This is a genomic window from Brevundimonas sp. Leaf280, from assembly GCF_001422455.1.
Lineage (GTDB): Bacteria > Pseudomonadota > Alphaproteobacteria > Caulobacterales > Caulobacteraceae > Brevundimonas.
On the sequence record NZ_LMNC01000005.1, the window covers coordinates 1 to 55,685 of the forward strand.

Genomic DNA, 55,685 nt, shown 5'->3' on the forward strand with positions numbered 1-55,685 from the left:
GTGCCGCCATGTCAGGCTCTCCAGCCACAGTATTCGAAGCCGAAGTCATAGATGACATTGGCCATCAGGGTGGCGGATTCGATGTCGCCTTCGGGCGAGAAGCAGCCGCCCGTCGCCGGGGTCAGGTTGCACAGGCCTTGGGTGCCCGAGACGGCGCGAACGCGGCCGATGTCACCCGAGCGGTAGCCGCCTTCCAGTTCAACGCGCCAGTTCGGGTTGAAACGGTAGCCGAGGCGAGCGAACGCCGCCCAGCCGTCGTTCACTTCCCAGTTCCAGTTGGCGCCGGTCGTGGACGATTCAGCGTTGATATCGTCGATCATNACGGTAGCCGAGGCGAGCGAACGCCGCCCAGCCGTCGTTCACTTCCCAGTTCCAGTTGGCGCCGGTCGTGGACGATTCAGCGTTGATATCGTCGATCATGTGGTAGCCGGCGTCGATGGCGCCGTACCAACCATTGGGTTCCGCCGATGCGGCGCCGGCTGCGAACAGTCCGGCGGCGGCAACGGAGGCGAGAAGTTTGAGCTTCATAGCTTCCTCACTGTGTGAATGCGCGAAGCTGCGCAATAGCACAGCATTCACGGGACCGAACGGCGTGGCTGGCGCACGGTTCCGCGCCTGAGCTACGATTGTGTCGACTGTGGCGCCGTTTCAACACATTGGGCGCCGGCGAAAGGAAACGATTATGGCGATGCGGTTTGACGGACAGGTGGCGATCGTGACGGGGGCCGGCGGCGGCTTGGGGCGCGAACACGCGCTCGCTCTCGCGGCGCGCGGGGCCAAGGTGGTGGTCAATGACCTGGGCGGCGCCCGCGACGGTTCCGGCGGTTCGGCGACGGCGGCGGAATCGGTGGTCGCTGAAATCGAGGCGGCCGGCGGCGAGGCCATCGCCAATGCGGCCTCGGTGACGGACTTTGCCGCAGTCCAGGCCATGGTCGATCAGGCCATGGCGAAATGGGGCCGGATCGACATCCTGGTGAACAACGCCGGCGTCCTGCGTGACAAGACCTTCGCCAAGATGGAGATCGAGGACTTCCGCTTCGTCGTCGACGTCCACCTGATGGGGGCGGTCAACTGCACAAAGGCGGTGTGGGAGATCATGCGCGGGCAGAACTACGGCCGGATCGTGATGACGACCTCGTCGTCGGGCCTGTATGGCAACTTCGGCCAGTCGAACTATGGCGCGGCTAAGATGGCCCTGGTCGGCCTGATGCAGACCCTGTCGATCGAGGGAGCCAAGAACGACATCCGCGTCAACTGCCTGGCGCCCACCGCACACACCCGCATGACCGAGGATCTGGGCGCCGTCCTGCCGCTGGAGGCGCTCGCCCCGGCCCTGGTCACGCCCGGCCTACTTTACCTGGTGAGCCAGGAGGCGCCGAGCCGCGCCATTCTGGCCGCCGGCGCCGGCGGATTCGAGCGCGCCTATATCACCCTGACCCAAGGCGACTTCGTCACCGGCGACGATGCGCCCGAACAGGTCGCCGCCCGCTTCGACGCCATCTCGGACCGCGCGGGCGAGATTGTCCCAGAGATGGGCGCCGCCCAGGGCATGATCGAACTGACAAAAGCCCAGAAGGCGCACGGCGGTTGAACAACAAGGCGCCTTGCGTTGACGCGACGTGAGGCGCCTAACTTCGCTTCAGAGGAAACCGGCATCAAGCAGCGCGAAAGCGCGGCAGGCCAAACAGGAACGGCCTCAAGCAGCGCAAAGCGCGATAGGCCAAGCGAAGAGAGCATCCATGCGCGAAGCCGTCATCGTCTCCACCGCCCGCACCCCCATCGGGCGCGCCTATCGCGGCGCCTTTAACGACACGCAGGCGCAGCAGCTCGGCGCCCATGCGGTGAAACATGCGGTCCAGCGCGCCGGGGTCGATCCGGCCGAGATCGAGGACGTGATCATGGGCGCGGCCCTGCAGCAGGGTTCGACCGGCACCAACGTCGCGCGCCAGATCGCGCTCGCCGCCGGCCTGCCCTCTTCTGTTCCCGGCATGAGCCTGGACCGCCAGTGCGCCTCGGGCCTGATGGGCATCGCCACGGCGGCGAAACAGGTCGTCTTCGATCAGCAGAAGATGGCGGTCGGCGGCGGGCTCGAAAGCATCTCCCTGGTCCAGAACCAGAATATGAACCTGTACCGGATGAAGGATGAGGCGCTGCTGAAGCTGTCGCCCCACATCTATATGTCGATGCTGGAGACCGCCGAGGTGGTGTCGCGCCGCTACGGCGTCAGCCGCGACCGCCAGGATGAATATGCGCTGAAGTCCCAGCAGCGCACCGCCGCCGCCCAAGACGCCGGTCGGTTCGACGCCGAGATCGTGCCCATGACCACCGCCATGCTGGTCATGGACAAGGCGACCGGCCAGGCCTCATCGAAAGAGGTCACACTCTCCAAGGACGAGGGCAATCGTCCCGACACGACGCTGGAAGGACTGAAGGCCCTAAAGCCCGTCTTCGGCGGCGGCGAGGAGATCCAGACGGGCGAGTTCGTCACCGCCGGCAACGCCTCCCAGCTGTCCGACGGCGCCTCGGCCTGCGTCGTTATGGAGGCCGGAGAGGCGGTGAAGCGCAATCTGCAACCGCTCGGCGCCTATCGCGGCATGGCCGTCGCCGGCTGCGAGCCGGACGAAATGGGCATCGGCCCGGTCTATGCCGTGCCCAAACTGCTGAAGCGCCACGGCCTGACGATGGACGACATCGGCATCTGGGAACTCAACGAGGCCTTCGCGGCCCAGGTTCTGTATTGCCAAGACACGCTGGGCATTCCCGACGACCGCCTGAACGTCTCGGGCGGCGCCATCTCCATCGGCCACCCCTACGGCATGTCCGGCGCCCGCATGACCGGCCACGTCCTGATCGAGGGCAAGCGTCGCGGAGCCAAATACGGCGTCGTCACCATGTGCATCGGCGGCGGCATGGGGGCTGCGGGATTGTTCGAGATCTATTGAGAGAAACCAATTGTCTCCTCCCTATTTCATGGGGAGGTGGCTCGTAGCGAAGCGGAGAGACGGAGGGGCTCTTCGCCGCATCGCAAACGTCTATGGGACTTCAATAGCCCCTCCACCGCTTCGCGGTCCCCCTCCCCGCTCCACAGGGAGGAGATGATTTAGATCCGCTCGCTGATCTTGATCGCCGCCTTGCAGCCCACCTTGATCACGCCGGACAGTAGGCGATAGGCGGGCGCTTCGCGGCTGCCGTGTTCGATGGCGTGGTCGTGGTGGGCTAGCTCCTCGTCGCGGAACTGTTTCAGCTCGGCGGCCAGGGCCGGGTCGCGGTCGCCGATCTCGGCGATCTGGTCGGCATAGTGTTTCTCGATCACGCTCTCGACCGCCTCGGTGCAGGCGTGCGCCGCCTTTTCACCCATCAGGGCCGTGCCGGCGCCCAGGGCCGAGGCGGCGATGCGCCACAGGGGCGTCATGACCGTGGGGCGCACCCGCCGCTCGTTCAGCAGCCGTTCGAAGCGCGCCAGATGCACCGCCTCCTGGTCCTGCATCTCCGCCAGGTCCTGGGCGATGCCGTCACGCCCCTTGCGCCCTTCGAACACCGCCTTCTGGGCGCGATAGATCAGGACGGCCGCATATTCCCCGGCGTGGTCGACACGCAGGATTTCGTCCATCCGCGCCTTGTCGGCGCCCTGACCGGGACGGGGAAGCGGAATGGAATGGCTCATCGCATCAGGCCTTTTCGATCCGGGGCGCGCGGGCGTCCTTGGGACGTTTCGCCGCCAACAGGCTGAACACCGCAAGCGCCGAGGCGATGATCGCGTTCCATCCTGCCATCGACAGACCCAGCCAGCTCCAGGCCACATCGCCGCAGCCAATCACCTTGGTCACCGGCCCCGTGCCCATGGCCAGCGCCGTCAGACTGTCCATATCGACCGAGCCGCCGACGGACGAACAGGTCGCAGGCAGCGCCCACCATTTGTATTCGCCGCCCATGTGGAAGATGGCCGTGATGGCGCCTGTGGCGAACACGGCCGCCAGCAGGAAGGCGGCGATGCGCGGCGTGCCCCGGCGTCCGCCGCTGAACAGGGTCCAACCCGTGGCCAGCACCGCGACGACCACCGCGCCCCAATAGACCTCGCGCTGCTTCAGACACAGGTTGCAGGGCGCAAGGCCGCCGAACCGTTCGAACGCATGGGCCGCGCCCAGCATGGCCAACGACGCGGCCAGGGCGAAGGCGGTCCACCAACGGGTCAGAAGGCGATAGACATCGATCATCTTGAAACGGTCTTACCCCGCCCCGAACGCGCCGTCGACTTACAGAAGCTTCAGGACGACGATCAGCGCGACCAGCGCGACCAGTCCGATCACGCTCCACATCGCCAGCCGCTGTTCGACCTGCGCCAGCATGGCCGGCCCCCAGCGTTTCAGGATCCACGCCTCCAGGAAGAACCGTCCGCCTCGCGTTACGACCGACGCAGCCATGAAGACCGGAAAGCTGAACGCCGCCAGGCCCGAGGCGATGGTCACCAGCTTGTAGGGAATGGGCGTCAGCCCCTTGATCAGAATGACCCACAGGCCCCACTGATCGAACCAGACGCGGAACTGCTCCAGCCCGTCCGAATGGCCCAGCACCCGCATGATCGCCAGACCCAAATCGGTCAGGAAATAGCCGATCGCATAGCCGAGAATCCCGCCCAGCACCGACGCCACGGTGCAGACGGCGGCGTAGAAATACGCCTTCTGCGGCCGCGCCAGGATCATGGGCGCCAGCATCACGTCGGGCGGGATCGGAAAGAACGAACTCTCGGCGAAGGAGACGACCGCCAGGGCCTTAGTCGCATGGCGGCTGCGCGCCAGGTCGAAGACGCGGTCATAGAGTTTGCGCAGCATGGCGATCCTTAAGGCGGTACGGCGCGTTAGCACCCCTGCGGCGTTGCGTCATCCTCGGCCGTCACGTCCACCTGCTAGAGCGCCTGAATGACGACCCCCGCCGCTTCCCCGTCCACGGTCCAGCAGGACGACGTCAGCCATAACGTCACCCGGCTGCTGCGGCGGCTGGCCGACGACGGCGGCGACGCAGGCCTGACCCTGCACGAAATCCGCGACCGGCTGGACGAGCGCGCCTACGGCCTGTTGATCCTGCTGCTCTCCATCCCTTGTCTGGTGCCGGGCCTTTACGGCGTGCCGCAGGTGGTCGGGCTGATCGTCATCCTGCTGGCCGGCCAGATGCTGGTCGGGCGTGAGGAGCCTTGGCTGCCGCGCTGGTTCCTGAACCTGCGGTGCAAAGGATCGTGGCTGAAGGCCATGGCCGATTTCGCCGAGACCAAACTGGGCTGGATCGACCGGCTGTCGCGCCCCCGCCTGCGCCGCTTCGCCGATGGGCCGGGCGAGAAGCTGGCCGCCGTCTTCATGATCCTGGCGACCGTCACCATCGTCATGCCGCTGACCAACACCATCCCGTCCATCGCCCTGGCCTTGCTGTCGGTCGGCCTGATCCAGCGCGACGGCCTGTTCGTCCTCGCGGGCTGCGCCGTAACCACCGTGTGGCTGACCATCCTGGGCGCGCTCGGGACCGGCCTTCTGATGGGCGCCGAATGGGCCACGCGCTGGCTGCCGGGCTGACGCAGACACAGGTTTCAACGCTGCAAGCGTAGCCTTAGATGTCCAAGAATTAACGGGCGCCCGGGCGGTGATCCGTGGAAGGTGGCGTGACCGACCGACGGTCGATCCTTCTCAAATTCCTTTCACGGCGTGTCATGGCCTTGCCTCTTCGTTCCTCCCGCATCCTGTTCGTCGCCGTCGGCGCGCTGCTGGCCGTCGCCCTGCCCGCAACCGCCCAAGACTACCGCCAACCCTTCCATCCCGATCAGTTGAAGGGACCGCCCGCCGGCGCGCTGAACGAGGTGCTGGTGCTGGGCACGCCGCACCTGTCGAACATGGGCGACGGCTTCAAGGTCGAAAGCCTGTCGCCGCTGCTGGATCGGCTGGCGGCGTGGAAGCCGACCGCCATCGCGACGGAGGACCTGTCCGGCCTGCAATGCGACAGTCTGCGTCGCTATCCGTCGCGGTATGCCGAGACGGTCGAAACCTATTGCTGGGATCCCGCTCCCGCCGCCCTGGCGACCGGTCTGGACGTACCCGCCGCCAACGCCGAGGCCGAGCGGCTGCTGGCCGAGTGGCCCGCCCAGCCCACGGCGTCCCAGAGACGTCATCTGGCGGCGGTCTTCCTGGCGGCCGGCGAGCGAGGATCGGCTCTGGTCCAATGGCTTCGACTCGCGCCGGAGGACCGCACTGTTGGCGACGGCCTGAACGACGCCCTGGTCGCCGTGCTGAACCGGATCAAGGACCGGGCCAACGAGACCTATCTGATCTCTGCGCCTTTGGCCGCACGGCTGGGACTGGAGCGGCTGTGGAGCGTCGACGACCACTCCGCCGACACGCCCGACCCGACCGACCCCGTCGAGAAGAAGGCCTATGCCGACGCCATCATGGGCGCATGGAACAATCCCGCCAGCCAGACCCGGCGAACGCAGGACGCGGAATTGGGCGCCGCCCTCGATCAGCCCGACGGCGTGCTGCGCATGTACCGCGCCTATAATGCGCCGACGACGCCGACCCTGACCTATCAGTCCGACTTCGGCGCCACCCTGGTCGAGCCGTCGCCGCAGGCCTTCGGCCGGCGCTACCTCGGCTATTGGGAGACCCGCAATCTGCGCATGGTCGCCAATATGCGCGATGTCCTTGGCCTCTATCCGGGCACGCGGATGCTGACCATCGTCGGCGCCTCGCACAAGGGCTACTACGAGGCCTATCTGGATCAGATGCACGACGTCCGGCTGGTCGATCCCGAGCCCGTCCTGCGCTGAGCGCAACGCGCTGAGGGCCGCCCGTCATCACGACCCCGTGGCTTCGTCTTGGCTCCGTCGTCTTCTGTGACTAGGTTCCGCGCCAATCGGCGGCCAGACCGCCCTCAAGATCACGCGGGAGACGCGCCATGAACGACATGACCCAGGCCCAAGATCAGGCTACGGCGGAACAGATCGACCTCGAAAACCCCCTCGGCGTCGACGGTTTCGAGTTCGTCGAATTCACCGGCCCCGAGCCCGAGGCGATGATTTCGCGCCTGGAGCTGATGGGCTTCACCCAGACGCACGTGAACCCCAAGACCGACGTGGTGCGCCTGAAGCAGGGCGATATCAGCTTCCTGGTGCAACGCTCGCCCAAGGGTCAGGCCGCCGACTTCGCCAAGGATCACGGCCCATCCGCCAACGGCATGGCCTTCCGCACCACCGACGCCAAGGCCGCCTATGAGGGTGCCCTGGCCCGCGGCGCCGTCGCCTCGACGGACGCCGCCGGCGGCGCGCTGGGCGACGACTACCCCTACATTCTGCAAGGCATCGGCGGCTCGCTGCTCTACGTCATCGACCAGTACGGCGACGCCGGCTCGCTCTATGACGCCTGGGACGAGATCGAGGGCTGGGAAGAGGCCGAGCGCAAGAACTCGATGGGCCTGGAGATCCTGGACCACCTGACGCACAACGTCCGGCGCGGTCAGATGCGCACCTGGTCGGGCTTCTACAACTCGATCTTCAACTTCGAAGAGCAGAAGTATTTCGACATCAAGGGCAAGGCGACGGGTCTGTTCTCCCAGGCCATGATCGCGCCCGACCGCGCCATCCGCATCCCGCTGAACGAAAGCCAGGACGAGAACTCCCAGATCGAGGAGTTCATCCGTCGCTACAACGGTGAGGGCATCCAGCACATCGCCCTGACGACCGAGAACATCTTCGAGACGGTCGAGGCGATGAAGGAACGCGGCGTCGCCTTCCAGGACACTATCGAGACCTATTTCGAACTGATCGACAAACGCCTGCCCAACCATGGCGAGGACGTGGAGCGGATGCGCAAGAACCGCATCCTGATCGACGGTTCGGACGAGGAAGGCCTGCTGCTGCAAATCTTCACCCAGGACACCTTCGGCCCGATCTTCTTCGAGATCATCCAGCGCAAGGGCAACGAAGGCTTCGGCAACGGCAACTTCCAGGCCCTGTTCGACTCCATCGAGCTGGACCAGATCCGTCGCGGCGTCATCAAGGTCGACGCCTGAATGACGATGCGGCCGCCGACCTGGCTGCCCTGGCTCGGCCCGGTCCTGGCGGCCGGCGCCGGGGCCCTGGCCGGCGAATACTGGCTGGGCGGCGGCTTCTGGATGGTCCTGATCGCCGCCCTCCTCTGCGGCTTCGCCCCCATCGTCGGCTATCAGGTGTGGAAGCGGCTGCACCACCGGGGGTGAGGCAGGCGGTTTGGACCATGCGAGGAGCAGGCCAAACTGGAACCTGCTATGGGTGGAAAGCGGACCATTTCTAGCGAAGGTTTCTCATGGCGAATGCAAAGCCCCTGGGGCGCAGAGTCAACAAGGTTGGCCCGGTCTTTGCAGTTGCTGCGTCTGTAATACTCGCGTCTTGCGTCCCCACCGTCACATACGGTCCGTTGCCCAGCAGCTTCGAGTCGGCGCAGCGCGCTCTTATTGCGGAACATACGCTGACCCACCCGCAGACGGTGGCTAGTCGGACAAGAAATCCGGATATTGCGCCGTTGAGCTTCTGCACTGCGGACGGCTTGCTGGTTGAGATACCAAAACCCCAGGTCACCGAAAACGGCATCTGCGGACAACGCGTCCACCTGCTTCCGACCGCGGTTTCGGCAACTATCGATCCGGAACGGTGCTGGCCTTACGCCGAGATCAGCACCATAGGCCTACCGAAAGATGCCACAACCATCGGCTACTACGCCGTCCGAGGGTATCTTCGCTGCCCAAACAGTTGACGCAGCAGCAGTTCGAATCGGGCGGCTTCGGCCCGGGTCGGCAAACCATCCTATCGCACGAACCAACCCACTGATCTTTCAATCCTTCCGATTTTCTTTAGCCAATCGACCTGACACGCCCGAACGCGGCGTTACACTGCGACCGACCGGCGTCTCTGAGGAAAGTGCACCGATTGCACTGTGTTTTCGGCGCGGAGGAGGTTCACGATGCGCATCGCCTTTTCGGCACTGATTGCACTCTTTGCACTGTGTTTTTCCTCGGCGTACGCCCAGGACGCCGCGCCGCAATGGTCCCTGGCGATCCACGGCGGGGCGGGCGTGATCGAGCGGTCCAGCCTGACGCCGGAACAGGACGCGGCCTATCGCGCGGCGCTGCAAGGCGCGCTGGACGCCGGTTCGGCTGTGCTGAAAGGCGGCGGCTCGGCGCTGGATGCCGTCGAGGCCGCCGTTCAGGTCATGGAGGATGATCCCCTGTTCAACGCCGGGCGCGGCGCGGTCTTCACCGCGGCCGGCCGTAACGAGCTCGACGCCGCCGTCATGAACGGATCGGACCTGACCGCCGGGTCGGTCGCCGGCCTGACCACTACCCGTCACCCCGTCGCCGCCGCCCGCGCCGTGATGGAGAAGTCGCCCCACGTCATGCTGATCGGAACCGGCGCCGACGCCTTCGCCGCCTCGGTCGGGTTGGAGCAGGTCGATCCGGCCTTCTTCTTCACCGAGCGCCGCTGGCAGGGACTGGTTAAAGCCCTGACCGAGGCCGGACAGCCGATCCCCGAACGCCCCGTCGGCGCGCCTCTACCGGGCGCTCAGGCCGAAATCGCCCCGCCCCTGAACGAAAAGAAGTTCGGCACGGTCGGCGCCGTGGCGCTGGACAGCCAGGGCCGTCTCGCCGCCGCCACCTCGACCGGCGGCATGACCGCCAAACGCTGGGGACGGGTCGGGGACGTGCCGATCATCGGCGCTGGCACCTACGCCTCAAACGCCGACGGCTGCGCGGTATCCGCCACCGGCGACGGCGAATATTTCATCCGCGCCACCGTCGCCCGCGACATCTGCGCGGGCATCGCCGCCGAGGCGGCCTTGTCACCTGAGTTGCGGGCCGACCGTCAGGCACGATCGTCGCGATGTCAGCCGAGTTCCCACCACGACATTTGTCTCGCTCATCCACGCAATCCCGATTTTATCGTCATCGACCACGAACTCCGGGAGGTTGCGGCTATGGGCGGCTCAGGAGGGGTTATCGTCATGACCCGCGGCGGTGAAGCTTGGCTGCACATGAACACGCCAGGTATGTATCGAGGGGCCATCTCCTCGACCGGCCCCGCCCGCGTCGCCATCTACGCCGACGAAAGGTGAACTCCTTGTACTTTCGTCATCCTCCGGGCCGCGCAGCGGAACCGGGGGACCCAGCGGCGCGAGAGCGTGAACCTGTCGCGGACGAGCCTTTTCCGTTCTCGTAGCGGACGCATCGCCTTCGGCGCCGCTGGGTCCCCCGATCTGAGCCGCTGGCGCGGCTTGTCGGAGGATGACGAAAGTGGATTTCAGACCAATTAGACGAATTAGACTCTCTTTTTCCAAGACCGAGACCCATGCCTGCTTCCGATGACGAACTGACCGTGATGGCCAACGAGGAGCTGGACGCCGCCTGCGCCATGCCCTTCGTCGAGGTCAGGAAGATCACGCCCTGGGGCGACAGCTACGAGGGTTTCGCCCCCTCCGGCCGCACGGTCGAGGTCGAGCGCCGCTACCTGTGGGCCGTCGAGCCCGAAGGCGGCGTCATCGTCGAGGTCGAGGTCCGTGACCGCGCCGCCCGCACCGGCGCCGAGGCCCGCGCCCTGCTGACGGCCGCCGACTGATTCCGCCGTTCCCAACATCGCAAATCCGGTCTAGGCCTTGGTCATGAAACTCGCCTCGCTCAAGCACGGCCGCGACGGCCGCCTCGTTGTCGTCTCGCAGGACCTGAACTGGTTCACCGACGCCTTCCTGATCGCCCCGACGCTGCAGGCGGCGCTGGATGACTGGGACCGCTGCGGTCCTCGCCTCGAGGCCTTGGCCGAAAGCCTGGAGCATGAGGCCGTGCCGCGCGGCCGCTTCCACGAACGCGACGCCGCCTCGCCCCTGCCCCGCGCCTATCAGTGGGCGGACGGCTCGGCCTATGTGAACCACGTCGAACTGGTTCGTAAGGCGCGCGGCGCCGAAATGCCCGAGAGCTTCTGGACCGACCCGCTGATGTATCAGGGCGGCTCCGACAGCTTCCTGTCGCCGCGCGATCCGATCCCGCTAGCCGACGAGGCCTGGGGCTGCGACCTGGAGGCCGAGATCGTGGTGGTCGTCGGCGACGTGCCGCAGGGCGCGACGCGCGAACAGGCGCTCGATGCCATTCGCCTGGTCGGCCTGGTCAACGACGTGAGCCTGCGCAATCTGATCCCTGCCGAACTGGCCAAGGGTTTCGGCTTCGTCCAGTCCAAGCCCGCCAGCGCCCTGTCGCCCGTTCTGGTCACGCCCAAGGCCCTGGGCGATCGCTTCAAGGACGGCAAGCTGCACGGCGCGCTGAACGTTCAGCTGAATGGCCAGGACTTCGGCAAGGCCGACGCCGGCGTCGACATGACCTTCGACTTCGGAACCCTGATCGCCCATCTGGCCAAGACCCGCTCGCTGGGCGCCGGAACCATCATCGGTTCAGGCACGGTGTCGAACAAGGATGCCGACGGCGGCCCCGGCAAGCCGGTCTCGGAAGGCGGCCTGGGCTACTCCTGCATCGCCGAGGTCCGCACGGTCGAGACGATCCTGCGCGGCGCGGCCGAGACGCCCTTCCTGAAACACGGCGACACGGTGCGCATCGAGATGCTGGACGAGCGTCATCATTCGATCTTCGGCGCCATCGAACAGACCGTAGCGCCGCTATCCAGCGCGGATTGACGCCGCTAGGGTGCTGAGAGCGGTCTCGGGGGAGGCCGCATCCGGTCTTTGGGGAGAGACGACGTGCCGCCTGAAAAACTGATCCCGCTGCTCATGATCCCGATCATGCTGGTGGTCGTGCTGCTGAAGAACCGTCGGAAGCGGGTACTGAAGCCGCAACTGCTGTGGGTCATGCCGGCCATCGTCCTGCCGCTGATCGGCCTGGGGCTATGGGGCACGGCCCAGAACCCGAACATGGCCCATGCGCCGTTCGGTCCCGACGCCTGGGCGGTGCTGGCCATCGGCGGGATCTTGGGCGGCGTCGCCGGCTGGTATCGCGGCAAGACCGTCACCATCGAAAAGGAGCCGGACGGCTCCCTGATGGCCCAGGCCTCGCCGCTGGGTCTGATCCTGCTGGTCGTGCTGTTCGCCGGCCGGTCGCTGCTGCGCGACCTGATCGAAAGCCATGCCGCCGCCTGGCACCTGAACGCCCTGGCCGTCACTGACGCCTTCCTGGTCTTCGCCATGGGCCTGATCGTGATGCAGCGTGTCGAAATGTACATCCGCGCACGCCGCATCCAGTCCGGCGGCACGGACAGCCACGTGGAAGTCGCGGCGTGATCACCGCCCTGTTGCTGACTTTGGCTCAGACCGCAGCGCCTAATCTGGCTTGGTCGATTGCAAAGCGGGACAGTCTGAGCATGGCCTACATCGAATACGACGTAGGCGTAACGGTGTCAGCAATCTGCCGGAATCGCAGCTTCATACTATCGCTAACCGGCCTGCCTACAGCGCCACCCGACGCTACCTACAGGAAGCTGGAGGTTAATCTGTCGGATGACACTCTGCGTTCGAGCGATTGGGTGGTCTCACCTATAGGTGAACGAACCACCGCTCTCTCCACAGCACCTGCTGTATACGCCCGTCGTCTGCTGAACACATCGCAGCTTACTGTCCGCGTGCCAGGCGAGGGCTCCACGCCCGCCCGCCGTTACGAACTGGCATTGCCTGCCGATCCTACTCTGCTCACGACGGTTATGACCGAATGCGGAGTTCCGCTGCAAAGCGCCTCCGACATGACTTACGATCCCAGCGTCTCGGCCGTGGTTTGGGACAGACCGCCACAACTGGGCGTGCCGTCGCCCATGCCGTCGGTCACTAGCGCTAACGTTCTCATTCAGTGCAATGTGGACTCTCGGGGACGTCCCCAAAACTGCATACTGCTCGATGAGCAACCCACTCGCTCAGGCTTCGGACGTTACGCCCTTCAGGCAATCCGCACAGGCCGGCTCCGTCAGATTGATGGCAGACCGATCCAGGCTGGCGGGACATTCACCACACGAATGACGTTCAACGTCCAAGGATAGATCACGGGCACTAGACCCGCCTCACCGCTCTGTGGCATGAGGCGGTCCTTCCGCTGCGGGCGTGGTGGAATTGGTAGACGCGCTGGACTCAAAATCCAGTTCCGAAAGGAGTGCCGGTTCGACCCCGGCCGCCCGCACCATCTGACCGGCTAGTCTTTGCGCAAGCAGAGCGACGCTGAGGTCCAGATGAAGCCGTGGTTTTGTAGAGCGATCGACCGCGACCGCGTACCGGATTCGATTGCTTCAGAAATCGGATAGGCGGACGCCACCGTCGCCACGCTGACATCGCCCTGGAAATCGTCGACCGGCGCCAAGCCGCTGGGCATTATGACATGCTCCATAAGCATGTCAGGCGTGAAGATCAGCGTGCCGGGATAGCCGAAGGTGTCAGGCCCGCTGATCCGAAACTCGGTCGACAAGGTCAGTATCCCCCCGGGCTTCAGGACCCGCGCCATCTCGGACACCGCGCGCGCCACATTCTGGAGCGTGCCGAAATGTTCGAGCGACCCGCAGGAGAAGATGCCGTTGAAGGTGCTGTCGTCGTAGCGAAGGTTCAGCGCATCCATATGCTGGACGACCAGTCGCTTGGGGTTCCAGACCATGCCCGGAATGGCGAAATTCTCGGGCGAGACCAGCATGGCGGTCTTGGCTTCGTTCCAGTCCTCATTGCCGAAATAGAGATCGGTGGCGAAGACGCGGGCGACATAGTTGGTCAGGTAGAAGACGGTATGCTCATGGCCGGCCGCGACGCCGAGCACATCTGAACTGCGCGTCAACGCGCCGAAGTCCCTCAGACCGCGAACCGCCTGAACCACTTCCCAGACCTTGGCCACCTCGTTGCCCGAAGGATAGTCGGCGTAGTTTAGCGCCAGATGGTGAAATATCTCTCGCATCGACGCCATGAAGGCAGGGTCGCTGAAATGCTCCAGATTAAGAGCCGTATTATAGGCGATCCGCTGCCTGGACTGCTGCGAAGCCTTGATGGAGGATTGAGGCATCAGGGAATTCATCGGGAAACCTCCATTGAAATGGAAGTTGTGAAGAAAAACACGACCTTGGCAAGGTAGATAATCAGGCTTGTCTTGGCGAGCCCGACTCCAGCTGGCGGTGGAAGAACTCCGTCACATCGGCCAGCACCGTCGCCTTCTTGCGGAACAGCGGCGAGAAGGTCGCGATCAGGTCGGCGTGGTCCAGACCCGGATAGAGCTTGGCCTCCGAGCGCCCGCCCACCGCGCGTATCCGATCATCCAGAATGACCGTGTCCTCGTCGTGGACCACTGTGTCGGCCGTGCCGTGGCCCAGCCAGATCGGCGGGGCGTCGGCGCGCACGAAGGTGACGGGCTGGGTCAGGGTCGGGTCCGGCGCACGGCCGAAGGCGTTCTGCGACGCCGCCACGTCGAACGGCAGAAAGTCGTAGGGGCCCGCGAGACCTGCCGCCGCCTTGATCAGATCCGGACGGCCGACGGCGGCCATATAGCGTCGGTCCAAGGCGATCATCATCGCCAGATGCGCACCCGCCGAATGGCCCAGCACGCCAAGCCGCGCCGGATCGCCGCCGTATTGACCGACCACCTCTGCCGCCTTGGCCGTTGCTGCGGCCGCGTCCTCGATGAAGGCCGGGAAGACGACCTGGGGCACGACGCGGTAGTCCGGCAGGGCGACCACGAATCCGCGCGCCGTCAAGGCTTGCGCCGCCCAGCCATACTGGCTGCGCGAGCCTGAATCCCAGCCGCCGCCATAGAAGAAGACCAGCGTCGGATAGGGGCCAGGCGCGGTCGGCGCGTAGAGATCCATCTGCTGGCGAGGATCGTCGCCATAGGGAATGTCGCGCGCGACGCGTCGCACGCCGCCGTCCCTCGGTCCCAGGGTGTTCAGCAGGCTCAGCGGCGAGCAGGCGGCGGCGAGAAGCCCAAGGGCAGGCGCGAACAGTCCACGGCGGGTCATGCAAAAGGCTCCATCACCCACAATACGCTCGGATCGCCGGATCGGTCGTCATCTACGATCAGCGGGCATTGGCGATCAGCCGGCCGCAGTCGGCGTCCTCGGCCAGCCCCGGATCGACAAAGGCGAACAGGGCAGTCACAGGCGCCACGACCGCACCCAACAGGCCCGCCAGACCGCCCTGCGACACCACCGAACCGACATCGACCCCGACCTTGGGCGCGGTCAGGGGGCCCGAGACGGTGATCGGCGCCCACAGGCGCAACAGCCGCGGCTTCTTGGATTCCCCCTCGATCCGCAGGTTCATCGTCTCGGCGCCCAGGTTGATGCTGCCCTTGCCCTGGGCCAGGACCACATCGGTGTCGATGACGAAGGTGCGGGCGGTCGCCGTGCCGCCGCTGACGTTGAAGTCGGCGACGGCGCAGCGGATCTGGCTTTCGGACTGATCTCCGCTCAACAGCTTCAGCAGCCCCGCGCTGGCGTTGATGCCCAGCAGTTCAGCGAAGGCTGCCCGCATCTTGCCATTCGGCACCACAAGGCTGAGCGAGCCTTTCGACGCGGCGGCGAAATCATGGATCGAGGCGCCCGGCCCCTCCAGCTTCGCCCGGCCCAGCGCCCTGCCGGTGACGGGCGCCGAGCCGTTGCGGGCCGGGATGATGGATTCCAGCGGATAGCCGGCCAGACGCAGATCGACCGTGCTGTAGGGGGTGTCCTTCGTCGCATCGATCCGCGCCGTGCCGTTCAGCGCACCTCTGTTGAAGTCGAAGCTGATCGGGTCCAGCTTCAAGATGCCGTCCTTCAGATCAGCGCCCAGGTTCACCTGACGCACGTCGAAGGCGTTCGCCTTCACCGATCCGGCCCGATAGGACAGGGAGCCGTCCATGGTCTGCAGACGCTCGGTCTGCAGTTTGGCGTCCGGCAGCAGCTTGCCGCCGACCACGACCGGCGCGTCGGTGTCGGTGCCCGCCGCATTCGTCCGGGTCCTCGCGCCCAGGACAGCGGCCAGGTCGTCGATGTCCAGACGACGCGAGGTCAGGTCGGCGTCGACGCGTAGACGCTGGCCCGACTGGACCTTCACCTCACCCGACAGATCGGAAGCGCCGACGCGCCCGTCGAAATCCTTAAAGGTCCAGATCCGCCGATCGCGGTTCAGCGCGCCCGACAGCCGGTACGGCGGCGTATTTGGCAGGGCGACCCCGGTCAGCAGATAGAGGTCCGACATATTGCGTCCCTGGATCGTCATGGTCGCGTCGAACCGCCCCAGATCGAACGGCCGAGTGATCAACCCCTTGGCGACCAGGGATGAGTCCGCCCCGGTCACATCGGCCTCGAACCGATAGGGACGGTCGCGCCGGATGTTAATGAAGGGGCCGCCCTCGATCCTGACGGTCATGGGCGCGCCGCGCACATCGCCGCGCCCGTCCAGCACGAAACCGGCCTGGCCGCTGGACGCCTCGCGCGCATTGACCGCCGCCTCCAGCGTCAGTCCGCGCCGCTGCTCCTCGAAGATCAGCTGCCCGTCCTTGATGACCAGTTGCTGGATGACCGGCAGGTTCAGCCCTTCGCCGTCGTCGGGCTTGTTGGGATTCAACTGCCAGCTCTTGCGGCCGTCCTTGGTGGAGATCAGCACGACCCGGGGCCGAGTGAAGCTCAGGAGGGGCATCTCAACCTGACCGGCCAGCAGCTTTCGAAGGCGCACCGAGGCCTGGACCTCATCGACGTCGGCCGTGTCGCGATCGCGCGCCCAGTCGGGCCCGCCGATCTTCAGCCCCCGCACCACGGCGGACGGCGTCCAGCTGAACAGATTGACGTCCAGGTCGCCGGTCAGGGCGATTTCGCGATCGTATTTGACCGAGGCCCAGCGGCCGATGGGCCCGCGCAGCATGTTCCAATCGAACAGGGCCACGAAAAGAACGACGGCCGCCACGAGGACCAGCACCACGCCCGCCGCCCATTTTTCCGCCGTCCCCGGTCGTCGAGCCGCCGCATAGACGGGATCGTTGTCGCGCACCCAGTCGCGCCAAGTGCGCAAACGCGCCCCGGCCGGAGCCCACGCCCGCTGGTTCAGGTCGGCCCGAAAAGTGCGCCAATTCCGTGGGTTCGACAATCGCTCGTCTCCGTCAGCCAAAGGAAACGCACCAGCCCCGGTTTGGCGCCGCGGGGTCAGCTTGTCGTCGATCTGACGCGAAGCTGTCGCATAACCTTTACAAACTCCAAGATCGGCGCATAATTCGTCAGAGTCCTGATCTTAATTCAGGCCGTGGAGGACTGCCGATGACCCGTTTCCTGACCCCCGCCCTGATCGCTGCAGCTTTGGCGGCCGCAACGACGCCGGCGCTGGCGCAAAGTCCGCGCCCCGCCGAGCGCGCGGCCGTGCTGCAAACCGTCAAGGTTTGCGGAACCGACGTGGCCTCACGCACGGCCTACCAGCGCGACCACGGCGCGACGCCGAGCTTCGTCACGGCTCAACAGGCCGTCTCCGCCTATCAGTCGGGCCAGCGCTGGGCCGCGCCGCGCTGCATGACCGCGCATCAGTATGACCGTCTGGCCGGCGCGCCGATGCAGCGCGCGGCGCTCTGATCCTGAACAAACGGGCATGAAGAAAGGGGCGCGGTCATCGGACCGCGCCCCTTTTTGTCGTCTGGACGGACGTCTCTTACTGCGTCGGCGTCAGATATTTGTTCAGCCAGCCGAACACCTCATTGTGCCATTGCAGGCTGTTGGCCGGCTTCAGCACCCAGTGGTTTTCGTTGGGGAAAACGATCAGGCGGCTGTCGATGCCGCGCCGTTGCAGGGCGGTGAAGGTGGACAGGCCTTGGGCGGTCGGAATGCGGAAGTCACGGTCGCCCTGAACCACCAGCATCGGCGTCTTCCAGTTATCGACGTGGTTGGCCGGGTTGAACTTCTGATAGCCCTCAGGCTTGTCCCACGGCGTGCCGCCGTATTCCCATTCGGTGAACCACAACTCTTCGGTCGAATAGCCCATGCCGAAGGTGTCGAAGACGCCGTCGTGGTTGACCAGGCACTTGAATTCGTTCGACCAGTTGCCGGCGATCCAGTTGATCATATAGCCGCCATAGGAGGCGCCCAGCGCACAGGCGTTGTCGCCGTCCAGGAAGCTGTACTTCTGTTGAGCCGCCGCCCAGCCCTTCTGCAGGTCTTCCAGCGGGCGGTCGCCCCAGTGCTGGCTGATCGCGTCGGTGAAGGCCTGGCCGTAGCCGGTCGAGCCGTGGAAATCGATCATCACCACCGCATAGCCCGCGCCCGCATAGGTCTCGGGGTTCCAGCGATAGGACCAGCCGTCCCCGAACGAACCTTGCGGCCCGCCGTGGATCAGGAAGGCGACCGGATATTTGCGGCCCTCGACGTATCCGGCCGGCTTGATGACATAGCCGTGGACCGTCTCGTTGTTCCAGCCGGCGAAGCTGAACTGCTCATACTCGCCGAACTGTTTGGCGGCGAAGGCGGGGTTGGACTGCGTCAGGCGACGCGGCATCTCGCGACCCAGATAGGTCTTGAAATACAGGTCGCCCGGCTCGCGCAGGCTGTCCTGGGCGAAGACGAAGCCGGAGGGCGTCTGCTGGAAGGCCGAGACGTGGCCCGCGCCCGTGATCGGCGTCACCACGCCGTTGCGCGTATCCACCGAAAACAGCTTGGTCGACCCGACGTCGCCTGCCGTCGTGTACAGCGTCTGGCCGTCGCGCGACCATTGCAGCGTGTCGGCCGAGCGATCCCAGTTCGAGGCGATCTCGCGCTTCTGGCCCGTTTCGACGTCCATCAGCACGATCTGGTAGCGGTCGGCCTCAAAACCCGGCCGCGCCATGGCGCGATAGGCCAAGGTCCGCCCGTCCGGCGAGAAGACCGGGCCGGTGTCCCAGGCGTCGTTGTCGTCGGTTAGGTTGGTGAAGGTGCCGTCGCCCGACAGGCCGTTGGTCTTCCACAGGTCGAAATTGGTGCTCCACGGCTCGGTCTGGCCGGCCAGACGCGCCGAAAAGACCACGGCGTCGCCCGTCGGCGTGAAGACGAACTCGCTCTCGTCGCCGAACGGCTTGGAGGGCGTGTCGCCGTCAAAGCCCTTGGTGATCCAGGTCGGCGTCCCCGTGGCCTTGCCGTCGCGACCGATCGACTGGACGAACAGGTGGTTCTGGGTGTGGTCGTTCCAGGTGTCCCAGTGACGCACGAACATGCGGTCATAGACCTGGCCCGTCGTCTTCTGCTCGGCAATGGCCTTGCCCTGTTGGACCGAGGTGTTCAGGTCGGCCGCGTTCGGATAAACGGCAAGCGACACCGCCACCTTGTCGCCCGAAGGGCTGATCCGATAGGCGTTCACGTCGGTGGGCAGGTTCGTCACCTGAACCGGCGCCGACGTCGGCGAGGCCACGCGCCAGACCTGGCTCGCGCCCGACTTGCCCGACAGGAAATACAGATTGCCGTCCCCGCCCCAGCGCGCGGTGTTGGCGCCCTGATCCGAGATGGCCAGGCGGCGCGGGGCCGTGTCCGGCGCGTTCAGGTCCAGTATCCACAGGCTGCCGGCGCGGCTGTTGGCCTGAACATCGGTGGTCGTGACCGAATAGACGACATAGCGGCCGTCCGGCGACACCTGCGGATCGCCCAGCCGGTTGGCCGAGATCATGTCCTGATAGGTGAAGGCGTCAGGCGTCGCGGGCGCGGCCGGAACCGGCGCGGGCGGCACCTGGGCCAGGGCAGGCGCGGCGCTCATCAGCGCAACAGCCGCGCAGGCGGCGGACAGAAGGGAACGGTGACGCATCAAGATCTTCCTCGCGAAGCTTTCTGGCCGCGAGGCGTAGCACCCTGCCAAGGCGCGTCAATGGGTCGCTCAGCCCGCCGGCGCCGTATAGCGGCCCACCCAATCCAGGATTTCCTGCTGCCAGTCGACCCAGGTGCGAGGTTTCAGCACCCAGTGGTTCTCGTCCGGCACATGGACGAAGCGGCTAGGCACGCCCTGACGCTGAAGCGCCGAGAAGGTCGCCAGCCCCTGCTCCATCGGCACGCGGAAGTCCTTGGAGCCATGCAGCACCAGCATCGGCGTCTTCCAATCGCCAGCGTAAGTCTCAGGATTGAAGGCGTCATAGACGGCCTTGCGCTCCCAGCTTGGTCCTCCGAACTCCCAGATGAAGTTGCCGATATCCATGGCGTTCATCAGCTGCGGCACGTCGAACACCCCGGCGTGGTTCACCAGGCAGCGCCACGGCCCGTTCCACTTTCCGGCGATCATATTGACCATATAGCCGCCGTAGGAGGCGCCCAGCGCGCAGGCCCGGTCGCCGTCGATCCACGGATTGCTCGACAGCGCCGCCGCCCAGCCCTTCTCCAGATCCTCCAGCGGCCGGTCGCCCCAGTGATCGTTGATCGCGTCGGTGAAGGCCTGGCCGTAACCGGGCGAGCCGTGGAAGTTGATCATCACCACCGCATAGCCCGCGGCCGTATAAACCTGCGGATTCCAGCGGTAGGACCAGTTTTCGGTCCAGGGCGATTTCGGCCCGCCGTGGGTCAGATAGACCGCCGGATAGCGCCGACCCTCGACCGCGCCCGCCGGTTTGAACACCCAACCCTGCACCGGCTCGTTATTCCAACCGGCGAAGGTGAAGGCCTCGCCTTTCGGCAGGTCCAGCTGCGCCAGCACCTCAGCGTTCTGGCGGCTGATCTGGCGGGGTTCGCCGCGTGTCTGCACAAAGATCTGGGTCGGGGCGACGAAGCTTTCGTGGGCATAGGCCAGGACCCCGGCCTTCTCCTCATAGGCGCCGACCGTGCCGTTTCCGGTCAGCGGTGTGATCCGGCCGGTGCGGGCGTCGACCGAGAACAGCCGGTTCTGGCCCTCGTCCGCCGCCGAGACCAGCAGCGACCGGCCGTCAGTGCGCCATTGCAGGCCGCCCGCGCCGCGATCCCAGTCGGTCAGCTTCCTCGCGCCGGAGCCGTCGGCGTCAGCCACCCAGACCGCCGCCTGATCCCCGCCGACGTTCTCGCGCGGCGCCGACAGCCAGGCCAGTTGGCGACCGTTCGGAGAGAAGACCGGATTGCCGTCCGATCCCTTGTTCGCTTCGGTCAGATTGACGGGCGCCCCGCCATCTAGCGACACGCGGAAGACGTCGCTGTTGCTGGTGAAGGCTTCGCCCGCCCCTTGCGTCTGGGTGCCGTAAACCAGGGTCCGGCCGTCCGGCGAAATGTCGAAGCTGGAATCGCCCGCCGAGACATCTGCATCGAGACCCGCCAGCAGGTCGCGCGGTTCGCCGCCACTCAAACCCGACCCGTTCAGCGGCTGGACGAACAGATGGGTGCGGCGCTTATCGACCCAGTGGTCGAAGTCGCGCAGCGGCAGACGGTCATAGGATTGGGTCGTCGATTTGCCCCGCGCATCCAGCCGGGTCTTGGTGCAGGCCAGGGTGTCGCAATCGACGAAGACCGAGACGGCCAGGACCAGCGACTTGCCGTCCGGCGCGATGCGGAAGCCCGACACGTCGAAAGGCAGGGTCGTCACCTGGGCCGCCTCCATCCCGGCCGCATCCGTGCGCCAGACCTGGTTCGATCCGCCCCGCGACGACAGGAAATAGATGGCCCCGCCGTCCGGCGCCCAGCGCGCGCCCGAGGCGCCGCCTTCCGAGATCGCCAACTTGCGCGGCTCGCCGCCCGACACGTCCGCCAGCCACAGGCCGTTGACGCCCTTGTTGCCCTCCCAGTCGGTGGTGCGCACGGCGTAGAGGATTTGGCGGCCGCCCGGCGAGACGCGCGGCTCGCTGACCCGCTCCATCATCGCCAGGTCCTTCAGCGACAGGCCGCGCGGCTGAGCTTGGGCTTGAGTCGCCGGCGTCTCTGCGGCGGCGGGCCCCGCCTGCTGAGCGAACGCAGGCGCGGCGGCCAGCATCAGGGTTCCGAAGGCGGCGGCCGCCATCCAGCGTGAACGCGTCATGTTTCAATCCCCACAGGTTTTCAGACCTTGATAGGGGCCGTCCGTCTGATCGCCAAGCGCACAGGTCGCCGCGCATCTTGCCCCCTCCGACCGAACCGGCGACAAGCGATCTTCCATGACCGCCGCCACCCTTCCCGCCCGCAGCCAGCCCCACATCGTCGATGTGCTGATCGCCGAACGCGCGCCGCGCCTGACCGCCTCGCCGCTGTGGCCGGTCGTGCGGCCGGCGCTTTACGGCGTGCTGGGCTATGGGGCGGCGGTGCGGATGGCCGACGCCATCCGCGACCTGTCGGGGACAGACACCTTCGACTACGTCTCGGACCTGCTGCGGCTGAAGGTGACGACGACGACCCTGGAGCGCCTGCCCGCGACCGGCCGCTGCATCGTCGTGTGCAACCATCCCACCGGCATCGCCGACGGGGTCGCCGTGTTCGACGCGATCAAGCAGCGACGAAGCGACATGATCTTCTTCGCCAACGCCGACGCCATCCGCGTCTCGCCCCGGCTGAACGAGACCATCATCCCCGTCGAATGGGTCCACGCCAAACGCACCCGCGAAAAGACCCGCGCCACCCTGAACGCCGCCAAGGACGCGTTCGAGGCCGAACGCTGCGTCGTCATGTTCCCCGCCGGTCGTCTGGCGCGCGAAAAGAACGGCGTCCTGACCGATCCCGAATGGGCCCCGACCGCCGCCTCGATGGCCCGCAAATACGACGCGCCGGTGATACCCATGCACGTCACCGGCCCCTACAGCCGCCTGTTCCACCTGTTCGACAAGGTCTCGCAGGAGCTGCGCGACGTGACCCTGTTCCACGAACTGCTGAACAAGACGGGCAAGCCGTTCGGCGTCGATGTCGGCCTGCCCATTCCCGCCGACCGGCTGGACGTGGACGCGGCCAAGGCCACCGAGGCGCTGAAGGCCTTCACCGAACGCACCCTGGCCGCCGATCCTGACGCGGTGTTCCCATGAAGATCGAACTCCCCGACACCGAGGCCACCACCGCCCTGGGCCAGGCCATCGCCCCCCTGCTGGCGCCGGGCGACAGCCTGCTGCTCTACGGGCCGTTGGGCATGGGCAAGTCGACCCTGGCGCGCGGCCTGATCCGCGCCCTGACCACGCCGGACGAGGACGTGCCAAGCCCGACCTTCACCCTGGTCCAATTCTATGAGAGCGACCCGCCCGTCGCCCATTTCGATCTCTATCGCCTGACCCGACCGGAAGAGGCGTTCGAGATCGGTCTGGACGAGGCGCTGGACGAGGGTTGCGCCGTCATCGAATGGCCCGAACGGCTGGGCGAGGAACCGGGCCGGTTCCTGGGGCCTGACCAACTCACCGTTACGATTTCGGAACAGGGCGAAGGCCGCCTTGCGACCGTTTCCGGCGTAGGCCGATGGAAAGAGCTGATCGACCATGTCCGTTTCTGATCGCGAACAGCTTCGTCTCGACTTCCTGGCGTCCGCAGGCTTAGGCGACGCGGTGCGCGCCCCCCTGCCCGGCGACGCCTCGACGCGGCGGTATGAGCGGCTGACGCCGACGACCGGTCCGACCTTGATGCTGATGGATCAGGCGCCCGCCGCCGAAAGCCAGCCGTGCGATCCGCGCTGGACGCCCGAGCAGCGTCACGCCGCCGGCTGGAACGCCGTGGCCCGCCTGTCCGCCGGCCGGATCGAGGCCTTCGCCGCCGTGGCCGCCCACCTGAAATCTCTGGGCCTGTCCGCTCCCGAAATCCCGGCCCTGGACGCCGCCAACGGCCTGGCCTTGCTTGAGGATTTCGGCGACGACCTGTTCGCCCGCGTCATCGAAGACGGCGCAGACGAAACGCCGCTGTATCTGGCCGCCATCGAGGCCCTGGCCGTTCTGCACGAGGCGGGCGCTCCGCCCGAAACCCTGCACGGCCCCGGCGGCGACTGGCCGCTGCTGACCTATGACGAGACGGCCTTGCAGGGCGGGGCTGATCTCTTCGTCGACTGGCTGCCGAAACTCGACGGTCGCGTCAGCGTCGACGACGCCGCCATCGCCGACTGGCGCACGGCCTGGGCGCCGATCGTCGCCTCCGGCGCGGCCGGGGCCTCGGTCATGGCCCACCGCGACTATCACGCCGAGAACTTGATCTGGCTGCCCCAGCGCGACGGCCCAGCCCGCGTCGGCATGATCGATTTTCAGGACGCGGTGCGCGCCCACCCGTCCTGGGACATGCACTCCCTGTTGCAGGACGCCCGCCGAGACGTGTCGCCGGCGCTGGAGGCCGAGGCCCTGGACCGCTATTTCGCCCTGCGCCCCGGCGTCGACCGCGTCGCCTTCATGGCCGACTACGCCGGCCTCGCCGCCCTGAACGAGGCGCGGATCATCGGCATCTTCGCCCGGCTGATCGCGCGCGATGGAAAACCGCGATACCGCCAGTTTCTGCCGCGCATGTGGCGGCATCTGAACACCAATCTGGACCAGCCGGCCCTGGCGCCCGTCGCCCGCTGGTTCGACCGTCACGTTCCTGCCGAGGTGCGCGCATGACCGCTCCGAAGACGGCCCCCAAGACCGCAATGGTGCTCGCCGCCGGCCTGGGCACGCGCATGCGCCCCCTGACCGACGACCGACCCAAGGCCTTGGTCGAGGTGCAGGGCCGCGCCTTGATCGACCATGTGCTGAACCGTCTAGCGGAGGCCGGCGTCGAAAAAGCGGTAGTGAATGTCCACTGGTTCGCCGACCGGCTGGAAGCGCATCTGGCGGCGCGAGGATGCGGCCCCGAAATCGTGATTTCCGATGAACGCGCCGAGTTGCTGGAGACTGGCGGCGGGCTAAAAAAGGCCCACGCCCTGCTGGGCGACGATCCCGTGTTCGTCGCCAACATCGACAGCGTCTGGATCGATCGCGGCGATGCGCTCGCCGACCTCGTCCGCCTGTGGAATCCCGAGACGATGGACGCCGCCCTGCTGCTGGCCCGCCGCGAAGGCTCCATCGGCTTTGAGGGCGACGGCGATTTCTTCATGGCCGACGACGGGACGCTGACCTTCCGCGGCGACGCCCCGTCCGCGCCGTTCGCCTTTATGGGCGTCCACATCACCCGCCCCGGTTACGCCGACCACGGCCCCGACGGCCCCTTCTCCCTCAGCCCCCTTTGGCGCAAGTCCGCCGCTGAGGGACGTCTGTTCGGCTGTGTCCTGGACGGCGACTGGATGCACGTCGGCGACCCGCAGGCGCGCGATGAGGCCGAGGCGAAACTGGCGGGAGAGGCGTGAGCGGCTTCGAACCTTTCCTGGGAGCTATTCCCCGTTGGTACGCCATCCCCGCGCACCGGCCGTTTCTTGAGGATCTGGCCGCCGGGGTGCTGGCCTGGCTGGGCGATCTGCCGCCCGAAACCCTGTCGGACGCCACTATCCTGTTGCCCAACCGCCGGGCGGCGCGCGCCTTCACCGGCGCCCTGTCCAAGCTGTCGCAGGGTCGCCCCATCCTGCTGCCTCAGGTGCGGCCGCTGGGCGATCTGGAGGAGGACGAGCCGCCGTTTACGCCCGGCGCCCTGGGCCTGGACCTGCCGCCCGCCATCCCCGCCCTGACCCGCCGGTTCGAGATGGCGCGGATGATCGTCGACCAGTTCGATGCGTCCCTGAGCCCGATGCGCGCGCTGGATCTGGCCGATGCGCTGGGCGGCTTCCTCGATTCCTGCCAACTGGAAGAGATTCAGAACCCTGAGCGGATCGCCACACTGGTCGACGGCGAAATGGCCGAACACTGGGAACGGTCGGCCGAGTTTCTGGGTCTGGCGGTCGAGGCCTGGCCGAAGCGTCTGGCCGAACTGGGTCTGGTCGATCCGGCCTGGCGTCGCGCGACCCTGCTGCGCCGCCTCGCCAACCTGTGGGACGGCGAGCCGCCGCGCCAGCCCGTCATCGCCGCCGGCTCGACCGGCACCGTCCCCGCCGCCGGCGACGTGCTGAAGGCCGTGGCCGGGGCGCCGCTGGGCTGCGTCGTCCTGCCTGGCCTCGACCTCGATCTGGACGCGGGCGTCTGGGACCGGCTGGACGAACAGCATCCGCAAAGCGCGATGAAGCGGCTGCTGGACCGCTGCGAGATCGCGCGCGAGAGCGTCCGCCCCTGGTTCCGGCCCGCCGTCCCCCCGGCTGTCGAGGCGCGCGGATTGGCGCGCCAGCGGCTGGTCAACGAGGCCCTGCGTCCGGCCGAGGCCACCGACGACTGGCGCCGCGCCATCCGCGACATCCGCTCGACCGCCGCCGGGCGCGGCGAGGCGCGCGATCCCATCGCCGAGGGTCTGCAGGGCCTGTCGCTGCTGAGCGTGCGCGCCGAGGAAGAGGCCGCCGCCGCCATCGCCCTGATGATGCGCGAGACGTTGGAAACGCCGGGCAAGACGTGCGCCTTGGTCACCCCGGATCAGGCCCTGGGTCGCCGCGTCGCCGCCCGGTTGGAACGCTGGGGCGTCATCCCCGATTCGTCCGCCGGCGCCCCCCTGTCGCGCCTGCCCGCTGGCGCCCTGGTCGATCTGTGCGCCCGCTGGATCGCCGATCCGGTCCAGCCCCATCTGCTGCTCGCCGTCGTCAAACATCCGCTGGCCCGGTTCGACCTGGGCGACGCCCCTCACTCCACGTCTCAGGCCGCAGCCGTCGCGGCGCTGGAGGAACACGCCCTGCGCGGCCCTCGCCCGCGCGACTTCGCCGCCATCCATCGCCGCCTGCTGGAGGCGGTACAGCCCGACCGGCGCGGCAAGGCGCCGCCGGAATGGAAACAGGTCCGGCTGTCGGCCGCGACCCGTCTGGTTGATCAGCTTCAGGCCGCCGTCGAGGGCGCGACCGCCGTGTTCACCCCCTGCGCGGATCTGAACGTCGCCGCCTCGGCCCTGACCCGGCTGATCGAAACCTTAGCCGGCCAGAACGCCTGGGCCGGCCCCGACGGCGAAGCCGCCGCCGCCCTGTTGTCCAGCCTGATCGAAGGCGGGGCCTCGTTGGGCCGTATCCGCCGCGCGGAACTGGCCGAACTAGTCACATCCCTGGTCAAGGAAAACGTCGTGCGAACCGGCGGAGCGACCCATCCGTCCCTGCGGATTCTGGGCGCCATCGAGGCCCGCCTGGTCCGCGCCGACCGGATGATCCTGGCCGGGCTGGAGGAAGGCGTCTGGCCCCAGGCCGCGCCGACCGACCCCTTCCTGTCGCGCCCGATGCGCAAGGCCCTGGGCCTGCCCCCGCCCGAACGCCGCTTGGGCCAGACGGCCCAGGACTTCGTCCAGGCCGCCTGCGCCGACGAGGTCATCCTGATCCACAGCGACCGGCGCGGCGGCCAGCCCGCCGTCCGCTCGCGCTGGTTGTGGCGGCTGGAGATGCTGACGCGCGGCGCGAACGCTGTCGAAACGCCCGTCGCCATCGCCCGCCCGGCCGCCGTCATCGACTGGGCCCGCGCCCTGGATGCGCCGCCGCCCGGCCCGCCGCAGTTCGCCAAACGCCCAGAGCCGCGCCCGCCCGTGCATCGCCGTCCGCGCAGCCTGTACGTCACCCGCATCGAACGCTGGGTGCGCGACCCCTACGCCATCTACGCCCTGTGGGTGCTGGGGCTGGAGGCGATGGAGCGGCCCGGCGCGTCTGCCGAAGCCCTGGCACGCGGCAACGCCGTCCACGCCGCCATCGAGCGGCTGACGCTGGACTGGCCCAATGACCTGCCTGACGACTGCGAGGCCATCCTGCATGACCATCTGCTGCGCGAACTGGGCGCACGCGGATTCGAGGATGCGGCCATGGCCCGCGAGGCGCCCCTCGCCCGCAACTGCGCCCGCTGGCTGACCGATTTCGAGCGTCGCCGCCGCGCACGGGGCGTCGACATCCTGGTCGAGCAACAGGGCGCCATGACCTTCGACGCCCCCGCCGGCCCCTTCACCGTCAAGGCCTTCGCCGACCGGATCGAGCTGGCGTCCGACGGGGCGGCGGTCATGGACTTCAAGACCGGGGCGGCGCCGTCCGCCAAACAGGTCAAGTCCGGCTTCGCCCCGCAGCTGACCCTGACCGCCGCCATCCTGGCAGACGGCGGGTTCAAGGATACCAACGGCCCGGTCACACCCGACGAACTGACCTATGTCCGCGTGGTCGGGCGAAAAACGGCAGGCGAAGTCGTCACCCGCGCTTCGGGCCTTGAAGCCGCCGACCTGGCCCAGGCGGCGCTGGACGGGCTGATGCGCCGCGTCGCGCGCTTCGACGACGAGAACACGCCTTACGTCTCTTGGGCCGCGCCTCAGTTCATGGGCAACCAGGGCGGCAACTACGATCATCTGGCCCGCGTCTGGGAATGGTCTGTGATCGGCGATGGGGACGAAGAATGAGCATCGCCCCTCAGATCGTCGCCGCCGATCCGCGCCTGACCGTCTTCGTCACCGCCAACGCCGGTTCGGGCAAGACCACCACCCTGGTCAACCGGGTGGCGCGGCTGCTGCTGGATCAGGTCGATCCCGGCGCCATCCTCTGCGTCACCTACACCAAGGCCGCCGCCGCCGAGATGCAGGCCCGGCTGTTCGACCAGTTGGGCGGCTGGGCCGTGCTGGACGACGCCGCGCTGTCGCGCGAACTGGCCCGGCTGGACGACGGCGACCCGCAGGCGATGGATCACGCCGCGCTTTCCCGCGCGCGCAAGCTGTTCGCCCGGGCGCTGGAGACGCCGGGTGGCCTGAAGATCCAGACCATCCACGCCTTCTGCGAAAAGCTGCTGCGCCGGTTCCCGCTGGAGGCTGGGGTCTCGCCCCGCTTCACCGTGCTGGAAGACCAGGCTGCGACCGCCCTAAGCCACGCCGCGCGCGAAGACCTGGCCCGCGCCGCCGTCGCCGATCCGGAAGGCCCCATCGGCCAAGCCTACAGCCATTTCGCCGTCGAGCTGGACTGGCAGCGGTTCCAGGCCCTGCTGTCGATGATCGAGGCCAAGCGCGCCGATCTGCTGGACTATATCGACCGTGCCGAGGCCGGGACCGCGCCCGATCCCTGGTCCTTGACCGGCGCCGAACGCGATCGCAGCCCGGAGGATCTGGAGCGCGATTTCGTCGCCTTCATCGATCCCGGCGAATGGAACCGCATCGCCGAAGCCATGGAAACCGGCTCGGCCAATGACAAGAAGATCGCCGACGCCATGAGCGTCGCCGCCCCTCCCTATGCCGGGTTCGCGGCCCTGGCCGGGGTCTTCTGCACCCAGGCGGGCGAACCGCGAAAGAGCATGGGCACGAAGTCGGCGCCCCAGGGGGCGGTCGGCTGGCTGCTGGACCTTCAGACCAAGTTCCTCGCCACGCGCGAGGCTCTGCGCAAGGCCAAGGTCGCCGACGATACGGTCAAGGTCCTGACCCTGGCCCGCGCCCACGCCGCCTTCTACGAAGCCGCCAAGGCCCAGCGCGGGGCGTTGGATTTTCCCGACCTGGTCGCGCGCGCCGCCGCCCTGCTGACCCAAAGCGGGGCCGCCGCCTGGGTGCTGTACAAGCTGGACGGCGGGGTCGATCACGTCCTGATCGACGAGGCCCAGGACACCGCCCCCGAACAATGGGCCATCGTCCGTGCCCTGACCGGCGAGTTCTACTCTGGCGAAAAATCTGGCCGCACCGTCTTCGCCGTCGGCGACGAGAAACAGTCGATCTATTCCTTCCAAGGCGCGCGACCCGAACGGCTGCGCCAGGAACGCGGCGCCTTCCTCGCCTTGGCCGAGGGCGCCGGCGAGCCCTTCGCCGGGCCGGAGTTGAACACCTCCTATCGCTCGACCGAAGAGGTGCTGGCCTTCGTCGACGCCGTCTTCGCCGATCCCGACCGCACCCGCGCCCTGACCGGCCCGCAAGGCGACATCGCCCGCCACATCCCCGCGCGCATGGGCCAGCACGGGTCGGTGGACCTGTGGCCACTGTTCCTGGACGAGCTCGCGCCCGAGACCGACGCCTGGGACGATCCGGTCGATCAGGAAAGCGCCGGCAGCGCCCGGAAGCGCCTGGCCCGCGACCTGGCCCGCGAAATCCGCCGGCAGGTCGAAAGCGGCGTCGCCGTCTTCGATCGCAGCAACCGCGACCTGCGCCCCGCCGGCTACGGCGACTACATCGTCCTGGTCCGACGCCGCGACGCGACGTTCGAGGAGATCATCAGGGCGCTGAAGACCGAGGGCGTGCCTGTCGCCGGCGCCGACCGGCTGAAACTGTCCAGCCATATCGTCTTCGACGACCTGATCTCCCTGGCGCGTTTCGCCCTCTTCCCCGACGACGACCTGTCCTTGGCGGAGGTGCTGCGCAGCCCGCTGTGCGATGTGGACGAGGACGGCCTCTATGCGCTGGCCGGGCGCGAGAACCGCAAGGCTGGCCAGCTATGGCGCGATCTGCGCGACCGGGCCCACGAACGCACCGAGTGGACCCGCGCGCGCGACACGCTGCAGGCCGCCATCGGCGCGCGCGGCGGCGATCCCTTCGCCTTCTTCTCTCAGGCCCTGAACCGGGTGGACGAGACGGGCCGATCTGGCCGCGCCCGCATCCTGGCCCGGCTGGGCCGCGAGGCGGAAGAGGCTATCGACGAGACCCTCAACCAGGTGCTGGCGGCCGAGAACCGTGGCGCGATCGATCTGGAGACCTGCTTGGCCCAGTTGGAGGGCGCCGACGTCGAGGTGAAGCGCGAACTGGAAGGCGCGCGCGGCGAGGTCCGCGTCATGACCGTCCACGGCGCCAAGGGGCTGGAGGCGCCCATCGTCATCCTGCCCGACACGACCATGAAGGCGAAGGCGCAGGGGCCGTCCCTGATGCCTGCGGTCACGCCGGAGGGCGAAGGCGAGGCCTGGCTGATGGCGCCCGGCTCGGCGAAGGACGACTGCCCCGCCTCGGCCGACGCCCGCGCCGCGCGCCAGACCCGCACCGACGACGAGACCCTGCGCCTGCTTTACGTCGCCCTGACCCGCGCGCGGGACCGCGTCATCGTCATGGGCCGCGCCTCCAGCCGAGGCGCCGAGGCCGGCAGCTGGTGGTCGATCATCGAAGAGACCTTCGACCGGCTGGGCGATCAGGTGCGTGAGATCGACAACGGCGTGCGCCGCTATGGCGTCGATCCCGAACGCTGCCCGACACAGGCCGCTGCGATCGCCTGCGCCGCCGCCCTGCCCGCCTGGACCGCCGCCGCGCCGCCCGCCGACGCCGCCGCCCGCTTCGCCTCGCCGTCGCGGATGGAGGGCGGCGCGATCCGCATCCCCGCCCCCTCGCCCCTGGCCCGCAGCGCGGCCGGCGGCGCGTCTATGGGCCGGTTCCGGCGCGGCGACCTGATCCACCGGCTGCTGGAACGCCTGCCCGAGATCGCGCCCGCCGACCGCCCCGACGCCGCCCGGCGCCTTCTGGCGCGCGAGACCGATCTGGACGAGGCCCAGCGCGCCGAGATGATCGCCGCCGCCTTCTCTGTGCTGGACGACGCCCGCTTCGCCCCCGTCTTCGGTCCCGGCTCCCGCGCCGAAGTCGCCCTGACGGGGTCCGCGCCCGACCTGCCGCCCGGCGTCGCCATCAACGGTCGTATCGACCGGCTGGTGGTAACGCCGGAGAAGGTTCTTGTCGTCGATTACAAGACCAACCGCCCCGCGCCAGACGCCGTCGAGTCGGTCGATCCCGCCTATGTGTTGCAGGCCGCCGTCTATGTCGCCGTGCTGAAGCGCCTCTATCCCGACCGCCTGGTCGAGGCCGCCCTGGTCTGGACTGACGGGCCCAAGCTGATGCCCATTCCGGAAACCCTGCTGGCGGCGGCGCTCGCGGGCAGTTGAATTGCCCGCGATTCGCTCCCACATCTGCCATCGAACCCGGACACATCCGGCCAACACCAACACGCGCTCATGCAGCGAGGCGCCGCGCGCCGAGCGATAGCGCCCCAAGGAGCCATTCATGGCGACTGTAAAAGTCACCGACGAGAGCTTTGACGCCGACGTCCTGAAATCCTCGACCCCTGTCCTGGTCGACTTCTGGGCCGAATGGTGCGGCCCCTGCAAACAGATCGGCCCGGCGCTGGAACAGATCGCAGACGAACTGGGCGGTCAGGTCACCGTGGCCAAGATCAACATCGACGACAGCCCCATGACCCCGTCCAAGCTGGGCGTGAAGGGCATTCCGACCCTGATGCTGTTCAAGGACGGCCAGATGGCTTCGATGAAGGTCGGCGCCATGCCCAAGGGCAAGATCGTCGAATGGCTGGCCGAGGCCGGCGTCAAGGCCTGAGCCTTTTCGACCCTGTCGGTTCAAGCGCCCGCCGGTCCGACCGGCGGGCGTTTTTCATGCTAGGATGGCGCCATGAGCGACGAAGACACCTCGAACCCGGCTGACGACATCCCCGGCGAGACCCCGGTCCAGAAGGCCCTGCGCCTGAAGAACGCCAGGCTGGATGCGCGCGCCAAGCCTCCGCGCGGCGGTCGCTTCCAGCGCGAACAGGCCGCCCGCATCGCCGCCGGCAAGTCCAAGCCCTGGATGACGCGCTAGACCGAACTCTGGGTTTGGTCGGACGCAGTCCATCCGAACCCAGAGTTCGGTCCAGCATGACTCTGGAGCCTGATTCACGGCATCGATGAAATCGCGAAGCGATTCCATCTCAACCGATCAGGCTCTAGACCGGCCAGGTTTCCTCGCTGGCGCCCAAGACCTCGCCGGCCAGATACAGCGATCCGCAGATGGCGACCCGGCCCGCGCCCAAGCGCAGCGCCAGGTCCAGCGCCTCAGAAACCGAACCTGCCGGCGTCGCCGCCAGCCCATGCCCGCGCGCCACGGCCGCCAGGGCCGTCGGCTCGGCTGCGGCCCCGTCGAAGCCGACGGTGAAGACGGTGGCCTGACTGTCCTTCAGCGCGGCAAAGAAACCGCCCGCATCCTTGTTGTTCAACATGCCGCAGACCAAGGCCAGGGGACGGGGCGCCCGCGCCTGACGCTCGGCCAGAAACGCCGCCAGCGCCCGCGCCGCGTGAGGATTGTGCCCCCCGTCCAGCCACAGCTCCGCCTCCGCCGCCTCGGCCGCAGCGCCGTATGGACCCGCCGAAATCCTCTGCAGCCGGGCGGGCCAGCGCACGCGCTTCAGTCCCTCGGCGATCGCAGCCTCGGGCAGGTCCAGTTCGACCGCCGCCGCCACGGCCAGGGCCGCATTGTCGATCTGGTGCGCGCCTGCCAGGGCCGGCGCCGGCAGGTCCATGAACAGTTCGGCCGTCTGGAACGCCAGACCGCCCCGCTCGGCCCAGGCGTCGAAGTCCACACCCAGCACGGTCAGCCGTGCATGGACGTCGGCGGCGCGCCGTTCGATGGCCGCCATCGCCTCTTCCTTCTGTCGCGCGATCACGGCCGGCGCGCCTGCCTTCAGCACACCCGCCTTTTCCGAGGCGATGGCGGCCAGATCCGTGCCAAGGAACTCCGCATGGTCGTAGTCGACCGGGGCGATGACGCTAAGCAGCGGCCGCTCGATCACATTGGTCGCGTCCAGCACCCCGCCCAGACCCACCTCGATGATGGCCAGATCGGCGGGCGTCTCGGACATGGCCAGGAAGGCGGCGGCGGTGGTGCTTTCGAATACCGTGGCCTCGCTGTCCGTCTCGGCCATGACCGCCTCGATCCGGTCCAGGATCGCGTTCAGATGATCGTCCTCGATCAGCGTTCCTGCTAGTCGGATCCGCTCGTTGAACCGGACCAGATGGGGCGAGGTGTAGGCGTGCACCTTCAGCCCCGCCGCCTCGGCGATGGCGCGGATCAGGGCCACGGTCGATCCCTTGCCGTTGGTGCCCGCCACATGGATCACCGGCGGAAGCTTGTGCTGCGGATCGCCAAGGGCCGCGCACAGCACGCGCATTCTTTCCAACGAAAGGTCGATCCGCTGGGGGTGGCGCGCGCGTAGTCGTTCGGAGACGGGATCCATCCGCCTCCTTTACCCCCTGATTTCGAGAACCGCGACATGACTTCCAGGCCGCAGATCAGAACCGCGGCGCGCCTCGTCCTCGCGGCCGTCTTCCTGGGCGCGGGCGTGCTGCATCTGATGGTCCCCGGCCCCTTCGTGCGGATTACGCCGGCGTGGGTTCCGCAGCCGGCCCTGGTCGTGGCCCTGACGGGGATCGCCGAACTGCTGGGCGCGGCGGGTCTGACGATCCCGCGCCTGCGCGTCGCCGCCGGATGGGCGCTGGCCGCCTACGCCGTCTGCGTCTATCCGGCCAACATCCAGCATGCGCTCAATTTTATGACGTCAGGCGCAGGTGTCGGCTGGGCCTATCACGGCCCGCGCCTGCTGTTTCAGCCGGTCATCGTGTGGTGGTGCCTGTGGGCCTCGACCGCGATCGACTGGCCCTTCAGACGGTCTCAGGCGGCGGCGCGGGTTTCGCCCATCAGCATGGACAGGATCTGACCCAGGGTGCGCGGCAGGTCAGCGCGGGTCACGACCCGGTCCACCATGCCCTTTTCCTGCAGATATTCGGCGCGCTGGAAGCCGGGCGGCAGCTTCTCGCGGATGGTCGCCTCGATCACACGCGGTCCGGCGAAGCCGATCAGGGCGCCCGGCTCGGCGATGTGGACGTCGCCCAGCATGGCGTAGGAGGCCGTCACCCCGCCCGTCGTCGGGTCCGTCAGGACCACGGCGTAAGGCAGTCTGGCATCCTTCAGCTCTTCAACGGCCAAGGTGGTGCGTGCCATCTGCATCAGCGACAGGGCGCCCTCCTGCATCCGCGCGCCGCCGGCGGCGGTGAAACAGACCAGCGGAACCTTGCGGCTCACCGCCTCGCGCGCCGCCTTGATGAAGGCTTCGCCCGCCGCCATGCCCAGCGACCCGCCCATAAAGGTGAAGTCCTGAACGATCACGACCGCATCCTGACCGCCGACCGAACCATAGCCGATGGCCATGGTGTCCTTGCGGCCCGCCGCCTTGCGCGCGGCGTTCAGGCGATCCTTGTAGGATTTGCCGTCCGAGAATTTCAGCGGATCTTCCGGCACATCCGGCGTATCGATGGACTGGAAGACGCCGCCGTCGAAGGTGGCCTTCAGGCGGGTCGGCGCATCGATGCGCATGTGCCGGCCCGACGGCGTCACCCAAAGGGCGGCCTCCAGATCCGAGCGATACAGCATCTCGCCGCTGTCGGGATCCTTGACCCAGAGATTGTCCGGGGTGTCGCGGCGCGACACGATCTTGCGGACGCCGGGCGCAAAGCGGCTCAGCCAGCCGCCGCGCTTTTCCTGAGGCTTGGTCTTGTCGTTCATCCGCGCGCTCTTAGACGGTTTCCGCCACGGAAGCACTAGCGGCGACGGATCGAACCGCATCGCCGAGCGCCTTCACGCGGGCCAGAACGCGCGGCGCGACGGGTTCGTTCGCCTCCAGCGCCGCCGCCACCTCGTCCACCAGGGCCGAGCCCACGACCACCGCATCGGCGACGCGGGCGATTTCGGCGGCCCGTTCCGTCGTCTTGACCCCGAAGCCGACCGCGACCGGCAGGCCCGAGGCCTTGCGCACCCGCTCTACGGCCGGCGCCACCACATCCGCGTTCGCTTCCTTGACGCCCGTCACGCCCGCGACGGCGACATAATAGACGAAGCCCGACGTGCCCTGGACCACGATCTTCAGCCGCTCGTCATCCGAGGTCGGCGTCGCCAGTCGGATCAGCGAGATCGAAACCTTATCCAGCGCCTCGATCAGCGGCCCGGCCTCTTCCGGCGGACAGTCCACCACGATCAGCCCGTCGATGCCGCAGTCGGCGGCATAGGCGGCGAAGGCGTCATAGCCCAGGCTCTCGATCGGGTTCAGATAGCCCATCAGCACGATGGGCGTGGCGTCGTCGCCCTTACGGAATTCCTTGGCCAGATCCATGGTCGAGCGCAGGCCGAAACCCGCCGCCATGCCCCGAATCGCCGCCCGCTGGATCGGAGGCCCCTCGGCCATCGGATCGCTGAACGGAAAGCCCAGTTCGATGATGTCCGCGCCCGCTGCGGGCAGGCCGTTCAGGATCGCCAGCGCCTCTTCACGCGACGGATCGCCGCCCATCACATAGGGAATAAAGGCCGCACGGCCCTCGGCCTTCAGCGCCTTGAAGCGCGCGTCGATACGGGCGGTGGTCATTGGTCATTGCCCTCGATCGCGGGTTCTCCGCAGGTATCTCTAGCCAAGGCGATCACCATGACAGCCGTCTTTGCGGAGTCCGGTTCGCCTTCGACAGCAAAGATCGAAACCAGCCCGCTCTCACAGAATTCAGGCTGGTTCGGATCGGCACCCTTGAGCCGCAGAAAACCAAAGCTAACCTCGGGCGCGGGACCGACCATAAAGCCTTGCTGCTGCAACGCAGATGTAAATTGCTCCCGCACTGCTCTCGCTTTTTCTCGTGGATATGTCAGGCAAAAATAGCGGTCGCCGCCTTCCTCTGAAGGAGGGCACTCGGTCCCGACAACGGCATCCTCAATCTCCGGCAGGACAAAATCATCGCGCCAATCCGCCTTCGACGCGAACAAGGCAGCAGCGGCGAGAGACGCCAGGATCATTGCGGCGTCGTACCTGCGGCGGGCGGTGTCGCGGCCGCAGCAGCGGCGCAGACGTCGCCCGGAATGGTGGCGAAGCCCAGATAGCCGGGCAGTTCGGCGACGGCGGTCTTGGTGGTGTCGTAGAAGGCGACCATCTGCATGCCGTCGCAGCCGCCGGCCTCACGGCGCTTGATGAAGACGACGCGGTTGTCGTCGCCGCCGGCGGCCAGCCAGTTCTTGGTTTCCAGATCGGCCATATAGGCGTCGGCCAGGGCGCCGATCTGGCCCAGCTGTGCGGTCACGCAATAGGCCCGCCCCGTCAGATTGTTCAGCCCTCCGCAATCGGGCGACAGCTCCGCGCCGGGCAGCAGGCCGACGTCGGCCGGACCGCCTTGCGGCGCAGCGGGGGCCGGCGTCGGGGTAGGTGTCTGGGCCTGCGCAGCGGCGGCGGACAGGCTCAGGACGGCGGTCGCCGCAAGAAGGGTACGGATCACAGGTTCACTCCCAGATGTTTGGCGACCTGGAAGATGTCCTTGTCGCCGCGCCCCGACATCAGCAGGACGACATCGCCGCCCTTGCCGACTTCGCGCGCCACTTCGCCCGTCCGCGCCAGGGCGTGGGCCGGTTCCAACGCCGGAATGATGCCTTCCAGCTTCGAGCACAGCTGGAAGGCTTCCAGCGCCTCATTGTCCGTCGCCGAGCGGTATTCGGCCCGGCCGATGTCGTGCAGCCAGGCGTGTTCCGGCCCGATGCCGGGATAGTCCAGCCCGGCCGAGATCGAGTGCCCCTCGACGATGTTGCCGTCCTCGTCCTGCAACAGGTACGTCCGGTTGCCGTGCAGCACGCCCGACCGCCCGCCCTTCAGCGAGGCCGCGTGATCGGGCGTATCCAGCCCATGGCCGGCCGCTTCGACGCCGATCAGGCGCACGCCCTCGTCCTCGATGAAGGGGTGGAAGGCGCCGATGGCGTTCGAGCCGCCGCCGATGCAGGCGACCACGGCGTCCGGCAGTCTGCCCATCCGGGTCATTGACTGGCTCTTGATCTCCTTGCCGATCACCGACTGGAAATCGCGCACCATGGCCGGATAGGGGTGCGGACCCGCCGCCGTGCCGATGATGTAATAGGTGTCCGAGACGTTGGTGACCCAGTCGCGCATCGCCTCGTTCATCGCGTCCTTCAGGGTCGCGGCGCCGGCCGTGACCGAGAAGACCTCCGAACCCAGCAGACGCATGCGGAACACGTTCGGCTGCTGCCGCTCCACGTCCACCGCGCCCATATAGACCGTGCAGGGCAGGCCAAAGCGCGCCGACACGGTCGCCGAGGCGACACCGTGCTGACCCGCGCCGGTCTCGGCGATGATGCGGGTCTTGCCCATGCGACGGGCCAGCAGGATCTGGCCCATGCAGTTGTTGATCTTGTGCGCGCCCGTATGGTTCAGGTCCTCGCGCTTCAGCCAGATGTTGGCGCCGCCGAAATGTTCGGTCAGGCGCTCGGCGAAATACAGCGGGCTTTCGCGACCGACATAGTGGGTCAGAAAGCTGTCCAGCTCGGCCTGGAAGCTGGGGTCCGCCTTGGCCGCCTTATAGGCCGCGTCCAGCTCGTGGATCAGCGGCATCAGGGTCTCGGCCACGAACTGACCGCCATACGGACCGAAGCGACCCTGCGCATCCGGCCAGGCGTAGGCGTTCGACAGCGGCTGGGCGGAATCGGCGGCTTGGATGGGGGCCACGATGGGAGTTTGGGCGTTCACGGTTTCGACTTTCACGCGGAGAGGCGTCGCAATTACGACCGGCGCGCGTTTTGGATGAAGGTCGCGATCCGGTCGGCGTCCTTAACACCCGGCGCGCTTTCCACGCCAGAGGACACATCGACCATGGGCGCGCCCGTAATCCTCAGCGCCTCGGCCACATTGTCCGGGTTCAGACCCCCGGCCAAGAACCACGGACGGAGAAAGGCGCGGCCGGACAGAAGGGTCCAGTCGAAGCTGTGTCCCACCCCGCCGGGCAGCGCCGACCCCTCCGGCGGCTTGGCGTCGAACATCAGATGATCGGCATGATCATGCCACGCATCGGCGGCGGCGAAGTCGTCCGCCTGCCGGATCGGCAGGGCCTTGATCACACCCGCCCCCGTCAGCGCCCGCACGCGCTCTGCCCGCACCGGCGCCTCAGACCCATGCAGCTGGATGAAGTCGGGCCTCAGCGTCAGGGCGATCTGTTGCAGCAGGGCGTCGTCGGGATCGACCGTCACCGCCACGATCTTCGCCCGCCCCCGCGCCCGCTCGAACAGGGCCGCGGCGGTTTCGGGATCCAGATGGCGCGGGCTTTTGGGAAACACCACCGCCCCCACGAAGTCCGCCCCGCCCTGCAGGGCGACGTCCAGCTTGTCCGACGTGGTCAGGCCGCAGATCTTGATCTTGGTGGTCATCCTTCGACCTGCGCGTCCGATCCCGCAGGCGTCAAGAGCTTCAACCCAGGCTCTCGGGCGCCGTGAAGATCGATGCGACCTCATCCGCCGTCGCCAGCCGCCACTGACCGGGCGCCAGATCGGCGGGCAGGACCAGTCCGCCCAGCCGTTCGCGATGCAGGGTCTCGACGTGGTTGCCGGCGGCCGCGAACATCCGGCGCGCCTGATGATAGCGCCCCTCCGTCACCGTCAGCAGGGCCTCGGTCGGCGACACCACCTCCAGCACCGCCGGCGCAAGCGGTTTGTCCTCACCCTCCAGGACCAGCTCGCCCGAGGCGAACAGCGCGCCTTCCGTGCCCGTCAGAGGCCGCGCCAGACCCGCCCGGTAAACCTTGGCCACATGGCGTTTGGGACTGATCACACGGTGCAGCAGATCGCCGTCGTCGGTCAGCAGAAGCAGGCCCGTCGTCTGCTTGTCCAGCCGTCCGATGGTCGAGATGGCGGGATCGCGCGCCCGCCACCGTCCCGGCAGGATGTCATAGACCAGCGCCCCCTCTTCCTTGTGTGAGCAGGTCATGCCCAGCGGCTTGTTCAGCAGGATCACCAGCCCCTGCACGGGGTCCAGCGGCTCGCCGTCGATCTCCATTCGCGTGGGCAGGTCCGGCGTCACCGCAATGCGTTTGGACACGTCCGTCAGGTCCGCCCCGTCCAGCACGATGCCGCCCGCCTTGGCCATCCGCGCCATTTCGGCGCGTGATCCATAGCCCATCGAGCCCAGCAGACGATCGACCCTCGACGTCGGGGTTTTCTTCATGCGCTATCGCCCTTCGGACTGCTTGAGCGCGGTCACTTCACCGCCTCGAACAGCTTGTAGCCGCCCGCCTCGGCGACCAGCCGCACCCGTTTGAACGCCGCGTTCAGCTCGGCCTCATAGGGCAGGTGCCGGTTGGCGACGACCCAGGCGACGCCGCCCTTCTTCAGAAGTTCCGCCGCCTTGCGGATGAAGGCCTGACCCAGCCGACGGTCCTCGGCCCCACCGTCGTGGAAGGGCGGATTGCTGACCACGAAATCCTTGTCGCCCTTGGCCTCAAGGGTGCGGGCATCCGACCACCAGACCTTGGCGCGGTCGTCCTCGATATTGCGGCGAGCGGCCTGGATGGCGCGGCGATCCAGATCGACCATCTTCAGTTTGCTCACGGCGGGCGAGCGCAGCACCACGATCGACAGCGCGCCATAGCCGCAGCCCAGATCGACCCCCTCGCCCTTCATCGCCGGCAGATGTTCGGCCAGCAGCGCCGAACCCGGATCGATCCGGTCCCAAGCGAATACGCCGGGCTGCGACCAGGCCTCCAACCCCGGCACGATCTGCGGACCGCCCGCGGCGATGGCCTGGTCCAGCCCCTCGACCGTTTCGGGTCGAATGACGATGCAGCGGCGATGGTGCGCTTTGGCGGTCTCGGCGGCGTCGAGGCCGAACGTCTTCAACTCCTTGCCCAGGCGCGATCCGCCCCTGTCCTTGGGCGCCATGACGTCCAGCCGTCCGCCGACCTTCAGCGCCTTCAACGCCAGGGCCAGCACATAGCGCCGCTCCAGCACGCCGGGCGGGGCGCAGATCGTGACGCTGTCGGCCGAGCCAGGGTCCTGCGCCTCCAGCGCAGCCGAGTCCGGGATCAGGGGCGATGTCTGGGTCGCATCGCCGGGCGGATCGAAGACGACCGGCGGGCGGCCGTACAGAAGCGTGGTCATGGTCTCAGAACCCCGCCTGCAACAGCACCAGACCCACGACCCCGACCACGATACGCCACCAGGCGAAGACGCCGAAGCCGCGCTTGGACACGAAATCCAGCAGGAACCGCACCACGGCCAGGGCCGAGATAAAGGCCACGACGAAACCCACGACGATCAGGCCGATGTCGCTGAAATCCAGCGTCTTGTGGTTCTTCAGCAGGTCATAGGCCACCGCCGCCCCCATGGTGGGCAGGGCCAGGAAGAAGCTGAACTCGGCCGCCGACCGCTTGTCGGTCTTCAGCAGCAGCCCGCCGGCGATGGTGGCGCCGGAACGCGACACGCCGGGGATCATGGCCAGGCACTGGAACAGGCCGATCAGGAAATAGATCCGCATCGGATAGGCCTCGGCGTCCAGCCATTTGGGCTTCTTGTCCATCCGGTCCAGCAGCAGCAGGATCACCCCGCCGACGATCAGGGCGATGCACACCACCTGCGGCGTCTCGAACAGCACCGTCTTGATGAAGTCATAGGCCAGGAAACCGATCACGACAGCCGGCGCGAAGGCGACCAGCAGCCCGATCAGGAACCGGCGCGCCTCGGCGTCGAAGGGCCAGCGTGTCGCCAGGGTCCACAGCTTCTTGAAGTAAACGCTGACGATGGCCAGCAATGCGCCCAGCTGGATCACGATCTCGAACGTCTTGCCCGCGCTCTCGAAGCCCATGAAATGGCCCAGCAGCAGCATATGGCCGGTGGACGAGACGGGAATGAACTCGGTCAGCCCCTCGACCAGACCCAGAATAATGGCGGCAAGCCAGTCCGACATGAGACCCTCGAAAACCAATGCGCCCGGAACGCGCCGCGCCCGGATGCCTTCCCCCTAGAGCATGATCGTTTCTGACGGAACGACCCGTTTGGGCCAGCGGTTGGCTTTCAGCCACGATTGCGCGAGAAGAAGGCGACAATGACGACGCCCGCCCCCGCCCCCGCCTCGCTCGACGACGCCCATCTGGCCACGCGCCGCATCACCCGCCTGTCGGTCGGGGTCGCGGTGGTGCTGATCGCGATGAAGGCCTTTGCGCTGGGCGCCTCAGGATCGGTCTCCATCCTGGCGACCCTGGCGGATTCGGTTCTGGATCTGGCGGCGTCCCTGACCACCTTCTTCGCCGTGCGCTGGGCCGCCGCGCCGGCTGACGAGGACCATCGCTATGGCCATGGCAAGGGCGAGGCCTTGTCCGCCCTGGTCCAAGCCGGGCTGGTCTTCGCCTCGGCTATCTTCATCGCCTGGGAGGGGGTGCAGCGCATCTTCGATCCCCTTCCCGTAACCGCCGGCCTGTGGGCGAGCGGGATCGTGGTCGCCACCATCGTCATCACGGCCTGGCTGGTGTGGATGCAGACCCAGGCGCTGAAGAAGACCGGCTCCGTCGCCGTCGCCGGCGACCGCGCCCACTATGCGGCGGACCTCGCCGCCAACGTCGTGGTGCTGATCGGCGTGATTTCAGGCGCCTTCCTGGGCGCGCCGGGACTGGATGCGGCCGCAGGCATCGTCGTCGCCGTCTGGCTGTTCTGGGGCGCGACGGGCATGTTGAAGGCCGCCGCCGATCACCTGCTGGACCGCGCCGTGCCCGAGGCCGACCGCGCCGCCATCACCAAGGCCGTCCTGGCCGACCCCCAGGTCTTCGGCGTGCACCAGCTGCGCACCCGCATGTCCGGTCAGGTGATGATGATCCAGATGCATGTCGATCTGGACGCGCACCAGACGCTGGACGCCGCCCACGCCATCGTCGTCGCCGCCGAGAACCGGGTGCTGGCCCAGTATCCCGCCGCCGACATCTTGATCCACGCCGACCCGCGCGGCCACGCCCGTCCGCTGCCCGCGATCCCGGCTGCTGCCCCCGCCGATCCGCAAGCCAGCCCCGCCCCGACCGGCCCCGCGCCCAAGGGGCCCTGGTCCTGACCTTGCGTCCAATTTCAATGCAGTAAACGCGCATTAACGGGTCGGGGCGCATCAACCGCAGATGGCCGACCCTTGCGTTCTCTTCCACTTCGCCTTCCAGCCCGCCTCGCGCGCCGCGCGACTGGCGCTGGGAGAGGCGCGGATCGAATGGACCGACACCCCGGTCCGTCCGTGGGAGGACGATTGCCCGGTCAATGACTTCAATCCGTCCGGCCTGCCGCCGGTGATCCAGACGATGGATCGCGGCCGTCCGCTGGTGCTGTGCGAACTGCCCGCCATCCTGGGCTGGATCGAGGATCAGCAAAAGGGGCCGCTGCTGCTGCCCGCCGACCTCGCCGAACGCGCCGAGGCGCGCCGACTGACTGGCTGGTTCGAGCGCCGCTTCATGGACGAGGTCGACGCCGTCCTGCTGCACGAGCGGATGGAAAAACCGCTGCTCAAGCTGGGCCCGCCCGAAGCCCGCGCCCTGCGCGACGGGCGCGACGCGCTGAAATCCCACCTCGCCATGCTGGAAGACCTGGTCGCCGCGCGCGACTGGCTGGCCGGCCGCCGCCTGTCCCAGGCCGATCTGATCGCCGCCGCCCACCTGTCGGTGCTGGACTATTTCGGCGAAATCCAGTGGAAGACCTGGCCCGGTCTGAAGACCTGGTACTCCAAGCTCAAATCCCGCCCCTGCTTCCGCCCCCTGCTCGGCGATCGCTTCGTCGGCGTGCCGCCCTCGGCCTGGTACGCCGATCTGGATTTTTAAAGCGCCTCGGCGCCCAACCGGGCGATCCACAGCTTGGCGCGACTGACCAGTTGGTCCTTGCGCCGCATGTCCGAGATGTCTTCCGGCAGGCGGTCCAGCTGTTCGAAGCGGAAATCCTCGGGCGTGTGCGCCTTCCACGCCGCCTGAAGCGACCGATACGGACTGCCGCCGTGGCGCAGCGCAAACCACAGGCCGTTCTGTTCTGTGTCGATGTGGCGGCTCTTGCCGACCCAGGCCTGACCTGTCGCGCTGCAGATCACGGCATAGACCCCGGCGATGGTCGCGCGCTCCTTATATTCGGCGATCAGGCTCTTGCGATTTGTCGGAGTCATGGCGCTCTCTTATTTATCCGGGTATAAACATGACAGACAATTTTATCCGGGTAAATACATGAACGATGAAGATCGCGATCTGGTCCTGTTCGACGGTCCCCGCCGCATCGCCAGAGGCTCGGACGCCGCCGTGGCTGCCGCTTTCCGCAAGGCCCTGGCGGCCTCGCCTCAAGCCGCGCTGCGCGTGTTCGATCTGGCGACCGGTCGACCGGTCGACCTGGCCCTCCGCGAACAAGAACCGGCTCCGGCTCCAAAGCGCGGCCGTCCGCGTCTGGGCGTCGCCGCGCGCGAGGTCACGCTGTTGCCCCGTCACTGGGACTGGCTGGCGACCCAGCCGGGCGGCGCCTCGGCCGCCCTGCGCCGTCTGGTGGAGCAGGCGCGCAAGACCGGCGCCCACGACGATGCGCGCCGCCGCCGCACCGACGCCACCTACGGCTTCATGGTCGAGATGGCCGGCGACGCCCCCGACTTCGAAGAGGCCAGCCGCGCCCTGTTCGCGGGCGATCGCGACCGTTTGACCGCCCTGATCGCCCCCTGGCCCACTGACATTCGGGCCGAGATTCTCGAATTGTTCGACGGCGATGCGGCATCCAGCGATTGACAAAGACGTCTCTCAGCCACTGCGTGCAAATGAGACTTCATGCTATCCCCCGCCTCGTGTCCGACCGCCTGAAAACCTTCATCCGCCAGCGCGCGGCCGAGCTGGGCTTCGATGTCTGCCGGTTCGCCTCGGCGGCCGACGCCTGGCCGGCGGGCGAGCGGCTGCGGCGTTTCGTGGACGAAGGCCGGCATGGCGACATGGAATGGATGGAGACGACGCTGGATCGCCGCCAGCACCCCACCGCCATGTGGGACGAGGCCAGGACCGCCATCGTCCTGGGCATGAACTACGGCCCCGAGGAGAACCCGCTGGACCAGTTGGCCGACCGTTCGGCCGGATACATCTCGGTCTATGCGCGCGGCGACGACTATCACGAGGTCATCAAGGGCCGGCTGAAACAGCTGGCCGGCCAGATCGCCGCCCGCAATGGCGCGGACATCAAGGTCTTCGTCGACACCGCCCCCCTGATGGAAAAGCCCCTGGCCCAACGCGCCGGCCTGGGCTGGCAGGGCAAGCACACCAATCTGCTCAGCCGCACCCACGGCAACTGGCTGTTCCTCGGGACCATACTGACCGCCGCCGAGATCGAGCCGGACGCGGCGGAGACCGAACATTGCGGCCGCTGCACCGCCTGTCTCGACGCCTGTCCGACGAACGCCTTCCCCGCCCCGTTCCAGCTCGACGCCCGGCGCTGCCTGTCCTACCTGACCATCGAGTTCGCCGATCCCTGGCCGGTGGAGTTCCGCACCCTGACCGGATCGCGCATCTATGGCTGCGATGACTGTCTGGCGGTCTGCCCGTGGAACAAGTTCGCCCAGGAAGCGCGCGAGATCCGGCTTCTGCCGCGCGAGGCCTTCGAAAGCCCGCGCCTGCACGACCTGCTGGCTCTCGACGACGCCGCCTTCCGCGCCCTGTTCACCAAGAGCCCGGTCAAACGGATCGGCCGTGACCGGTTTTTGAGGAACGTCCTCTACGCCGTCGGCAACTCCGGCGATGCGTCCCTGATCGCCCCGGCGCAGGCCCTGCTGACCGACCGCTCGCCCCTGGTGCGAAGCGCGGCTGTCTGGGCGCTGTCACAACTGACGCCGCCCGACGCGTTCGCGGCCCTGGCCAAGGCGACGACCGAAACCGACCCCATGGTCCTGATGGAATGGCGGCGACCTTAGAGCTTCAGCCCGTGCTCAGCGGCCAGATCGACCAGCTTCACCATCGGGCGCGGGCCCCAGTGGGCGATGACTTCCGACGCCGCCAGCGAGCCCAGCTTGCCGGCCTCTTCAAGCGTCAGGCCGCGCGCAAGGCCCAGCAGGAAGCCGGCGGCGTACTGGTCGCCGGCGCCGGTGGTGTCGATCACCTTGGCGACCGGATAGGCGGCGACGACGACGCGCTCGTCGCCCTTGATCACGACCGAGCCGTGCTCGCCGCGCGTGACGGCGGCGATCTCGACGATGGCGGCCAGTTGCGCGGCGGCGGCGTCGAAGTCTTCGGTTTCGAACAGGGCGCCCAGTTCGGCCTCATTGGCCAGGACGATGTCGGCGGACTGGGTGATGAAGTCCAGAAGTTCGGCGCGCCAGCGGGCGACGACGAAGGTGTCCGACAGGGTGATGGCGACCTTGCGGCCCGCCTTGTGCGCGGCGGCGGCGGCGCGTTCGAAAGCGGCGCGGGCGGGCGCCGGATCGAAAAGATAGCCTTCCAGATAGACGATCTCGCTGGCGCCGATCAGGGCCTCGTCAATGTCGTCGGCATACAGCTGGTTTGCGGCGCCCAGGAAGGTCGCCATAGTCCGCGCGCCGTCCGACAGCACATTGATCAGGCAGCGGCCGGTGCCGAAGCCCTGATCCGCCCCGCCCGTCAGGACAGGCGTGTCGAAATGCACGCCGGCGGCGCGGATGTCGTGGGTGAAGACCTGGCCCAGGGTGTCGTCCGCGACCTTGCCGATATAGGCCGCGCGACCGCCGAACGAGCCGACGCCCGCCACGGTGTTGCCAGCCGAACCGCCCGAGGCCTCGACGCCCGGCGCCATGGCGTCATACAGGGCGGCGCTGCGTTCGGCGTCCACCAGCTGCATGGAGTTGGGGGCCAGGTCCTGGGCGGTCAGGAAGGCGGCGTCGCAAGGGCTTAGGACATCGACGATGGCGTTGCCGACGGCGCAGACGTCATATTGGGCGGTGTTCTGGGTCATGGTCGCGCCTTAGCGGTTGAATGACGGCGCGTCATCCGAAATCACATAAGGAAGCCCTTATATGCCTGGCGACACTTCGGTATGAGAGCCGTATGACCCAGATCGCCGTCCTGATCCCCGATCCGTCCGACCGATCCTACATCGGCCGCTGGCCCGAAGTGCTGGAGCGGCTGAAGGCGACGCTGGAAAGCACCGGCGCGACGGTTTCGCCGACGCCCTGGACCGATCACGCGGAGGACGCCTCGGGTCTGGCGGCCTACGACCTGATCCTGCCGGTCATCGCCTGGGGCTATCACCGCGATCATGACCGCTGGCTGAAGGCTTGCGCGACGTGGAGCGAGGCTGGCCTGGCGGTCGCCAATCCGGCCGAGGTGCTGCGCTGGAACTCCGACAAGACCTATCTGGCGCGGCTGGCGGACAGGGGCGCGCCGATCCCGCCGACGCGCTGGACCGACCGCGTGACCCAGGATCAGGTGGACGCCGCCTTCGCCGAGACGGGCGCACCGGTGCTGATCGTCAAACCCACGGTGTCGGCCGGGGCGTTTCGCACCCTGCGCCTGGCTCCGGGCGAGGTGTTGAGCGATGCGCCCGAGGGCGCGGCGATGATCCAACCCTATCTGAAGTCGATCGAAACCCAGGGCGAGACCTCGCTGCTGTTCTTCGGCGGCCGGTTCAGCCATGCGGTCAACAAACGGCCGGTGGCGGGCGACTTCCGCATCCAGGTCCAGTTCGGCGGCCTGTATACGGCCGTGACGCCGGATGCGGCGGCGATGGCCTTGGCCGAGCAGGTGCTGGCCGCCATCGACGAACCGCTGCTCTATGCCCGCATCGACATGGCCCGCGACGACGCCGGTCGATGGGTGCTGATGGAGGCCGAACTGATCGAACCGGACTTCTACCTGGACCACGACCCCGCGAACGGCGCCGGCTTCGCCGAGGCCGTCAAAGCGCGGCTTGAGCCTTAAGCCGCGTCGCGCACGGGCGGCAGCAGATTGTCCAGGTCGAGCAGGCTGATCAAGGCGCTGTCGACGGCGAAGACGCCGGAGACGACGCCTGCACCCTGAGCTTCGCCCATATTCGGCGGGTCCTGACGCGCCGCATCGTCCAACTGCATGATGTCCGACACGCCTTCGACCAACAGGCCGACTGTGCGTTCGCCGCAGCGGACGACGACGATGGCGTGGCGCGCGGACGGCTCGGTCGTGGGCAGGCCCAGCCTGACCGCCAGATCGATAATCGGCAGCACCGTCCCGCGCAGATTGACCACGCCCCTCATATAGGCCGGCGCTCCGGGCAGAGGCGTGGTCGCCGTCCAGCCCCGGATCTCCAGCACCGAGGTGATGTCGATGCAGAAGGCCTGGTCCCCGACGCGGAAACCGACCAGTTCACGCTGGCCTGGCGCACGGTTCGTCATCAGAACTCTTCCCAATCCGACTGAACTGCGGCCACAGCCGCCCTTCCGCCGCCGCCGGCCGCCATGCGAGCTCGCGCAGGGGCGGCGTGGGCGCGGGCGAAGCTTTCGACCCGCGCCTGAGCCTTGTGGACGGCTGTCGGCGCCGCGGCGACCTGGCTGGTCTCGAAGCGGCCGACCAGATCGGCCAGTTCGGCGGCCTCGCGGCTCAGGCTCAGACTGGCGGCGGTCGACTGCTCGACCATGGCCGCGTTCTGTTGAGTGACCTGATCCATCTGGTTCACGGCGGTGTTGACCTCGGCCAGACCCACCGCCTGCTCCTGAGTCGAGGCGCGGATTTCGCTCATCAGGGTCGTGATCTCTTCGATCCGCCCCGCAATGCCGGTCAGAGCCTCGCCCGACTGACGCACCAGAACCACCCCGTCCTTGACCTGGCTGGAACTGGCCGAGATCAGCGTCTTGATCTCCTTTGCCGATTCCGCCGACCGCTGGGCCAGCGCTCGGACCTCGGAGGCGACGACGGCGAAGCCGCGACCGGCCTCGCCTGCACGCGCGGCCTCGACCCCGGCGTTCAGGGCCAGGAGGTTGGTCTGGAAGGCGATCTCGTCGATCACGCCGATGATCTGGCTGATCTCGTTGGAGGACCGTTCGATCTCGCCCATGGCCGCGACGGCCTTCTGAACAACCGCGCCGCCGGTCTCGGCCTGGCTGCGCCCTTGGGTGACGACAGTGTCGGCCGCTTGGGCGTTCTCAGCGGTCTTGCGCACGGTCGCGGTGATCTGATCCAGCGCGGCGGCGGTTTCCTCCAGGCTGGCGGCCTGTTGTTCGGTGCGACGCGACAGGTCTTCGGCCGCGCTGCTGATCTCATGCGCGCCCGACTGCATTGACTCGGCGTTCGTGCCGATCACCCCGACCGCCTCGTCCAGAGCGCCCATGGCCTGGTTGAAGTTGTCGCGCAGGACGGCGTAATCGCCGGGGAACTCATCCTGGATGCGATAGGACAGGTCGCCCGCCGCCATGGCCGACAGGCCCTTGGCCGTGCCTTCGACGACGGCGGCCTGAACCTGAGCGGCCTGACGGTCCGCTTCGGCCCGGCGTTCGCGCTCCTCTTCGACGGCGGTCACGTCCATGGCGAACTTGACGACTTTGTAAGGGCGGCCGTCGCTGTCCAGGATCGGATTGTAGCTGGCCTCGATCACCACGCGCTTGCCGCCCCGGCCGTAGCGCACGAACTTGTCCGCCACGAACTCGCCGGCGTTCAATCGTCGCCAGAACTCGGCATAGGCCGGCGTCTGCGCCTCGGCCGGATCGACGAACATCCGGTGATGCCGCCCCACGATGTCGCCGAGCGCATAGCCGACGACCGACAGAAAGTTCTGGTTCGCGTCCCGGATCGTGCCGTCCAGATCGAACTGAATCACCGCCTGGGAGCGATCGACCGCCGCCAACATGCTGCGCAGTTCAATAAGCTTACTGTCGTCTCTCGGCTTACTAAAAATACGCATCGGCAGATAACCTCTCAGGTGAATCTGGGAGCTTAATGCCACCTAAGCCGTTTAAAATATTAGCGATCTTGGTTAGCACGCTAACGCTCAACCTAGACGTTTATTATTTCGCGTCTCCACCCTCCCCATGGAACAGACCGCCTTTTGAATGGCGGAAGAGATCGTCTTGGCTCCGAACCAATCAAAATCAGCAGAGGTCTCGCGCGAGACGTTGCAGCTCAAAGTCGCGATGCAGGTCATGTTGACCGCACGACGATGGAAATCCTGGGTCGCGGAGAAGTTTCGTGACGCCGGCCACACCGGCGCGCCCACGCTCGTCCTCTATTATCTCGTTGACCAGCCCAAAGGCCTGACACTGTCGGAACTGTCGAGCCGCATGGAGTTGTCCGGCGCGTCGCTGACCCGGCTGGTTCAACGGCTGGAGAAGGATGGCATGGTCAGTCGGCGCCGGATGGTCGGCGACGGACGCTCCTGGCTGATCGTCATGGAGCCGGCCGGTCGCGCGGAGATGGAGGCGTTCGAAGTTCACGCCGCCGCCATGCGCCAACGGGTGTTCGAGAGCGTGTCCGAAGACGACTTGGCTGCCGCGCTCAGGGTGCTGGACGCCGTGGCGGCCAGACTGGCGGCCGGTCCGGACGCGCCCGCCCGCCCCTAGGCCGTCTCACCCAGCGCCATCAGGCCTGCCCGCGATGGGCACAGGTCGGCGATGATGCAGGACAGGCATTTGGGCTTGCGCGCCGTGCAGGTGTAGCGGCCATGCAGGATCAGCCAGTGGTGCGCCTTGGGCAGCCAGTCCTCCGGCACGACCTCGAACAACTGGGCCTCGACCTTGTCCGGAGTCCCGGCATTGGCCAGGCCCAGCCGATGCGAGACGCGAAAGACGTGGGTGTCCACGGCGATGGCCGCCTCGATCCCCAGCTCGTTCAGCACCACCGAGGCCGTCTTGCGACCCACGCCGGGCAGGGCCTGAAGATCGGCGCGGTTGAGTGGGACCTCGCCGCCATGCTGCTCCAGCACGATGCGGCTCAGCGCGATGACGTTCCGCGCCTTGCCGCGATAAAGGCCGATGGAGGCGATGTAGGGGATCAGCCCCTCCTCGCCGAGGGCCAGCATCTTCTCCGGCGTGTCCGCGACCTTGAACAGCCGCTCAGTCGCCTTGTTGACCGACACGTCCGTGGCCTGGGCCGACAGGGCGACGGCGACGACGAGGGTGAAGGGATTGGAGAAATCCAGCTCGGTCTTGGGCTCCGGCATGACGCTGGACAGGCGTTCGAAGATCGCCTCGACACGGTCCTCATTTGGCGGCCAGCGCAGCACGGGAATGGCCGCCCCGGTCATCACGGCCGGGCGTTTGACAGGCTTGGCGGCGGGCTTTCGGGCCTTGGCGGGCTTCATGCCTCGCTGTCGTCCTCGGGACGACGTGGGTCAAGACCCAAGGCAGTCAGGGCGGCGTCGGCGGCGCGCTCGCCCTCCATCCAGGCGCCGTGGGCTGTGCCGTAATAGACCGGCGCCGTGGCCTCGCCGGCCAGGAAAATGCGGTCCTCGACCGACGTGCGCAGCTTGGCCCGGTCCGCCGCATGGCCCGGCAGGGCGTGGGAATAGGCGCCGCGCGACCAGGGATCGACGCCCCATCCGCTGACCGCGACCGCCTCCAGCCGCCGGCGCATGTCCGATCCCAAGGCCGCGACCAGTTCGGACACGGCGAAGTCGAACAGGGCGGCCGGCTCCTGCGCCTCCAGCCCCCAGGCCAGGTCGGCGCCGAAATAGGCCTCGATCATCGGCCGCCCGAAGGGCCGCAGGTGATAGCCGCCGGTCTCGGCCGTATCGGTGCGGGTCCACAACTGGGTATCGGGCTGGAAATCGCCGGCGCCGCGCACGGTCATATGCACCTTGGACGCCAGGCCCAGCGGCACGCCCGTCGTCGCCTCGAGCAGGGCCGGAACCGGCGGATCGATGCGGATCGTCTCGCTGGAGATCAGGCTGTTGGGCACGGTCAGGATGACGATCCGCGCGGTCAGCTCGCCGCGATTGGTCTCCAGCCGCAGCACGGGTCCGGTACGGTCGATGCGGCTGACGGCGCAGTCCGTGATCGTGATGGGCGACACAGTCTCGCCCAGCCGCGCGATCAGGCGGCCATAGCCCTCGCGCACCCGCCAGTTCACGCCGCTGTCGCCATAGGCGTCGTAATCGAGGCTGGACACCTCGGAGAACCGTGCGCCGTTCAGGGCGCCGGAGATGGCGTCCATGCGCGGGTTCCAGCGACAGTCGAGATCGAAGAAATCGGACGCCGGACGATCCTCGCCCACTCCCGCGCGGACGAGGGCCGCCGCCTCGGTCACCCGCTGGTCGAAGGCGGCGAAGGCCTCGCCGAACTCGGTCTGATCCGCGCGGGTCATCTCGTGGTCGAAGGCCTGGGTGCGCCAGGGCGGCGGCGTCTGGTCCAGCGTCAGCCCCTCGGCCTGGACCCGTCCGGCCAGCACATTGTCATCGGCCGAATGCAGCCAGCCGCACCCCATATCCAGCCCTTCGCCCTCGGCCCGGACTGTCCAAGCGCGCCCGCCGATCCGGTCGCGGGCCTCCAGCACCAGAATCGACAGGCCGGGCCGCAGCAAACGGCGCGCTGCGGCGATGCCGGCGGCGCCTGCGCCGATCACCACGACATCGACCTGTGACGGCAGCGGCTGGGAGGCGGAGATGCGGGCGTTCATGGCGTTAGGACATACACGAAAACCGGTCGTGATCGGCGCCGTCCCTATCGCCTATTGATTTTTGGACGGCGGGGTCCATTTTAGCGCCGCTTCAAAACGCCGCACCTCCCCCGGATTTTCCATGTCGCCTGAACTTAAGAAACGCCTGCCGCTGTTCGCGGCCGCCCTCGTCGGCCTGGCCCTGATCGTGGGCGGCATCGTCTGGTGGGTGAACGGCCAGCGTTGGGAAAGCACCGACAACGCCTTCGTCCAGGCCGACACCACTTTGGTCAGCCCGCAACTGTCCGGCCGGGTCACCGAGGTTCTGGTGGGCGACAACCAGCGGGTCGCGGCAGGCCAGATCCTGGTCAAGCTGGACGATTCGGACCAAAAGGCTCAGCTCGCTCAGGCCGAGGCCAATCTGGCCGCCGCCATCGCCGCCGTCGGCCATGTCGACGCCCAGGCCGAGCAGGAACAGGCCACCATCGCCGCCCGAGCCGCCTCCGTCGCCCAGGCCAATGCCCAGGCCGGCCTGGCCCGCGCCGAGGTCGATCGTTACGGCAAGCTGGCCGAACAGGGCTGGGTCTCGCAACAGCGCATCCAGACCGAGCGCGCCTCGGCCGCCACCGCCGCCGCCAGCGTCCAGCAGGCCCAGGCCGCCCTGGTCGCCGAACAACGCACCGCCGGCGTGCTGGGCTCGACCCGCCAGCAGAGCGTCGCCGCTGTAGAACAGGCCCGCGCCGTCGTCGATCAGGCTCGCATCGCGCTGGAGCGCACCGTCATCCGCGCTCCGGTCGCCGGCGTCGTCGGCGCCCGCAGCGTGCGGCCCGGCCAGTATGTCAACGCCGGCACGCAACTGCTGTCGGTCGTGCCCCTGACCAACACCTACATCGTCGCCAACTTCAAAGAGACGCAGCTGGACAAGGTGCGCCTGGGTCAGAGCGTCGAGATTTCCGCCGATGCCTTCCCCGGCCGCAAGATCGAGGGCCGCGTGGACAGCTTCGCCCCCGCCACCGGGTCCGAGTTCGCCCTGATCCCGGTCGAGAACGCCACGGGCAACTTCACCAAGATCACCCAGCGCGTGCCCGTCCGCATCGTCGTCAGCGGCGCAGACCGAAGCCTGGCCCTGCGTCCCGGCCTGTCGGTGGACGTCAAGATCGACCTGAAGAGCCAGGGCGGCCAGAGCTTTGCCGAAGCCGCCACGACGACCGGAGCCGCAGGTCAGTGACCGCCGCCAACCCCGCCGCAGATGGCGGGGCCCCTGTCGCGCAAAAGGGTCCCGTCGCCGGCCATCCCGAGATCAACTGGACCATGCTGCTGCTGGGCTTCGCCGGCATGGTGGTGGGCCAGTTCATGGCCATTCTGGACATCCAGATCGTCGCCGCCTCTCTGCCCCAGATCCAGGCGGGGGTCGGCGCCTCGGCTGACGAGATCAGCTGGATCCAGACCGCCTATCTGATCCCCGAGGTGGTGATGATCCCCCTGTCCGGCTTCCTGTCGCGGCTGTGGGGGACGCAGCGGCTGTTTCTGGTCTCGTGCGCCGGCTTCGTGCTGATGAGCATCGCCACGGGCCTGTCGTCGTCGATCGACATGATGATCCTGTTCCGGGCCATTCAGGGTTTCGTGGGCGGGGCCATGATCCCGACCGTCTTCGCCGTCGCCTTCACCGCCTTTCCGCCTGACAAGCGCGTCACCGCCAGCGTGGTCATGGGCCTGATCGTCACCCTGGCGCCGACCGTCGGCCCCACGCTGGGCGGGCACCTGACGGAGTGGCTGAGCTGGCGCTGGCTGTTCTTCATCAACGTCGGGCCGGGCCTGCTGGTGCTGTTCCTAGTCGGTCGCTACGGCAACTTCGACAAGGGTGATCCGTCGCTAGCCAAGGGCTTCGATTGGTGGGGCCTGGGCCTGATGGCCGCCTTTCTGATGTCGATGCAGTTCGTGCTGGAAGAGGGCGCCAAGAACGACTGGTTCGACGACACCCACATCCTGTTGCTGACCGTCGTGGCGGCGGTCGCCGGACCGATCTTCATCTGGCGGTCCCTGACCTATCGTCAGCCGATCGTGGAGCTGCGCGCCTTTGGCAATCGCAACTTCCTGGTCGGGTTCATCATGACCTTCATCGTCGGTTTCGCCCTGTTCGGCGGCACCTTCCTGCTGCCGCTCTTCCTGGGCCGCGTGCTTGGTTATTCGTCGTCAGAGGTCGGCACCACCATGGTCGTGTCGGGGCTGGCCATGTTCGCCACCGGCCCCTTCGCCGGTCGACTGGTGCGTAAGCTGGATGCGCGGGTGCTGATGTTCGGCGGCTTCATGCTGTGCGCCTGGGGCATGTGGGAGGCGCGCGTCGTCACCGATGACTGGGGCTTCTGGAACTTCGCCTCGGTCCAGGCCTTCCGCGGCGTCGGCGTGATGCTGGCCATGATCGCGTCGCAGCAGGTGACGATGGCGACCCTGCCGCCGCACATGGTCAAGAACGCCTCGGGGCTGGTGAACCTGTCGCGCAACGTCGGCGGCGCCTTCGGCCTGGCGATCCTGAACACCAGCCTGACGTCCAACACGGCCCTGCACATGAGCGAACTGACCAGCGCCATCGGTCAGGGCGACCAGGCGATGCGCAACATGATGGCCGGCATGGCCCAGCGGTTCGCCGGCTCCATCGACCCGGCCGCCTCGGCGATGAAGGCCATCTATGGGATGTTGCAGAAACAGGCGACCACTATGGCGTTCGGCGACGCCTTCGCCCTGCTGGCCATCCTGTGCGCAGGCGCGGCCTTCGTCACCCTGGCCGCCCAGCCGGTGAAGGCCCAGGCTGGCGCACCGCCCTCGGACGTCCACTGATGGCGCGCCGTCGCGGACAGGTCGATGAGCGAAAGAGCGAGGCGATCCTGGACGCCGCCGCGACCCTGTTCGCCGACAAGGGGCTGCAAGCCAAGATGGACGAAATCGCCAAACTGGCCGGCGTCTCCAAACAGACGGTCTATAACCGCTTCGCCTCCAAGCTGGAGATCGCCCAGGCCCTGGCGTCAAAGCGCGTCGAGGATATCGTCGCCCCCCTGCGCGGCGCCGGCGATCCGCAGACGGTGCTGGAGACCCTGGCCCTGACGCTGCTGAACCGGGTGTGCAGCGGCGACAAGGTCGGCTCGATGCGCGGGGTTGCCCTGGTCTCGGTCGAGGCGCCTGACATCGCCCACGCCATCTATGAGGCCGGCCCGCGTCGCAGCCTGCGCGAACTGGGCGCCTGGCTGGCGGAACAGACGCGGCTGGGCCGGATGAGCGTCGCCGATCCGGAAGAGGCGGCTGAGATGTTCGCCGGCCTTGTGCTCGGCCACGGCCATCTGCGCGCCATGCTGGACGTGCCGCAGCTGGAGGCTGACAAACGCGCAGGCCGCGCCAGAGAGGCCGCGCGCATCTTCATGGCCGCCCATCCGCCCGCCACGGCCGCCAAGACTTCCTGAGCCCGGCGCGCTACAGTCGTCCCACCCTGTCGCCTGAGACCGCCTTCATGCTGATCCACCTGTCCTCCTGGCCCGAAATCGACGCCCGACTGAACGACGGCGGCCCGCTGTCCAGGACGGTGGTCGTGCCCATCGGCTCCAACGAGCAGCACGGGCCGACGGGGCTTCTGGGCACCGACTGGCTTTGCCCGGAGATCATCGCCCATGCTGCCGAGAAGACCGACGCCAACCTGATCGTGGCCCCGACCTTCAACATCGGCATGGCTCAGCATCACCTGGCCTTCGCCGGCACCATCAGCTTGCGCCCCTCGACCTTCATGGCCGCGATCACGGACTGGGTGTCGTCCCTGAGCCGTCACGGGTTCGAGC

General features: G+C 67.5%; 54 protein-coding genes, 1 tRNA gene and 1 pseudogene (1 of these 56 running past the window's edge). 31 read left to right on the plus strand and 25 right to left on the minus strand.

The window, feature by feature from the left end; genetic code table 11:
• Positions 1-11 precede the first annotated feature (11 nt).
• Positions 12-320 (minus strand): annotated as a pseudogene (locus ASF31_RS14755) (porin family protein); the annotation flags it as partial.
• Positions 321-682: 362 nt separating this feature from the next.
• On the opposite strand from ASF31_RS14755, the gene ASF31_RS09785 reads away from it, so the two are divergent.
• The gene (locus ASF31_RS09785; protein ID WP_055754482.1) at positions 683-1,591 is read left to right on the plus strand and encodes an SDR family NAD(P)-dependent oxidoreductase; all 909 of its coding nucleotides are present in this window, start codon (positions 683-685) and stop codon (positions 1,589-1,591) included.
• Positions 1,592-1,739: 148 nt separating this feature from the next.
• Positions 1,740-2,942: an acetyl-CoA C-acyltransferase gene (locus tag ASF31_RS09790; RefSeq protein WP_055754483.1), complete on the plus strand. Its 1,203-nt coding sequence runs from the start codon at positions 1,740-1,742 to the stop codon at positions 2,940-2,942.
• A gap of 158 nt (positions 2,943-3,100) precedes the next feature.
• Here the strand turns inward: ASF31_RS09790 and ASF31_RS09795 are convergent, their stop codons facing one another.
• The 3 genes from ASF31_RS09795 to ASF31_RS09805 are packed head-to-tail and all read right to left on the minus strand — an operon-like array spanning position 3,101 to position 4,829.
• Positions 3,101-3,664 carry a demethoxyubiquinone hydroxylase family protein gene (locus ASF31_RS09795; protein WP_055754484.1) on the minus strand — a complete coding sequence of 188 codons (564 nt, stop codon included), beginning with the start codon at positions 3,662-3,664 and terminating at the stop codon, positions 3,101-3,103.
• Positions 3,665-3,668: 4 nt separating this feature from the next.
• A complete protein-coding gene (locus ASF31_RS09800; RefSeq protein WP_039246047.1) occupies positions 3,669-4,214 on the minus strand; it encodes a disulfide bond formation protein B in 546 nt (181 codons plus the stop codon).
• 39 nt (positions 4,215-4,253) lie between these two features.
• Positions 4,254-4,829 (minus strand): YqaA family protein, encoded by a 576-nt coding sequence (locus ASF31_RS09805; RefSeq protein ID WP_055754485.1) that lies wholly within the window; start codon positions 4,827-4,829, stop codon positions 4,254-4,256.
• An 87-nt stretch (positions 4,830-4,916) separates the two neighbouring features.
• On the opposite strand from ASF31_RS09805, the gene ASF31_RS09810 reads away from it, so the two are divergent.
• The 9 genes from ASF31_RS09810 to ASF31_RS09850 all read left to right on the plus strand — a co-directional run bounded on the left by ASF31_RS09810 (position 4,917) and on the right by ASF31_RS09850 (position 13,170).
• Positions 4,917-5,561, plus strand: a complete 645-nt coding sequence (locus ASF31_RS09810) for an exopolysaccharide biosynthesis protein (protein ID WP_055754486.1) — start codon at positions 4,917-4,919, stop codon at positions 5,559-5,561.
• A gap of 134 nt (positions 5,562-5,695) precedes the next feature.
• Positions 5,696-6,805 carry a DUF5694 domain-containing protein gene (locus ASF31_RS09815; protein WP_055754487.1) on the plus strand — a complete coding sequence of 370 codons (1,110 nt, stop codon included), beginning with the start codon at positions 5,696-5,698 and terminating at the stop codon, positions 6,803-6,805.
• Between the two features lie 128 nt (positions 6,806-6,933).
• Entirely contained in the window at positions 6,934-8,046 is a 1,113-nt protein-coding gene (gene hppD / locus ASF31_RS09820) for a 4-hydroxyphenylpyruvate dioxygenase (protein WP_055754488.1), read from the plus strand.
• Positions 8,047-8,232 (plus strand): hypothetical protein, encoded by a 186-nt coding sequence (locus tag ASF31_RS09825; protein WP_045810597.1) that lies wholly within the window; start codon positions 8,047-8,049, stop codon positions 8,230-8,232.
• 740 nt (positions 8,233-8,972) lie between these two features.
• Entirely contained in the window at positions 8,973-10,121 is a 1,149-nt protein-coding gene (locus ASF31_RS09830; protein WP_055754489.1) for an isoaspartyl peptidase/L-asparaginase family protein, read from the plus strand.
• Positions 10,122-10,354: 233 nt separating this feature from the next.
• Positions 10,355-10,621 (plus strand): hypothetical protein, encoded by a 267-nt coding sequence (locus ASF31_RS09835; protein WP_017506239.1) that lies wholly within the window; start codon positions 10,355-10,357, stop codon positions 10,619-10,621.
• A gap of 43 nt (positions 10,622-10,664) precedes the next feature.
• Positions 10,665-11,684, plus strand: coding sequence for a fumarylacetoacetate hydrolase family protein (locus ASF31_RS09840; RefSeq protein WP_055754490.1), 1,020 nt, complete (start codon positions 10,665-10,667; stop codon positions 11,682-11,684).
• Between the two features lie 63 nt (positions 11,685-11,747).
• Complete coding sequence (locus tag ASF31_RS09845) at positions 11,748-12,284, plus strand: CcdC protein domain-containing protein (RefSeq protein WP_055754491.1); 537 nt, start codon at positions 11,748-11,750, stop codon at positions 12,282-12,284.
• 801 nt (positions 12,285-13,085) lie between these two features.
• Positions 13,086-13,170 (plus strand) — tRNA-Leu (locus tag ASF31_RS09850).
• 9 nt (positions 13,171-13,179) lie between these two features.
• Here the strand turns inward: ASF31_RS09850 and ASF31_RS09855 are convergent.
• From ASF31_RS09855 to ASF31_RS09865, 3 genes are all read right to left on the minus strand, one after another.
• Positions 13,180-14,040, minus strand: coding sequence for a class I SAM-dependent methyltransferase (locus ASF31_RS09855; protein WP_082465109.1), 861 nt, complete (start codon positions 14,038-14,040; stop codon positions 13,180-13,182).
• A 61-nt stretch (positions 14,041-14,101) separates the two neighbouring features.
• Entirely contained in the window at positions 14,102-14,974 is an 873-nt protein-coding gene (locus ASF31_RS09860; protein WP_055754493.1) for an alpha/beta hydrolase, read from the minus strand.
• 58 nt (positions 14,975-15,032) lie between these two features.
• Positions 15,033-16,982, minus strand: a complete 1,950-nt coding sequence (locus ASF31_RS09865; RefSeq protein ID WP_235551308.1) for an AsmA family protein — start codon at positions 16,980-16,982, stop codon at positions 15,033-15,035.
• 263 nt (positions 16,983-17,245) lie between these two features.
• Between ASF31_RS09865 and ASF31_RS09870 the strand changes: the two genes are divergently transcribed.
• Complete coding sequence (locus ASF31_RS09870; RefSeq protein WP_055754495.1) at positions 17,246-17,551, plus strand: hypothetical protein; 306 nt, start codon at positions 17,246-17,248, stop codon at positions 17,549-17,551.
• A 76-nt stretch (positions 17,552-17,627) separates the two neighbouring features.
• Here the strand turns inward: ASF31_RS09870 and ASF31_RS09875 are convergent, their stop codons facing one another.
• Together ASF31_RS09875 and ASF31_RS09880 are read right to left on the minus strand one after the other, a co-directional pair.
• On the minus strand, positions 17,628-19,739 hold the full coding sequence (locus ASF31_RS09875; protein WP_055754496.1) for a S9 family peptidase: 2,112 nt from the start codon (positions 19,737-19,739) through the stop codon (positions 17,628-17,630).
• Positions 19,740-19,808: 69 nt separating this feature from the next.
• On the minus strand, positions 19,809-21,896 hold the full coding sequence (locus ASF31_RS09880; RefSeq protein WP_055754497.1) for a S9 family peptidase: 2,088 nt from the start codon (positions 21,894-21,896) through the stop codon (positions 19,809-19,811).
• A 115-nt stretch (positions 21,897-22,011) separates the two neighbouring features.
• Between ASF31_RS09880 and ASF31_RS09885 the strand changes: the two genes are divergently transcribed.
• From ASF31_RS09885 to ASF31_RS09920, 8 genes are all read left to right on the plus strand, one after another.
• Positions 22,012-22,866, plus strand: coding sequence for a GNAT family N-acetyltransferase (locus tag ASF31_RS09885; protein ID WP_055754498.1), 855 nt, complete (start codon positions 22,012-22,014; stop codon positions 22,864-22,866).
• Positions 22,863-23,321, plus strand: a complete 459-nt coding sequence (gene tsaE / locus ASF31_RS09890; protein ID WP_055754499.1) for a tRNA (adenosine(37)-N6)-threonylcarbamoyltransferase complex ATPase subunit type 1 TsaE — start codon at positions 22,863-22,865, stop codon at positions 23,319-23,321. The genes ASF31_RS09885 and tsaE overlap by 4 nt, the downstream gene beginning before the upstream one ends.
• The gene (gene amgK, locus ASF31_RS09895) at positions 23,308-24,405 is read left to right on the plus strand and encodes an N-acetylmuramate/N-acetylglucosamine kinase AmgK (protein WP_055754500.1); all 1,098 of its coding nucleotides are present in this window, start codon (positions 23,308-23,310) and stop codon (positions 24,403-24,405) included. The genes tsaE and amgK overlap by 14 nt, the downstream gene beginning before the upstream one ends.
• 29 nt (positions 24,406-24,434) lie before the next feature.
• A complete protein-coding gene (gene murU, locus ASF31_RS09900) occupies positions 24,435-25,130 on the plus strand; it encodes an N-acetylmuramate alpha-1-phosphate uridylyltransferase MurU (RefSeq protein ID WP_055754501.1) in 696 nt (231 codons plus the stop codon).
• Positions 25,127-28,204, plus strand: a complete 3,078-nt coding sequence (gene addB, locus ASF31_RS09905; RefSeq protein WP_055754502.1) for a double-strand break repair protein AddB — start codon at positions 25,127-25,129, stop codon at positions 28,202-28,204. Before murU ends, addB begins: the two co-directional genes overlap by 4 nt.
• Positions 28,201-31,626, plus strand: coding sequence for a double-strand break repair helicase AddA (gene addA / locus ASF31_RS09910; protein WP_055754503.1), 3,426 nt, complete (start codon positions 28,201-28,203; stop codon positions 31,624-31,626). Before addB ends, addA begins: the two co-directional genes overlap by 4 nt.
• Positions 31,627-31,744: 118 nt before the next feature.
• Entirely contained in the window at positions 31,745-32,074 is a 330-nt protein-coding gene (trxA, locus tag ASF31_RS09915; protein ID WP_017506226.1) for a thioredoxin, read from the plus strand.
• Positions 32,075-32,146: 72 nt separating this feature from the next.
• Positions 32,147-32,332, plus strand: a complete 186-nt coding sequence (locus ASF31_RS09920; RefSeq protein WP_055754504.1) for a hypothetical protein — start codon at positions 32,147-32,149, stop codon at positions 32,330-32,332.
• Between the two features lie 124 nt (positions 32,333-32,456).
• On the opposite strand, the gene ASF31_RS09925 is transcribed toward ASF31_RS09920, so the two are convergent.
• The gene (locus tag ASF31_RS09925; RefSeq protein WP_055754505.1) at positions 32,457-33,743 is read right to left on the minus strand and encodes a folylpolyglutamate synthase/dihydrofolate synthase family protein; all 1,287 of its coding nucleotides are present in this window, start codon (positions 33,741-33,743) and stop codon (positions 32,457-32,459) included.
• 36 nt (positions 33,744-33,779) lie between these two features.
• Between ASF31_RS09925 and ASF31_RS09930 the strand changes: the two genes are divergently transcribed.
• A complete protein-coding gene (locus ASF31_RS09930) occupies positions 33,780-34,223 on the plus strand; it encodes a DoxX family protein (protein WP_055754506.1) in 444 nt (147 codons plus the stop codon).
• On the opposite strand, the gene accD is transcribed toward ASF31_RS09930, so the two are convergent.
• The 9 genes from accD to ASF31_RS09975 all read right to left on the minus strand — a co-directional run bounded on the left by accD (position 34,178) and on the right by ASF31_RS09975 (position 41,270).
• The gene (gene accD, locus ASF31_RS09935) at positions 34,178-35,068 is read right to left on the minus strand and encodes an acetyl-CoA carboxylase, carboxyltransferase subunit beta (RefSeq protein ID WP_055754507.1); all 891 of its coding nucleotides are present in this window, start codon (positions 35,066-35,068) and stop codon (positions 34,178-34,180) included. The two genes, ASF31_RS09930 and accD, sit on opposite strands and share 46 nt — an antisense overlap.
• A gap of 10 nt (positions 35,069-35,078) precedes the next feature.
• Positions 35,079-35,921, minus strand: a complete 843-nt coding sequence (trpA, locus tag ASF31_RS09940; RefSeq protein WP_055754508.1) for a tryptophan synthase subunit alpha — start codon at positions 35,919-35,921, stop codon at positions 35,079-35,081.
• Positions 35,918-36,337, minus strand: a complete 420-nt coding sequence (locus ASF31_RS09945) for a hypothetical protein (protein WP_055754509.1) — start codon at positions 36,335-36,337, stop codon at positions 35,918-35,920. Before ASF31_RS09945 ends, trpA begins: the two co-directional genes overlap by 4 nt.
• On the minus strand, positions 36,334-36,810 hold the full coding sequence (locus ASF31_RS09950) for a hypothetical protein (protein ID WP_055754510.1): 477 nt from the start codon (positions 36,808-36,810) through the stop codon (positions 36,334-36,336). The genes ASF31_RS09945 and ASF31_RS09950 overlap by 4 nt, the downstream gene beginning before the upstream one ends.
• Complete coding sequence (trpB, locus tag ASF31_RS09955) at positions 36,807-38,009, minus strand: tryptophan synthase subunit beta (protein WP_162233963.1); 1,203 nt, start codon at positions 38,007-38,009, stop codon at positions 36,807-36,809. The genes ASF31_RS09950 and trpB overlap by 4 nt, the downstream gene beginning before the upstream one ends.
• 89 nt (positions 38,010-38,098) lie before the next feature.
• A complete protein-coding gene (locus ASF31_RS09960; protein ID WP_055754511.1) occupies positions 38,099-38,740 on the minus strand; it encodes a phosphoribosylanthranilate isomerase in 642 nt (213 codons plus the stop codon).
• Positions 38,741-38,780: 40 nt separating this feature from the next.
• Positions 38,781-39,533 (minus strand): pseudouridine synthase, encoded by a 753-nt coding sequence (locus tag ASF31_RS09965; protein ID WP_055754512.1) that lies wholly within the window; start codon positions 39,531-39,533, stop codon positions 38,781-38,783.
• A 32-nt stretch (positions 39,534-39,565) separates the two neighbouring features.
• Positions 39,566-40,465: a class I SAM-dependent methyltransferase gene (locus ASF31_RS09970; protein WP_055754513.1), complete on the minus strand. Its 900-nt coding sequence runs from the start codon at positions 40,463-40,465 to the stop codon at positions 39,566-39,568.
• Positions 40,466-40,469: 4 nt separating this feature from the next.
• On the minus strand, positions 40,470-41,270 hold the full coding sequence (locus ASF31_RS09975; protein ID WP_055754691.1) for an undecaprenyl-diphosphate phosphatase: 801 nt from the start codon (positions 41,268-41,270) through the stop codon (positions 40,470-40,472).
• A gap of 138 nt (positions 41,271-41,408) precedes the next feature.
• Here ASF31_RS09975 and ASF31_RS09980 point away from each other — a divergent pair, with 138 nt between their 5' ends.
• Both ASF31_RS09980 and ASF31_RS09985 read left to right on the plus strand, forming a co-directional pair.
• Positions 41,409-42,401, plus strand: coding sequence for a cation diffusion facilitator family transporter (locus ASF31_RS09980; RefSeq protein WP_055754514.1), 993 nt, complete (start codon positions 41,409-41,411; stop codon positions 42,399-42,401).
• A 61-nt stretch (positions 42,402-42,462) separates the two neighbouring features.
• Positions 42,463-43,149 carry a glutathione S-transferase family protein gene (locus ASF31_RS09985; protein WP_055754515.1) on the plus strand — a complete coding sequence of 229 codons (687 nt, stop codon included), beginning with the start codon at positions 42,463-42,465 and terminating at the stop codon, positions 43,147-43,149.
• On the opposite strand, the gene ASF31_RS09990 is transcribed toward ASF31_RS09985, so the two are convergent.
• On the minus strand, positions 43,146-43,481 hold the full coding sequence (locus ASF31_RS09990) for a GIY-YIG nuclease family protein (RefSeq protein ID WP_055754516.1): 336 nt from the start codon (positions 43,479-43,481) through the stop codon (positions 43,146-43,148). The genes ASF31_RS09985 and ASF31_RS09990 overlap by 4 nt on opposite strands.
• Positions 43,482-43,539: 58 nt before the next feature.
• Between ASF31_RS09990 and ASF31_RS09995 the strand changes: the two genes are divergently transcribed.
• Positions 43,540-44,082, plus strand: a complete 543-nt coding sequence (locus ASF31_RS09995) for a DUF2239 family protein (protein WP_055754517.1) — start codon at positions 43,540-43,542, stop codon at positions 44,080-44,082.
• A 29-nt stretch (positions 44,083-44,111) separates the two neighbouring features.
• The gene (queG, locus tag ASF31_RS10000; protein ID WP_055754518.1) at positions 44,112-45,248 is read left to right on the plus strand and encodes a tRNA epoxyqueuosine(34) reductase QueG; all 1,137 of its coding nucleotides are present in this window, start codon (positions 44,112-44,114) and stop codon (positions 45,246-45,248) included.
• Here queG and ASF31_RS10005 read toward each other — a convergent pair.
• A complete protein-coding gene (locus ASF31_RS10005; RefSeq protein WP_055754519.1) occupies positions 45,245-46,261 on the minus strand; it encodes an adenosine kinase in 1,017 nt (338 codons plus the stop codon). The genes queG and ASF31_RS10005 overlap by 4 nt on opposite strands.
• Positions 46,262-46,353: 92 nt before the next feature.
• Here ASF31_RS10005 and ASF31_RS10010 point away from each other — a divergent pair, with 92 nt between their 5' ends.
• Positions 46,354-47,226, plus strand: coding sequence for a RimK family alpha-L-glutamate ligase (locus ASF31_RS10010; protein ID WP_055754520.1), 873 nt, complete (start codon positions 46,354-46,356; stop codon positions 47,224-47,226).
• Here the strand turns inward: ASF31_RS10010 and ASF31_RS10015 are convergent.
• Together ASF31_RS10015 and ASF31_RS10020 are read right to left on the minus strand one after the other, a co-directional pair.
• The gene (locus ASF31_RS10015; RefSeq protein ID WP_055754521.1) at positions 47,223-47,675 is read right to left on the minus strand and encodes a chemotaxis protein CheW; all 453 of its coding nucleotides are present in this window, start codon (positions 47,673-47,675) and stop codon (positions 47,223-47,225) included. The genes ASF31_RS10010 and ASF31_RS10015 overlap by 4 nt on opposite strands.
• Positions 47,675-49,177 (minus strand): methyl-accepting chemotaxis protein, encoded by a 1,503-nt coding sequence (locus tag ASF31_RS10020; RefSeq protein ID WP_055754522.1) that lies wholly within the window; start codon positions 49,175-49,177, stop codon positions 47,675-47,677. Before ASF31_RS10020 ends, ASF31_RS10015 begins: the two co-directional genes overlap by 1 nt.
• 229 nt (positions 49,178-49,406) lie before the next feature.
• Between ASF31_RS10020 and ASF31_RS10025 the strand changes: the two genes are divergently transcribed.
• Complete coding sequence (locus ASF31_RS10025; RefSeq protein WP_162233960.1) at positions 49,407-49,832, plus strand: MarR family winged helix-turn-helix transcriptional regulator; 426 nt, start codon at positions 49,407-49,409, stop codon at positions 49,830-49,832.
• Here ASF31_RS10025 and nth read toward each other — a convergent pair.
• Entirely contained in the window at positions 49,829-50,572 is a 744-nt protein-coding gene (gene nth / locus ASF31_RS10030) for an endonuclease III (RefSeq protein ID WP_055754524.1), read from the minus strand. The genes ASF31_RS10025 and nth overlap by 4 nt on opposite strands.
• Complete coding sequence (locus tag ASF31_RS10035; protein WP_055754525.1) at positions 50,569-51,885, minus strand: NAD(P)/FAD-dependent oxidoreductase; 1,317 nt, start codon at positions 51,883-51,885, stop codon at positions 50,569-50,571. Before ASF31_RS10035 ends, nth begins: the two co-directional genes overlap by 4 nt.
• Before the next feature lie 121 nt (positions 51,886-52,006).
• Between ASF31_RS10035 and ASF31_RS10040 the strand changes: the two genes are divergently transcribed.
• The 4 genes in view from ASF31_RS10040 to ASF31_RS10055 are tightly spaced (at most 47 nt apart) and all read left to right on the plus strand, a layout consistent with a single transcriptional unit that may run on beyond the window.
• Positions 52,007-53,092, plus strand: a complete 1,086-nt coding sequence (locus tag ASF31_RS10040; RefSeq protein WP_055754526.1) for an HlyD family secretion protein — start codon at positions 52,007-52,009, stop codon at positions 53,090-53,092.
• On the plus strand, positions 53,089-54,699 hold the full coding sequence (locus tag ASF31_RS10045; protein WP_055754527.1) for a DHA2 family efflux MFS transporter permease subunit: 1,611 nt from the start codon (positions 53,089-53,091) through the stop codon (positions 54,697-54,699). Before ASF31_RS10040 ends, ASF31_RS10045 begins: the two co-directional genes overlap by 4 nt.
• Entirely contained in the window at positions 54,699-55,316 is a 618-nt protein-coding gene (locus tag ASF31_RS10050) for a TetR/AcrR family transcriptional regulator (RefSeq protein WP_055754528.1), read from the plus strand. Before ASF31_RS10045 ends, ASF31_RS10050 begins: the two co-directional genes overlap by 1 nt.
• A 47-nt stretch (positions 55,317-55,363) precedes the next feature.
• Positions 55,364-55,685 carry the beginning of a creatininase family protein gene (locus tag ASF31_RS10055; RefSeq protein WP_055754529.1) on the plus strand. 452 nt of this gene lie beyond the right edge of the window, so only the first 322 of its 774 coding nucleotides appear in the window; it begins with the start codon at positions 55,364-55,366; the stop codon falls past the right edge of the window.

Excerpts from the sequence above, each read along its gene's own strand:
- ASF31_RS09785 (WP_055754482.1), top strand. The coding sequence starts at position 683 with ATGGCGATGCGGTTTGACGGACAGGTGGCGATCGTGACGGGGGCCGGC.
- ASF31_RS09790 (WP_055754483.1), top strand. The coding sequence starts at position 1,740 with ATGCGCGAAGCCGTCATCGTCTCCACCGCCCGCACCCCCATCGGGCGC.
- ASF31_RS09795 (WP_055754484.1), bottom strand. The coding sequence starts at position 3,664 with ATGAGCCATTCCATTCCGCTTCCCCGTCCCGGTCAGGGCGCCGACAAG.
- ASF31_RS09800 (WP_039246047.1), bottom strand. The coding sequence starts at position 4,214 with ATGATCGATGTCTATCGCCTTCTGACCCGTTGGTGGACCGCCTTCGCC.
- ASF31_RS09805 (WP_055754485.1), bottom strand. The coding sequence starts at position 4,829 with ATGCTGCGCAAACTCTATGACCGCGTCTTCGACCTGGCGCGCAGCCGC.
- ASF31_RS09810 (WP_055754486.1), top strand. The coding sequence starts at position 4,917 with ATGACGACCCCCGCCGCTTCCCCGTCCACGGTCCAGCAGGACGACGTC.
- ASF31_RS09815 (WP_055754487.1), top strand. The coding sequence starts at position 5,696 with ATGGCCTTGCCTCTTCGTTCCTCCCGCATCCTGTTCGTCGCCGTCGGC.
- hppD (WP_055754488.1), top strand. The coding sequence starts at position 6,934 with ATGAACGACATGACCCAGGCCCAAGATCAGGCTACGGCGGAACAGATC.
- ASF31_RS09825 (WP_045810597.1), top strand. The coding sequence starts at position 8,047 with ATGACGATGCGGCCGCCGACCTGGCTGCCCTGGCTCGGCCCGGTCCTG.
- ASF31_RS09830 (WP_055754489.1), top strand. The coding sequence starts at position 8,973 with ATGCGCATCGCCTTTTCGGCACTGATTGCACTCTTTGCACTGTGTTTT.
- ASF31_RS09835 (WP_017506239.1), top strand. The coding sequence starts at position 10,355 with ATGCCTGCTTCCGATGACGAACTGACCGTGATGGCCAACGAGGAGCTG.
- ASF31_RS09840 (WP_055754490.1), top strand. The coding sequence starts at position 10,665 with ATGAAACTCGCCTCGCTCAAGCACGGCCGCGACGGCCGCCTCGTTGTC.
- ASF31_RS09855 (WP_082465109.1), bottom strand. The coding sequence starts at position 14,040 with ATGAATTCCCTGATGCCTCAATCCTCCATCAAGGCTTCGCAGCAGTCC.
- ASF31_RS09860 (WP_055754493.1), bottom strand. The coding sequence starts at position 14,974 with ATGACCCGCCGTGGACTGTTCGCGCCTGCCCTTGGGCTTCTCGCCGCC.
- ASF31_RS09870 (WP_055754495.1), top strand. The coding sequence starts at position 17,246 with ATGACCCGTTTCCTGACCCCCGCCCTGATCGCTGCAGCTTTGGCGGCC.
- ASF31_RS09875 (WP_055754496.1), bottom strand. The coding sequence starts at position 19,739 with ATGCGTCACCGTTCCCTTCTGTCCGCCGCCTGCGCGGCTGTTGCGCTG.
- ASF31_RS09880 (WP_055754497.1), bottom strand. The coding sequence starts at position 21,896 with ATGACGCGTTCACGCTGGATGGCGGCCGCCGCCTTCGGAACCCTGATG.
- ASF31_RS09885 (WP_055754498.1), top strand. The coding sequence starts at position 22,012 with ATGACCGCCGCCACCCTTCCCGCCCGCAGCCAGCCCCACATCGTCGAT.
- tsaE (WP_055754499.1), top strand. The coding sequence starts at position 22,863 with ATGAAGATCGAACTCCCCGACACCGAGGCCACCACCGCCCTGGGCCAG.
- amgK (WP_055754500.1), top strand. The coding sequence starts at position 23,308 with ATGTCCGTTTCTGATCGCGAACAGCTTCGTCTCGACTTCCTGGCGTCC.
- murU (WP_055754501.1), top strand. The coding sequence starts at position 24,435 with ATGGTGCTCGCCGCCGGCCTGGGCACGCGCATGCGCCCCCTGACCGAC.
- addA (WP_055754503.1), top strand. The coding sequence starts at position 28,201 with ATGAGCATCGCCCCTCAGATCGTCGCCGCCGATCCGCGCCTGACCGTC.
- trxA (WP_017506226.1), top strand. The coding sequence starts at position 31,745 with ATGGCGACTGTAAAAGTCACCGACGAGAGCTTTGACGCCGACGTCCTG.
- ASF31_RS09920 (WP_055754504.1), top strand. The coding sequence starts at position 32,147 with ATGAGCGACGAAGACACCTCGAACCCGGCTGACGACATCCCCGGCGAG.
- ASF31_RS09925 (WP_055754505.1), bottom strand. The coding sequence starts at position 33,743 with ATGGATCCCGTCTCCGAACGACTACGCGCGCGCCACCCCCAGCGGATC.
- ASF31_RS09930 (WP_055754506.1), top strand. The coding sequence starts at position 33,780 with ATGACTTCCAGGCCGCAGATCAGAACCGCGGCGCGCCTCGTCCTCGCG.
- accD (WP_055754507.1), bottom strand. The coding sequence starts at position 35,068 with ATGAACGACAAGACCAAGCCTCAGGAAAAGCGCGGCGGCTGGCTGAGC.
- trpA (WP_055754508.1), bottom strand. The coding sequence starts at position 35,921 with ATGACCACCGCCCGTATCGACGCGCGCTTCAAGGCGCTGAAGGCCGAG.
- ASF31_RS09945 (WP_055754509.1), bottom strand. The coding sequence starts at position 36,337 with ATGATCCTGGCGTCTCTCGCCGCTGCTGCCTTGTTCGCGTCGAAGGCG.
- ASF31_RS09960 (WP_055754511.1), bottom strand. The coding sequence starts at position 38,740 with ATGACCACCAAGATCAAGATCTGCGGCCTGACCACGTCGGACAAGCTG.
- ASF31_RS09965 (WP_055754512.1), bottom strand. The coding sequence starts at position 39,533 with ATGAAGAAAACCCCGACGTCGAGGGTCGATCGTCTGCTGGGCTCGATG.
- ASF31_RS09970 (WP_055754513.1), bottom strand. The coding sequence starts at position 40,465 with ATGACCACGCTTCTGTACGGCCGCCCGCCGGTCGTCTTCGATCCGCCC.
- ASF31_RS09975 (WP_055754691.1), bottom strand. The coding sequence starts at position 41,270 with ATGTCGGACTGGCTTGCCGCCATTATTCTGGGTCTGGTCGAGGGGCTG.
- ASF31_RS09980 (WP_055754514.1), top strand. The coding sequence starts at position 41,409 with ATGACGACGCCCGCCCCCGCCCCCGCCTCGCTCGACGACGCCCATCTG.
- ASF31_RS09985 (WP_055754515.1), top strand. The coding sequence starts at position 42,463 with ATGGCCGACCCTTGCGTTCTCTTCCACTTCGCCTTCCAGCCCGCCTCG.
- ASF31_RS09990 (WP_055754516.1), bottom strand. The coding sequence starts at position 43,481 with ATGACTCCGACAAATCGCAAGAGCCTGATCGCCGAATATAAGGAGCGC.
- ASF31_RS09995 (WP_055754517.1), top strand. The coding sequence starts at position 43,540 with ATGAACGATGAAGATCGCGATCTGGTCCTGTTCGACGGTCCCCGCCGC.
- queG (WP_055754518.1), top strand. The coding sequence starts at position 44,112 with ATGAGACTTCATGCTATCCCCCGCCTCGTGTCCGACCGCCTGAAAACC.
- ASF31_RS10005 (WP_055754519.1), bottom strand. The coding sequence starts at position 46,261 with ATGACCCAGAACACCGCCCAATATGACGTCTGCGCCGTCGGCAACGCC.
- ASF31_RS10010 (WP_055754520.1), top strand. The coding sequence starts at position 46,354 with ATGACCCAGATCGCCGTCCTGATCCCCGATCCGTCCGACCGATCCTAC.
- ASF31_RS10015 (WP_055754521.1), bottom strand. The coding sequence starts at position 47,675 with ATGACGAACCGTGCGCCAGGCCAGCGTGAACTGGTCGGTTTCCGCGTC.
- ASF31_RS10020 (WP_055754522.1), bottom strand. The coding sequence starts at position 49,177 with ATGCGTATTTTTAGTAAGCCGAGAGACGACAGTAAGCTTATTGAACTG.
- ASF31_RS10025 (WP_162233960.1), top strand. The coding sequence starts at position 49,407 with ATGCAGGTCATGTTGACCGCACGACGATGGAAATCCTGGGTCGCGGAG.
- nth (WP_055754524.1), bottom strand. The coding sequence starts at position 50,572 with ATGAAGCCCGCCAAGGCCCGAAAGCCCGCCGCCAAGCCTGTCAAACGC.
- ASF31_RS10035 (WP_055754525.1), bottom strand. The coding sequence starts at position 51,885 with ATGAACGCCCGCATCTCCGCCTCCCAGCCGCTGCCGTCACAGGTCGAT.
- ASF31_RS10040 (WP_055754526.1), top strand. The coding sequence starts at position 52,007 with ATGTCGCCTGAACTTAAGAAACGCCTGCCGCTGTTCGCGGCCGCCCTC.
- ASF31_RS10050 (WP_055754528.1), top strand. The coding sequence starts at position 54,699 with ATGGCGCGCCGTCGCGGACAGGTCGATGAGCGAAAGAGCGAGGCGATC.